The sequence below is a fragment of the Pseudomonas sichuanensis genome, from assembly GCF_003231305.1.
Lineage (GTDB): Bacteria > Pseudomonadota > Gammaproteobacteria > Pseudomonadales > Pseudomonadaceae > Aquipseudomonas > Aquipseudomonas sichuanensis.
The window spans coordinates 53,860-110,763 of record NZ_QKVM01000012.1 but is presented as its reverse complement, the minus strand read 5'-3'; the positions used below and the strand labels follow the sequence as shown (position 1 = coordinate 110,763).

The window sequence follows — 56,904 nt, the reverse complement described above, 5'->3', positions numbered from 1 at the left end:
ACGCTGGACACTTACCAGCTGGCCTTCTTCCCGCTGCAGGACTGGGCGCCGCAGTTGCAGCGCATGATCGACCTGCGCAATACCCTCGGCCTGCGCTCACCGATCCACTCGCTGGCCCGGGTGCTCAACCCCCTCGCCGCGCGCTGCGGCCTGCAGAGCATCTTCCACCCCGGTTACCAGGCCGTGCACCGCGAGGCCAGCCGACTGCTGGGCGACCACGCACTGGTGATCAAGGGTGACGGTGGCGAGATCGAGATCAACCCGGATGTCACCAGCCATCTCTACGGCGCTTCGGCCGGCGATGCCTGGGACGAGGAGTGGCCTGCCCTGAGCGCCCAGCGTCACGTGAAGCCCGCCAGCCTGCAACCGGAGCACCTGCTTGCCGTGTGGCGCGGCGAAGCCGAAGACAGCTACGGCGAAATGGCCGTGGTCGCGACCATGGCCCTGGCCCTGCGTGGCCTGGGCCAAGACCGCGAGCTGGCGTTCAGTACCGCCCGCGCCTACTGGGCCGCCCGCGCAAACATCAAATAAACTGATCTGTTAGCCGCACTCTTTGCGCTATTCGTTCGAACGCATTGCTCTAGACTGAGCTCCAACGACAAACACTTTGTTCCGAGGAGCTCCAGCATGGGCCTTTTGATCGATGGCCGCTGGCATGACCAGTGGTACCAGACCAGCAAGGACGGCGCCTTCCAGCGCGAGAATTCGCAACGACGCAACCCGCTGCCCGCTCCCGAAGCCGGCCGCTACCACCTGTATGTGTCGCTCGCCTGCCCCTGGGCCCACCGCACCCTGATCGTGCGCGCCATCAAAGGCCTGGAGCCGCTGATCGACGTGTCGGTGGTCAGTTGGCTGATGGGCGAGCATGGCTGGACCTTTGACCAGCAGGAAGGCTCCAGCGGCGACCACCTTGATGCCCTGCAGTACCTGCACCAGCGTTACACCCAGGACGACCCGCATTACACCGGTCGCGTGACGGTGCCTGTGCTGTGGGACAAGCAGGAAAAGCGCATCGTCAACAATGAGTCGGCCGAGATCATCCGCCTGTTCAACTCGGCCTTCGACGAGCTGACCGGCAATACCCTGGACCTCTACCCAGCGCCGCTGCGCAGCACTGTCGATGCACTCAACGAGCGCATTTACCCGGCAGTGAACAACGGCGTCTACCGCGCAGGCTTCGCCACCACACAGGAGGCCTACGAAACGGCGTTCGATGAGGTGTTCAATGAGCTGGACCATCTGGAAGGGCTACTGGCTCGCCAGCGCTACCTGGCCGGCGAATACCTGACCGAAGCCGACGTGCGCCTGTTCACCACGCTGGTGCGTTTCGATGCGGTGTACCACGGCCATTTCAAGTGCAACCTGCGCCGCCTGAGCGACTACCCGAACCTGTCCAACTGGCTGCGCGAGCTGTACCAGTGGCCAGGGGTGGCGGGCACGGTGAACATGGAGCATATCCAGAAGCACTACTACATGAGCCACAAGACCATCAACCCGAACGGGATAGTGCCCAAGGGGCCATTGCAGGATTTCAACCAGCCCCATGACCGGGACCGGTTGCCGAGCAAAGGCATCTGGCAGAGTAAATGAAGACCCCACGTGGGAGCGGGCTTGCCCCGCGATAGCGTCAGCGCAGAGAGCAATGTTGCCGCTGCTGTCGCCATCGCGGGGCAAGCCCGCTCCCACGAGGTGCTACAGAGTACTCAGGCGTCTTGCGAACCTTCGAACCACGCCAGCTTCTCACGCAACTGCACCACTTCCCCGACAATCACCAGGGTCGGCGCGTGCACTTCATGCCGGGCCACCAGTTCAGGCAAGTCAGCCAAGGTACCGGTGAACACCCGCTGATTGCGTGTGGTCCCCTGCTGCACCAGCGCGGCCGGCGTACTGGCCGCACGGCCATGGCGAATCAACTCGGCACAGATGGTCGGCAACCCCACCAGCCCCATGTAGAACACCAGGGTTTGCGCAGGCGCCACCAGGTCGTGCCAGGGCAGGTTGCTGGTGCCATCCTTCAGGTGGCCGGTCACGAAGCGCACCGACTGGGCATAGTCGCGGTGGGTCAGCGGAATACCGCCGTAGGCGGAACAACCGCTGGCTGCGGTGATGCCAGGCACCACCTGGAACGGGATGCCCTGCTCGGCCAGCTCCTCGATCTCTTCGCCACCCCGGCCGAAGATGAACGGATCACCGCCCTTGAGCCGCAGCACGCGTTTGCCTTGCCGGGCCAGGTCGACCAACAGGCGGTTGATCTGGTCCTGGGGCACACTGTGGTCGGCGCGGCGCTTGCCGACATAGATACGCTCGGCATCGCGCCGGCACATCTCGATGATGGCCGGAGCCACCAGCCGGTCGTACAGCACCACGTCGGCCTGCTGCATCAGGCGCAGGGCACGGAAGGTCAGCAGGTCCGGGTCGCCCGGGCCGGCACCGACCAGATACACCTCGCCCCCCTGCTGCACCGGTGCGCCGTCGACCATGGCCTGCAACAGGCGTTCGGCCTCGGCACCCTGCCCGGCCAGCTGGCGCTCGGCGATCGGCCCCTGGAACACGTTCTCCCAAAAGCCGCGGCGCTGGTTGACATCAGGGTACAAGGCCTTGACCTTGTGCCGGAAACGCGCGGCCAGGCCCGCCAGCTCGCCATAGGCGGACGGGATCCAGGCCTCGAGCTTGGCGCGAATCAACCGCGCCAGCACCGGCGCGTCGCCACCGCTGGAGACCGCCACCACCAAGGGTGAGCGGTCGACGATGGCGGGGAAGATCACCGTGCACAAGGCCGGCGCGTCCACCACATTGACCGGCAGGCTGCGCGCCTGCGCGTCCGCCGAGACCTGGGCATTGAGCCCAGGGTCATCGGTGGCCGCGATCACCAGACGGCAGCCGTCCAGGTCCGACGGCTGATAGCCGCGCACCAGCACCTCGCCACCGCCCTCACGGGCCAGTGCGGCGAGCTGGCCGTCTACGTCCGGCGCCACCACCCGCAGCGCGGCACCGGCATCGGCCAGCAGGCGCGCCTTGCGCAGGGCGATCTCGCCACCGCCGACGACCAGTACAAGGCCGCCCTGCAGCTTATGGAACAGCGGCAGGTAATCCATCTCAGCGAATGACCTCGACGCCACCCATGTACGGCTTGAGCACTTCCGGCACACGGATCGAGCCGTCGGCCTGCTGGTAGTTCTCCAGCACGGCCACCAGGGTACGGCCTACTGCCAGGCCGGAACCGTTGAGGGTGTGCACCAGCTCCGGCTTGCCGGTTTCCGGGTTGCGCCAGCGTGCCTGCATGCGACGGGCCTGGAAGTCACCGCAGTTCGAGCAGGAGCTGATTTCACGGTACTTGTCCTGGCTCGGGACCCACACTTCCAGGTCGTAGGTTTTCACCGCACCGAAGCCCATGTCGCCGGTGCACAGCGCCAGCACGCGATACGGCAGCTCCAGCAGCTGGAGCACGCGCTCGGCGTTGGCGGTCAGGCCTTCCAGGGCTTCCATGGATTTTGCCGGCTCCACCACCTGGACCATCTCGACCTTGTCGAACTGGTGCTGGCGGATCATGCCGCGGGTGTCGCGGCCCGACGCGCCGGCTTCACTGCGGAAGCATGGGGTGTGGGCAACCAGCTTGAGCGGCAGCTGCTTGGCGTCGAGGATCTGGTCGGCCACCAGGTTGGTCAGCGACACTTCGGCGGTCGGAATCAGGTAGAAATCGGCCTCGCCTTCGCGGCTGATCTTGAACAGGTCTTCCTCGAACTTCGGCAGCTGGCCGGTGCCCTGCAGGGCCGGGGCCTGAACCAGGTACGGGGTGTAGTGCTCTTGGTAGCCATGCTCGCCGGTGTGCAGGTTGATCATGAACTGCGCCAGGGCGCGGTGCAGGCGGGCAATCGGGCCACGCAGCACGGCGAAGCGGGCACCGGACAGCTTGGCCGCCGCCTCGAAGTCCAGGCCACCGCTGATTTCGCCCAGGGCCACATGGTCCTTGATCTCGAAGTCGAACGCCTGCGGCGTGCCCCAGCGGCGCACTTCGACGTTGTCGTCTTCGCTGGCACCGACCGGCACGCTGGCGTCCGGCAGGTTGGGGATGGTCAGCAGAATGCCGTCGAGCTCCGCCTGGATGCCGTCCAGCTCGGCCTTGCCGGCGGCCAGCTCGTTGGCCATGCGCTCGACGTCTGCCATCAACGGGGCGATGTCCTCACCCTTGGCCTTGGCCTGGCCGATGGACTTGGAGCGGGCGTTACGCTCGGCCTGCAGTTGCTCGGTACGGGTCTGCACCGCCTTGCGGCGCTCTTCCAGTGATTCGATGCGCGCGACATCCAGGCTGAAGCCACGGGAGGCCAGGCGGTCCGCCACTTCCTGAAGTTGGCCGCGTAACAGTTTGGAATCGAGCATATCGTTCTCTCGTTATAGGTAGGTGTTGGTTCAGAATCGGGTAAGGGTGAGGCCGGCCCAGGTCGCAAGCAGCCCGCCCACCACGCTAATACCGGTATAGCCCAAGGCCAGCGGAACCTGCCCGCTTTCGAGCAGGCGCACGGTATCCAGGGAAAAGGAAGAAAAGGTGGTCAGGCCACCGAGAAAACCGACAATCAACCCAGCGCGCAACTCTACCGGCACCATGGGTTTGTGCAGGAACAGGCCGTACAGCAGGCCGATCAGCAGGCAGCCCACCAGGTTGACCGCCAGCGTACCGAGATAGAAATGCTTCGGCCAGTTGGCAGCGACCCAGTTGGAGGTGGCAAAACGCAGCAAGGTGCCGGCGATGCCGCCGGCACTGACGGCGGCGATGAGTGCGATCACGGTTTTCTCCGTTGGCGGGGGCTGGTGCGGTCGAGCTCGGCCAGGTGACGCAGCTTTTCGCCGATCTTCAGCTCCAGCCCACGCGGTACCGGCTGGTAGTACTGACGCGGTTCCAGTTGTTCGGGGAAATAGTCCTCACCGGCGGCATAGGCATCCGGCTCGTCGTGGGCGTAGCGGTATTCCTCGCCGTAGCCAAGCTGCTTCATCAGCTTGGTCGGGGCATTGCGCAGGTGCAGCGGCACCTCCAGCGAACCGTGCTCGGCCGCTTCGCGCATGGCTGCCTTGAAGCCCATGTACACCGCATTGCTTTTCGGCGCGCAGGCGATGTAGGTGATGGCCTGAGCCACCGCCAGCTCGCCTTCCGGGCTGCCCAGGCGCTCTTGCACATCCCAGGCCGCCAGGCACAGGCTCAGGGCGCGCGGATCGGCGTTGCCGATGTCTTCACTGGCCATGCGCACCACGCGCCGGGCGATGTACAGCGGGTCGCAGCCGCCGTCGAGCATGCGCGCGTACCAGTACAGCGCGCCATCGGGGTTGGAACCACGCACGGACTTGTGCAGTGCCGAGATCTGGTCGTAGAACGCCTCGCCGCCCTTGTCGAAACGTCGACGGCTGTCGCCGAGCAGGCTTTGCAGCAGTTCGACGCCAATTTCGCCGCCGTCGTCGGCCAGGTCCGAGGCGTTCTCGAGGAAGTTGAGCATGCGCCGGCCATCGCCATCGGCGGCGGCCATGAGCATCTTGAAGGCTTCGTCGCCTACCCGCAGGTTGCGCTTGCCCAGGCCGCGCTCCTCGCTCAGCGCACGGTCGACCAGCTTGCGCAGCGCCGCTTCGTCCAGGCTCTTGAGCACATACACCCGCGCCCGCGACAACAAGGCGTTGTTCAGCTCGAACGAGGGGTTCTCGGTGGTGGCGCCGATGAAGATCAGCGTGCCGTCCTCCACATAGGGCAGGAAAGCGTCCTGTTGCGACTTGTTGAAGCGGTGCACCTCGTCGACGAACAGGATGGTGCGCCGGCCGTACTGGCCAGCCTGCTGCTTGGCCACCTCGACCGCCTGACGAATCTCCTTCACCCCGGCCAGCACCGCCGAGACCGTTTCGAAGTGCGCATCGCAGAACTGCGCCAGCAGCCGCGCCAGGGTGGTCTTGCCCACCCCAGGCGGCCCCCAGAAGATCATCGAATGCAGCGCACCCTGCTCCAGCGCCTCGCGCAACGGCTTGCCGCGCGCCAGCAGATGCTCCTGGCCAACGTACTCGTCCAGGTTGGACGGGCGCAGCCGGGCGGCCAGGGGCTGGGCGACGGGTTCGCTTCGAAACAGGTCCATCACGGGCTCCGCTTACTCCTTGATGACGTCCGCGCCTTTGGGGATGTCGAACTTGAAGGTGCTGTCCGGCACCGCCTGGTTGGCCTTGACGCCATTGAACAGGATATTGGTGCGCTGGCCGACACTGTCGATCAGTTGCATGTCGTTGATCAGGCCCTTGCGGAACGACACGCGCAGCGAATCGAACAAGGTGTCCTTGGTCTTGGGCTTGAGGGTGAAGTCCATGACTTCGCCCTGCTCCTTGGACGTGATGTCGAAGCTCTGGCTGATCTTCGACACGTCACCGGACAGCAGCAGCGCCGGGGTCTGGTTCAGACGCACGTCGAGCTTCTTGATGGTGGCCTGCTCCAGGTCCGGGTCCCACAGGGTGACGTTCTTGCCGTCGGACACCACCACCTGCTCCTGCGGTGCATTGGTGTGCCAGTAGAACAGGCCCGGGCGCTTGACGGTCATCTTGCCGGAGGTTTCCTGCAGGTTGGCACCATCGGCGGCAAGGGTCAGCTGGGAAAAGTTGGCTTCAATGGTCTGCGACTTTTCCAGCAACTGGGTCAGGCGCTGCACATCCTGCTCGCCGGCATGGGCCGACAGAGTGCCCGCAGCCAGGGCAGAAACCAACAGCATGCGAATCGCGCGCATGGAAATCCTCGTAGAACAGTGGGTGGGCCGGGCACCTCGTGTGCCCGGCAGGGAGATCTTCAATCGCGCGGGCCGCCCGGGGCAATCACTTCCCGCGAGCCGTTGCTGTTCATGGGGGTGACCACACCGGCCATCTCCATCGACTCGATCATCCGCGCGGCGCGGTTGTAGCCGATCTTCAGCTTGCGCTGAACCGCGGAAATCGATGCCCGGCGGCTTTCCAGCACGAACTGCACGGCTTCGTCGTAGAGGGCGTCGGCTTCCGGGTCATCACCGTCGCCACCACCGCCACCGCCTTCGAAGCCGCTGCCGGCCTCCTCGACGCCATTGAGGATGTCATCGTTGTAGTCCGGCGCGCCGCGCAGTTTCCACGCCTCGACCGTGCGATGCACCTCGTCGTCGGAAACGAACGCGCCATGCACACGGATCGGCAGGCTGGTGCCCGGCGGCATGTACAGCATGTCACCGTGGCCCAGCAACTGCTCGGCGCCACCCTGGTCGATGATGGTGCGCGAATCGATCTTGCTCGACACCTGGAACGCCATGCGGGTCGGGATGTTGGCCTTGATCAGGCCAGTGATCACGTCCACCGACGGGCGCTGGGTGGCCAGGATCAGGTGGATACCGGCGGCACGGGCCTTCTGGGCGATACGGGCGATCAGTTCTTCGACCTTCTTGCCGACGATCATCATCATGTCGGCGAATTCGTCGACCACCACCACGATGGTCGGCAGGGTCTTCAGCGTCGGCGGCTCGTCGTCCATGCTCTCGCGACGGTACAGCGGGTCGTGGATGACCTCGCCGGCCTCTTGCGCGTCCTTGATCTTGCGGTTGAAGCCGGCCAGGTTACGCACCCCCATGGCCGCCATCAGCTTGTAGCGCCGCTCCATTTCGGCAACGCTCCAGCGCAGGGCGTTGGCGGCGTCCTTCATGTCGGTGACCACCGGGCACAGCAGGTGCGGGATGCCTTCGTAGATCGACAGTTCGAGCATTTTCGGGTCGATCATGATCAACCGCGCGTCTTCCGGGCCCGACTTGAACAGGATCGACAGGATCATGGCGTTCACGCCCACCGACTTACCGGAACCGGTGGTACCGGCCACCAGCAGGTGGGGCATCTTCGCCAGGTCGGTGATCACCGGCTTGCCGCCGATATCGTGGCCCAGGGCCAGGGTGACCGGCGACTTGTTCTCGTCGAACTGCGGCGACGACAGCACTTCGGAGAAGCGCACCATCTGGCGGTTCTCGTTAGGGATCTCGATACCCACGGTGGTCTTGCCGGGGATCACTTCGACCACCCGCACGCTGGTCACGGCCAGCGAACGCGCCAGGTCCTTGGCCAGGTTGGCGATGCGGCTGACCTTCACGCCCGCGGCGGGCTGGATTTCGTAACGGGTGATCACCGGGCCCGGGTGGATCGAATCGACAGAGACTTCGACGCCGAACTCTTTCAGTTTGATTTCCAGCAGGTGGCCGACGCCAGCCAGGGACTCCGGCGAGTACTCGATCTTCTTCTGCTCGGCCGGATCGAGGATGGAGATGGGAGGCAGCGTGCCTTCCACGGCGCTGTCGACGAACAGCGGCGCCTGCTTCTCCTTCATCACTCGCTTGCTCGGCTCGGGCGCCTTGACCTGCGGTGGCGGCATGTTGATCACCGGGGCCGGCTGCTGTTCGCGCTGGGCCACATGCTTGGTCAGAGCATCGTCGCGCTCGATGATGCGCTCACGGGCCTTGATCTGCTCGCGTTTGTCCGGCACCACCGGGGCGACCACGTCATCGACCTGCTCGTCCACTTCACGCAGCTGCGCCACCAGGCGCTTGCGCTCGTTGCGCGCCTCCCACCAGCGGTTGGCGGCACCTTGCACCAGCTCGAACAGGTCGAGGGTGATCTTGCCGGTGACGTCCATCACCTTGAACCACGACAGGTCGGTGAACACGGTCAGGCCGAACAGGAACAGCGCAATGAACATCAGCGTGCTGCCCTGCACGTTGAGCAGGTTGCGCGCCAGATCCCCAAGGCTCTCGCCCAGGGCCCCGCCGGCGGAGAACGGCAGGCTCTCCGAGGGGTGGAAATGGATATGCGCCAGCGCCGCGCCCGACAGCACCAGGAACACCAGGCCGATCAGCCGCCAGGAAAACAGCCAACCGCTCCACTGCCAGGGCTGGTGGCGTTCGCGGAAGATCTGCCAGGTCTTGATCGCCAGCAGCAGCGGGAAAATGTAGGCGAAGTAGCCGAGCACCATGAACAGGATGTCGGCGAAGTAGGCACCGGCACGGCCAGCGGCGTTCACCACCTGGTCGGCGTTGCTGGTGTGGCTGAAGCCAGGGTCGGAAGTGTCGTAGGTGAGCAGCGCCATCCACAGGTACAGGCACAGGGCACCGACGGCGATCAACGCACCTTCCTTGAGGCGGTAATGCAGCTGTTGCCGCCACAGGGGCACAGGCAAGGGGGCTGGAGTTGCGGTGGATTTCTTCAAAACGCGTCTATTCCTGCGCGAATAGTGATTGGCCGGTGACTGGCCAACAAATCACTACTTTTAACATTACTGCCCGCCAGCCGCCATGGCGGCACGCCGTTTCGGGCGTGAACGGGGGCTACTTTCATTTGCTTGCAATTTGAGCATGCATTTTCTTTTGTGACAAAGGCTTATGCTGTGTTTTTGCACAGGTGTGACAGCAAATGCGCCAGATGGTGCCAGCCGGCTGATGAATATGCGGCCTGAGCGGACGCATTCGCGGGTAAACCCGCTCCCACTGGGACCGCGCATAACCTGTGGGAGCGGGTTTACCCGCGAACAGGCACAGGATGATTGACCCCGCCAGGCGCGCACGCCATGCTGGTCGCCCTCCCCTCCCCTACCGCCCAAGACCCATGCTCACCTGGCTGACCCGCGACTCGCTGACCTTCCCGCCCCTGCAAAAAGCCCTGCATGAGCCCAACGGCCTGCTGGCCGCTGGCGGCGACCTCACCCCCGAGCGCCTGGTCGCAGCCTATCGCCACGGTTGCTTCCCCTGGTACCAGGATGGCCAGCCAATCCTCTGGTGGTCGCCCGATCCACGCACCGTGCTGTTCCCTGACGAACTGCACGTTTCGCGCTCACTGGCCAAGCTGATCCGCCAGGGCCGCTACCAGGTCAGCTTCGACACTGACTTCGCCGCCGTCATTGCCGCCTGCGCCGCGCCGCGCGATTACGCCGACGGCACCTGGATCACCGACAACATGCGTGCCGCCTACTGCGAGCTGCACCGGCGCGGCATCGCCCACTCGGTGGAGGTGCGCCAGGATGGCGAACTGATAGGCGGCCTCTACGGGCTGGCCATGGGCCGGCTGTTCTTCGGCGAATCGATGTTCAGCCGTGCCGACAACGCGTCGAAAGTGGGCTTTGTGGCCCTGGTCGAACACTTGCGCGAAGCCGGTTTCGCCCTGATCGACTGCCAGATGCCGACCAACCACCTGCACAGCCTGGGCGCCCGCGCCATCAGCCGGGCGAACTTCGCCGAACACCTGGCCAGGTACCTCGATGCCCCCAACCACGCCACCTGGGTTCGCTAGGCGAGTTCCCGGAGCTGGCTTACACTTAGAAACAACGTCTCACCGAAGGGGTTGATCATGACAGAGCTGGCGCGGTTGAAGTTCTATGCCACTCAACCCCACTCCTGCAGCTACCTGCCGGACGAACAGGCCACCACGCTGTTTCTCGACCCGAGCCAGCCGATGGACGTGCACGTGTACGCCGACCTGTCGGAAATGGGCTTTCGTCGCAGCGGCGACCACCTCTATCGCCCGCATTGCCAGCACTGCAATGCCTGCGTACCGGCGCGCATTCCCGCTGCACGCTTCATCCCCAATCGCCAGCAACGGCGCATCCTCAAGCGCAACGCCGACCTGACCGTCACGGCCGCACGCCCGGTGTTCAAGGAAGAGTATTTCGACCTCTACCGGCGCTACATCGAGCAGCGCCACGCCGATGGCGACATGTACCCGCCAAGCCGCGACCAGTTCGCCACCTTCCTGGTGCGTGACCTGCCGTTCTGCTGGTTTTACGAGTTCCGCCTCGATGGCCGCCTGCTGGCCATCGCGGTCTGCGACCTGCTGCCCAACGGCCTGTCGGCGGTCTACACCTTCTACGAGCCCGAGGAAGAACGTCGCAGCCTCGGCCGCTATGCCATTCTCTGGCAGATCGGCGAAGCCCTGCGGCAAAACCTCGATGCCGTCTACCTTGGCTACTGGATCAAGAACTGCAAGAAAATGAACTACAAGACCCAGTACCGCCCCATCGAACTGCTGATCAACCAGCGCTGGGTCAGCCTCAACTGAAAGCATTGGCTTGAAACACAATTTTCGGGCATAATCCACGCCACTTTTTTTGCCCGGTGCAGTTACGCGTCGGGCCAACTCTGGACACCGAGGGCTTTACTGCATGTCGAAAGAAGACAGCTTCGAAATGGAAGGCACTGTCGTCGACACCCTGCCCAACACCATGTTCCGCGTGGAGTTGGAAAACGGGCACGTCGTTACCGCGCATATCTCTGGCAAGATGCGCAAGAACTACATCCGTATTCTCACTGGCGACAAGGTCCGCGTCGAACTGACGCCGTACGACCTGAGCAAGGGCCGCATCACCTACCGTGCGCGCTAAGCTCCAGCCATAAAAAAGCCCGGCCATGTGCCGGGCTTTTTTATGGCCGCAGAAACATCGCGGGGCAAGCCCGCTCCCACGCCAAGCTTTACGCTGAGCGTGGGAGCGGGCTTGCCCCGCGATGACGTTTACGCCACCTCAGCCGTGGTCTCGTAATCGAACACCAACTCACCATCGCGCAGATCGATGTGCACCACACCGCCGTGCTCGGCCAGCTCGCCAAACAGGATCTCTTCGGCCAGCGGCCGCTTGATCTTGTCCTGGATCAGCCGCGCCATAGGCCGCGCGCCCATCTGCACGTCGTAGCCCGAGGCCGCCAGCCAGCCGCGCGCGGCATCGGTAACCTCCAGCAGCACGCGCTTGTCCTCGAGCTGCGCCTGCAACTCGATGAGAAACTTGTCGACGATGCTCTTGATCGTCTCGTGGGAGAGACGACCAAACTGGATGATGGTGTCCAGGCGGTTGCGGAACTCCGGCGTGAAACTCTTGCGGATGACCTCCATCGCGTCGGACGAGTGATCCTGGTGGGTGAAACCGATCGAGGCCCGCGCGGCGGTTTCGGCACCGGCGTTGGTGGTCATGATCAGGATCACGTTGCGGAAGTCCGCCTTGCGCCCGTTGTTGTCGGTCAGGGTGCCGTGGTCCATCACCTGCAGCAGCAGGTTGAAGACTTCCGGGTGGGCCTTCTCGATTTCGTCGAGCAGCAACACGCAGTGCGGCTGCTTGGTGATCGCCTCGGTCAGCAGGCCACCCTGATCGAAACCGACGTAGCCAGGTGGCGCACCGATCAGGCGCGACACGGTATGCCGCTCCATGTACTCGGACATGTCGAAGCGCACCAGCTCGACACCCAGCGCCTTGGCCAACTGACGGGCGGCTTCGGTCTTGCCCACGCCAGTGGGGCCGGCGAACAGGAACGAGCCGACTGGCTTGTCCGGAGCCTTCAGGCCCGCACGCGACAGCTTGATCGCCGTGGCCAGAGAATCAATGGCCGGATCCTGACCGAATACGGTCAGCTTCAGGTCACGCTCCAGATTGCGCAGCAGTTCCTTGTCGGAACTGGTGACGTGCTTCGGCGGAATCCGCGCGATCTTGGCAACGATATCCTCGACCTGCGGCACTTCGATACGCTTGACTCGGCTGGCTTCCGGCTGCAGGCGCTGGTAGGCACCCGCCTCGTCGATCACGTCGATGGCCTTGTCGGGCATGTGCCGGTCATTGATGTAGCGCGAAGCCAGCTCTGCAGCTGCACGCAACGCTTCATCGCTGTACTCGATGTTGTGATGGCTCTCGAAACGCCCCTTCAGGCCGCGCAGGATGCCAACGGTGTCTTCCACCGAAGGCTCGGTGACATCGACCTTCTGGAAACGCCGCGCCAGGGCACGGTCCTTCTCGAAGATGCCACGAAACTCCTGGAAGGTGGTCGAGCCGATGCAGCGGATATCACCCGACGACAGCAATGGCTTGAGCAGGTTGGAGGCATCCATCACCCCGCCGGAGGCTGCACCGGCACCGATGATGGTGTGGATCTCGTCGATGAACAGGATGGCCTGCGGACGCTTTTTCAGCTCGCCGAGCAGCGCCTTGAAGCGCTTTTCGAAGTCGCCGCGATACTTGGTGCCTGCCAGCAGCGCACCCAGGTCGAGCGAGTAGACCACGCTCTGGGCCAGCAGGTCGGGCACCTGGCCATCGACGATGCGCTTGGCCAGGCCTTCGGCGATGGCGGTCTTGCCCACCCCGGCCTCGCCGACCAGCAGCGGGTTGTTCTTGCGCCGACGAGCGAGGATCTGCGCAACGCGCTCGACCTCCTGCTCGCGCCCCACCAGCGGATCGATACGCCCGGCACGGGCCAGTTCGTTCAGGTTGCTGGCATAGGCGTCCAGCGGATTGCTGGACGAGGAGCTTTCGCCACCCTCTTCGTCCTGCATGTCCTGGTCACTGTCGGTGTGCGACCCATGGCCTGGCACCTTGCTGATGCCATGGGCGATGTAGTTGACCACATCGATGCGCGCCACGCTCTGCTGCTTGAGCAGGAACACCGCCTGGCTTTCCTGTTCGCTGAAGATCGCCACCAGTACGTTGGCGCCGGTCACTTCGCGCTTGCCGGAGCTTTGCACATGGAACACGGCACGCTGCAGCACACGCTGGAAGCCCAGCGTCGGTTGCGTTTCACGGTCCTCGTCATGCACGGGGATCAACGGCGTGGTCGAATCGATGAACTCCTGCAGGTCATGCTTGAGCTTGTCGAGATTGGCGCCACAGGCGCGCAGAACGGTCGCGGCAGCCTCATTGTCAAGGAGTGCCAGCAGCAGATGTTCGACGGTCATGAACTCATGACGCTTCGAACGAGCCTCCTTGAAGGCCAGATTGAGGGTGACTTCGAGCTCGCGGTTTAACATAGCTTCACCTCATACCCAAGTGGTCGGCGATTAACCGTCCTTCTCGATTTCACAGAGTAGCGGATGCTGGCTTTCCCTGGCGTATTGGTTGACCTGCATGGCCTTTGTCTCGGCGATGTCCCGGGTAAACAATCCGCACACTGCCCGCCCTTCGGTATGGACGGTCAGCATGATCTTGGTCGCCAGCTCGCGGTTCAGATTGAAGAACGTCTCGAGCACTTCGACGACGAAATCCATTGGTGTGTAGTCATCATTGAACAAAACCACCTTGTACATCGGTGGCGCCTGCAGGATTGGTTTGGCCTCCTGCACCGCAAGGCCGGCACCATCATCCTCATGCCCGTCCTCATGGGACTGCGGGCGGTCCTGATTGAATGTTAGTCGAATCTCACTGGGTACATGCATGGAAAGAATTTCATCATGATCGACAGGTTAAGGTTGTGAGTTGACCGCGCAGGCCCCTGTCGGCGCGGGCGCCGGCTGACCTTGACTATCGGCAAAACGGTGTTACAACCAATAAGAACCCACCGTGGTCGATAAAGATCCGCGCAGTCAACCAGATTTTTCGCAAGGTTTGTATGCGGATAACGTGGATGATACTCCAGTGATGGAGTCCTTTGCAGAGGGACATAGGGATGGCAAGCGGTAAAGTCAAGTGGTTCAACAATGCCAAGGGCTACGGATTCATCAATGAGGAGGGTAAGAGCGAAGACCTGTTCGCCCATTACTCCGCCATCCAGATGGATGGCTACAAGACATTGAAAGCCGGCCAGGCAGTCACGTTCGAGCTCGTGCAAGGTCCCAAGGGCACGCATGCGGTGAATATCCAGAGCGTCACCGCCAGCAGTGCAGGCACCAGCACAGACAATGCCGCCCCGGCCGTCCCCCTCCAGGTCTGACCCCTGCTTATTGCCGGTATACGAAAAAACCGGCCGCTTCTTTAATAAAGAGGCGGCCGGTTTTTTATCCTGCCTTACATGTGCTTGATCATTGCCTCGCCAAAACCGGAACTGCCGACCAGCGTCGCACCGTCCATCAGGCGCTCGAAATCATAAGTCACCGTCTTGGCCGCGATCGCCCCGTTGGTGCCCTTGATGATCAGGTCGGCGGCCTCGGTCCAGCCCATGTGCCGCAGCATCATTTCGGCAGACAGGATCACCGACCCCGGGTTGACCTGATCCTTCCCTGCGTACTTGGGCGCGGTGCCGTGGGTTGCCTCGAACATGGCCACGGTGTCCGACAGGTTGGCCCCCGGCGCAATGCCGATGCCGCCCACCTCCGCCGCCAGCGCGTCGGACAGGTAGTCACCATTGAGGTTGAGCGTGGCGATCACGTCGTATTCGGCCGGGCGCAACAGGATCTGCTGGAGCATGGCATCGGCGATGGCGTCCTTGACGATCACTTCACGGCCGCTCTTCGGGTTCTCGAACTTCATCCACGGGCCGCCGTCCAGCAGTTCGGCGCCGAACTCGTCACGGGCCACTTCATAACCCCAATCCTTGAACGCACCTTCGGTGAACTTCATGATGTTGCCCTTGTGCACCAGGGTCAGCGACTTGCGATCGTTGTCCACCACATACTGCAGGGCCTTGCGCACCAGGCGCTTGGTGCCCTCCCTGGAAACCGGCTTGACGCCAATGCCGCAGTCCTGGTCGAAACGGATCTTGGTAACGCCCATTTCCTCCTTGAGGAACTTGATCACCTTGTTCGCCTCGGGCGAGCCAGCCTTCCACTCGATACCGGCGTAGATGTCTTCGGAGTTCTCGCGGAAGATCACCATGTCGACGTCACCCGGCTTCTTCACGGGGCTGGGCACACCCTGGAACCACACCACAGGCCGCAGGCACACGTAGAGGTCGAGCTGCTGGCGCAGCGCCACGTTGAGCGAACGGATACCGCCACCGACCGGCGTGGTCAGCGGCCCCTTGATCGACACCACATAGTCTTTCACCGCATCCAGGGTTTCCTGGGGCAGCCAGGTGTCCTGGTCATACACTTGCGTGGCCTTCTCGCCGGCATACACCTCCATCCAGGCGATCTTGCGCTTGCCGCCGTAGGCCTTCTGCACGGCTGCGTCCACCACCTTGATCATCACCGGCGAAACGTCCACGCCGATACCGTCGCCTTCGATGTAGGGGATGATGGGGTTGTCGGGAACATTGAGCGAATGGTTTGCATTGACGGTGATCTTGCTGCCGTCAGTCGGAACCTTGATTTTCTGGTATCCCATGCTGCACTACTCCGCTTTTCGCTGGTGTGATTGAAAAACGTGCGATGCACTGAGCCTAAACCACATCCGCCGACCTGCAAGCCGGCCTCTTGCGCTGCGACATCGCGCCACATTGCCCCTACGTCTTTGGTCTTATAAATGGCGCGATCGCACTTGACCTTGCTGAATCGACCAAAGGGTTTGATATACTGCGCCGCGACCGCAGGGTCATCGGGGCGAATCCCAGGAAAATGCGGACCGCCCTTGGCCATGAATGGCCACGAAGCCTGGGTTGTTACCGCACCCCAGCACTTGACGCTCGACTGATGCATCCACCATCACCGCTCGCAGCCTCTCGACTTTCCGCTCATGGCGATGCCAGGGCGAAGCGCCTACCCTGCGCACCTCGAGACTCGAGTACGCTCAGCACATAGAGAGTTAACCCGCATGCCCACCCGTTCCAAGATCATCTACACCTTCACCGACGAAGCCCCCGCCCTCGCCACCTATTCGCTGCTGCCGATCGTCGAAGCGTTCACTGCTTGCGCCGACATCGCCGTCGAAACCCGCGACATCTCCCTGGCCGGCCGCATCCTCGCGGCGTTCCCGGAGCAGCTGGGCGCCCAGAAGCAGGTAGCCGATCACCTGGCGGAACTGGGCCAGCTGGCCACCACCCCTGAAGCCAACATCATCAAGCTGCCGAACATCTCCGCTTCGGTCCCGCAGCTGAAGGCCGCCATCAAGGAACTGCAAGCCAAGGGCTTCAACATTCCCGACTACGCCGACGAGCCGGCCAGCGCCGAAGAGAAAGAATCCCGCGCCCGCTACGACCGCATCAAAGGTTCGGCTGTGAACCCGGTGCTGCGCGAAGGCAACTCCGACCGCCGCGCGCCGCTGTCGGTCAAGAACTACGCCCGCAAGCACCCGCACAAGATGGGCGCCTGGGCCGCCGACTCCAAGTCGCACGTTGCCCACATGACCCAGGGCGACTTCTACGGCAGCGAGAAAGCCGCACTGATCGAGGCTGACGACAGCCTGCGCATCGAGCTGGTGGGCAAAGACGGCAGCACCACCGTCCTGAAAGAAAAGACCGCGGTCAAGGCCGCCGAAGTCATCGACTGCGCCACCATGAGCCGCAAAGCGCTCAAAGCCTTCATCGCCGAGCAGATCGCCGATGCCAAAGCCTCCGGCGTGCTGCTGTCGGTGCACCTGAAAGCCACCATGATGAAGGTCTCCGACCCGATCATGTTCGGCGTGATCGTCGAAGAGTTCTACGGCGACGTGCTCCAGAAGCACGCCGCAGCCCTGGCCGAAGTGGGCTTCAACGCCAACAACGGTATCGGCGACCTGTACGCCCGCATCAAGGACCTGCCAGCTGACAAACAGGCCGAGATCGAAGCCGACATCCAGGCCCTGTACGCCGTTCGCCCGGCCCTGGCCATGGTCAACTCGGACAAAGGCATCACCAACCTGCACGTACCAAGCGACGTCATCGTCGACGCCTCGATGCCGGCGATGATCCGCGACTCGGGCAAGATGTGGAACACCGCCGGCGAGCTGCAAGACGCCAAGGCCGTGATCCCGGACCGCTGCTACGCCGGCATCTACCAGGCCACCATCGAAGACTGCAAGGTCAACGGCGCCTTCGACCCGACCACCATGGGCAGCGTACCGAACGTTGGCCTGATGGCGCAGAAAGCCGAAGAATACGGCTCCCACGACAAGACCTTCCAGATCAAGGCCGACGGTGTCGTGCGCGTGGTCGACGGCAAGGGCCAGGTCGTTCTGCAGCAGGACGTCGAAGCCGGTGACATCTTCCGCATGTGCCAGACCAAGGACGCGCCGATCCAGGACTGGGTCAAGCTGGCCGTCAACCGCGCCCGCCTGAGCAACACCCCGGCGGTGTTCTGGCTGGACCCGGCCCGCGCCCACGACGGCGTGATGATCGAGAAGGTACAGGCGTACCTGAAGGATCACGACACCACTGGCCTGGACATCCGCGTCCTGGCCCCGGTCGACGCCATCAAGTTCTCCCTGGCCCGCATCCGCGAAGGCAAGGACACCATCTCGGTGACCGGCAACGTGCTGCGCGACTACCTGACCGACCTGTTCCCGATCATGGAGCTGGGCACCAGCGCCAAGATGCTGTCGATCGTCCCGCTGATGAACGGCGGTGGCCTGTTCGAAACCGGCGCCGGCGGTTCGGCACCGAAACACGTGCAGCAGCTGGTCGAAGAGAACTTCCTGCGTTGGGACTCGCTGGGTGAATTCCTGGCCCTGGCCGCTTCCCTGGAGCACCTGGGCAACACCTACGCCAACCCGCGCGCCAAGGTCCTGGCCAACACCCTGGACCAGGCCACCGGCAAGTTCCTCGACACCAACAAGTCGCCTTCGCGCAAGGTCGGCGGTATCGACAACCGTGGCAGCCACTTCTACCTGACCCTGTACTGGGCGCAAGCCCTGGCCGCCCAGAGCGACGACGCCGCCCTGCAGGCGCGCTTCGCCCCGCTGGCAAAAACCCTGGCCGAGAACGAAGCGACCATCGTCGCCGAGCTCAACGCCGTTCAGGGCAAGCCGGCCGACATCGGTGGCTACTACGCCCCGGATACCGAGCTGACCGCCAAGGTGATGCGCCCAAGCCAGACCCTGAACAGCGCCATTGCCGCCCTGTAAGGTCCGCTTGACGTAACAGCACAAACCCCGGCCACGCACCGGGGTTTGTGCTTTCTGGAAAACAGATTTCTAGCGGCCAACGCGAACCCTGTGGGAGCGGGTTCACCCGCGAATGCGTCATATGCAGCACCATCGCATTCGCGGGTAAACCCGCTCCCACAGGGCCCGATCAGGCCCTTATGGAGCCATAAATGACCTGGCAACCCCACATCACCGTCGCCACCATCGTCGAGCACGACGGCAAGTTCCTCTTCGTCGAGGAGTTCAAGGCCGGCCAGCACGTCTTCAACCAACCCGCCGGCCATCTCGAAGCCAACGAGACCCTGCCCCAGGCCGCCCTGCGCGAAACCCTGGAAGAAACCGCCTGGGAGGTCGAACTCACCGGCGTGGTCGGCATCTACCTCTACACCGCGCCGAGCAACGGCGTCACCTACCAGCGCATCTGCTTCGCCGCCCGCCCTGTGCGCCACCACGAAGAGCTCGCCCTGGACAGTGACATCGTCCGCGCCGTGTGGCTGACCCGCGACGAACTACTGGCCGACCCGAGCCGCTGGCGCAGCGAGCTGGTGCCCCGCTGCCTCGACGACTACCTGAAAGGCCCGCTGCACAGCCTCGAACTGCTGCGCGACTGACGCCGCGCCGCGGGTTTGATAGAATCCGCGCTTTTCCCCCTGATACACACCGGTAGCCATGACCAGCCCAGCACTCAAAGACCCCGCCAAGACCCGCGTCATCGTCGGCATGTCCGGCGGCGTGGACTCTTCCGTTTCCGCCCTCCTGCTCATCGAGCAGGGCTACCAGGTGGAAGGTCTGTTCATGAAGAACTGGGAAGAGGACGACGGCACCGAATACTGCACCGCCCGCGAAGACCTGGCCGACGCCCAGGCCGTGTGCGACCGCATCGGCATCAAGCTGCACACCGCCAACTTCGCCGCCGAGTACTGGGACCACGTGTTCGAGCACTTCCTCGAAGAATACAAGGCCGGCCGCACGCCCAACCCGGACATCCTCTGCAACCGCGAAATCAAGTTCAAGGCGTTCCTCGACTACGCCCTGTCGCTGGGCGCCGACCTGATCGCCACCGGCCACTACGTGCGCCGCCGCGACACCGTGGCGATCACCGAACTGCTCAAGGGCCTGGACCCGAACAAGGACCAGAGCTACTTCCTGCACGCCGTCGGCGGCAAGGAAATCGCCCGCACGCTGTTCCCGGTCGGCGAACTGGAAAAGCCCGAAGTGCGCGCCATTGCCGAGAAACACGGCCTGGCCACGGCCAAGAAGAAGGACTCCACCGGCATCTGCTTTATCGGCGAGCGCCGTTTCAGCGACTTCCTCAAGCAGTACCTGCCGGCCCAACCCGGCGAAATCCAGACCACCGACGGTGAAGTGATCGGCCGCCACCACGGCCTGATGTACCACACCATCGGCCAGCGCCAGGGCCTGGGCATCGGCGGCCTCAAGGATGCCGGCGACGAGCCGTGGTACGTGCTGCACAAGGACCTGGCCCGCAACGTGCTGGTAGTCGGCCAGGGCAACGAGCACCCGTGGTTGTTCTCCCGCGCCCTGCTGGCCTCGGAAATCTTCTGGGTCAACCCCATCGACCTGAGCCGCCCGCGCCGCCTCACCGCCAAGGTGCGCTACCGCCAGGGTGATCAGCACTGCACCCTCGAACAGACCGAAAACGGCTACCGCGCCGTGTTCGACGAACCGCAACGCGCCGTCACCCCCGGCCAGTCGGTGGTGTTCTACGACGGTGAAGTGTGCCTGGGCGGCGGCGTGATCGAAATCGCCGAGCCGTGGAGCCCGCGCGCATGAGCAACCTGCAGGAGCAATTGATCGCCCTGGGCGGCGTGTTCCAGGCCGCCGTGCTGGTGGACCGCATCGCTCGCACCGGTCAGGCCAGCGAAGCCACGCTGGGCTGCATGCTCGGCAGCCTGCTGGTGCGCGACCCCAAGGACACCCTGGAAGTGTTTGGCGGCGACGACCTCAACCTGCGCGACGGCTACCGCGCGCTGGTCGGCGCCCTGGAGCGCGACCCCAGCAGCCTGCAACGCGAACCGCTGCGCTACGCGCTGTCGATGCTCGGCCTGGAACGCCAACTGGCCAAGCGTGGCGACCTGCTCGACACCATCGGCAACCGCCTGCCGCAGATCCAGTCCCAGGCCGAGCATTTCGGCCTGGTTCACGATAACGTCATCGCTTCCAGTGGAGCCTTGTACCAGGACACCCTGAGCACCCTGCGCCAGCGCATTCAGGTGCACGGTGACATGCGCTTCCTGCAGCAAGCCAACAACGCCTCGAAGATTCGCGCCCTGCTGCTGGCCGGTATCCGCGCCGCGCGCCTGTGGCGCCAGCTGGGCGGGCATCGCTGGCAGTTGGTGTTCAGCCGACGCAAGTTGCTCAACGAGCTGTACGGCATGATGCGCACCAACGACTGAAGTAAACCGTGGGAGCGGGCTTGCCCCGCGATGGCGATGCCGGATACACCACCGCCATCGCAGGGCAAGTCGCAGCGGCGCACCGCCGCCCCCACGCCAGGTACCACACGCTTCGAAATGGCCCGACCTTTGGTCAGCCACCCGACCCCGGCGCATTTTTCATGTATGATATGCGCCCCCCAAAAGCCTGACTGTCCGAGAACACCCCATGCAGCTCTCTTCGCTCACTGCGGTTTCCCCTGTAGACGGCCGTTACGCCGGCAAAACCCAGGCCTTGCGCCCCATCTTCAGCGAATTCGGCCTGATCCGTTTCCGCGCCCTGGTCGAAGTGCGCTGGCTCCAGCGCCTGGCCGCCCACCCGCAAATCGGCGAAGTGCCGGCGTTCTCCGCCGAAGCCAACGCCGTGCTGGACAGCCTGGCCACCGATTTCAAACTCGAGCACGCCGAACGCGTCAAGGAAATCGAGCGCACCACCAACCACGACGTCAAGGCCATCGAGTACCTGCTCAAGGAGCAGGCCGCTCAACTGCCTGAGCTGGCCAAGGTCAGCGAGTTCATCCACTTCGCCTGCACCAGCGAGGACATCAACAACCTGTCCCACGCCCTGATGCTGCGCGCTGGCCGTGACGAAGTGCTGCTGCCACTGATGCGTCAGATCGCCGAAGCGATCCGCACCCTGGCCCACACCCACGCCGCCGTGCCGATGCTGTCGCGCACCCACGGCCAGCCGGCTTCGCCGACCACCCTGGGCAAAGAGCTGGCCAACGTCGTCTACCGCCTGGAGCGCCAGATCGCCCAGGTAGCCGCCGTACCGCTGCTGGGCAAGATCAACGGCGCCGTGGGCAACTACAACGCCCACCTGTCGGCCTACTCGCAGATCGACTGGGAGCAGAACGCCCGCGCCTTCATCGAAGACGAGCTGGGCCTGGTGTTCAACCCCTACACCACCCAGATCGAACCGCACGACTACATCGCCGAGCTGTTCGACGCCATCGCCCGCTTCAACACCATCCTCATCGACTTCGACCGCGACGTCTGGGGCTACATCTCGCTGGGCTACTTCAAGCAGAAGACCGTCGCCGGCGAAATCGGCTCCTCGACCATGCCGCACAAGGTCAACCCGATCGACTTCGAAAACTCCGAAGGCAACCTGGGTATCGCCAACGCACTGTTCCAGCACCTGGCCAGCAAGCTGCCGATCTCGCGCTGGCAGCGTGACCTGACCGACTCCACCGTGCTGCGCAACCTGGGCGTGGGCTTCGCCCACAGCGTCATCGCCTATGAAGCCAGCCTCAAGGGCATCGGCAAGCTGGAAGTCAACGAAGCCCGCATCGCCGCCGACCTGGACGCCTGCTGGGAAGTGTTGGCCGAGCCGATCCAGACCGTGATGCGCCGCTTCAACATCGAGAACCCCTACGAGAAGCTCAAAGAGCTTACCCGTGGCAAGGGCATCACCCCTGAAGCGCTGCTGACCTTCATCGACGGCCTGGACATGCCGGCCGACGCCAAGGCCGAGCTCAAGCAGCTCACGCCTGCGACCTACATCGGCAACGCCGTGGCCCAGGCCAAACGCGTCTAAGCTGACCGTCGCGTTCAACGCCCGGCCTGGCCGGGCGTTTTTATTCCCGTACAAAAATTGCGTTTTATCAATAGGTTGAACATGAATTCTGATACTCCACTGCAACTGCTGGGCGGCCTTACGGCCCGTGAATTCCTGCGCGACTACTGGCAGAAGAAGCCGCTGCTGGTACGTCAGGCCTTCCCCGACTTCATCAGCCCCATCGACGCCGACGAACTGGCCGGCCTGGCCCTGGAAGAAGAAGTCGAGTCGCGCCTGGTGCTCGAGCACGGCGAACGCCCGTGGGAGCTGCGTCGCGGTCCGTTCGCCGAAGACGCCTTCAGCGACCTGCCCGAGCGCGACTGGACCCTGCTGGTCCAGGCCGTGGACCAGTTCGTGCCGGAAGTGGCCGAGCTGCTGGAAAACTTCCGCTTCCTGCCCAGCTGGCGTATCGATGACGTGATGATCAGCTACGCCGCCCCCGGTGGCAGCGTCGGCCCGCATTTCGACAACTACGACGTGTTCCTGCTGCAAGGCGACGGCAAGCGCAACTGGAAAGTCGGCCAGATGTGCAACAGCGACAGCCCGCTGATCGACCACGCCGACCTGCGCATCCTCGCTGACTTCGAACAGAGCGACGAGTGGACCCTGGAGCCAGGCGACATGCTCTACCTGCCACCGCGCCTGGCCCACTACGGCGTTGCCGAAGACGAATGCCTTACCTACTCGGTGGGCTTCCGCGCGCCGAGCGCCGCCGAAGTGCTGACCCACTTCACCGACTTCCTCGGCCAGTTCCTGCCCGAAGAAGAGCGCTACAGCGACGCCGACGCCCAGCCGGTCAGCGACCCGCACGAGATCCAGCACGACGCCCTCGACCGCCTCAAGGCGCTGATCGACAAGCACATGTCCGACAAGGACCTGCTGCTGACCTGGTTCGGCCAGTTCATGACCGAGCCGCGCTACCCAGAGCAGGTTGCCGGTGAAGAACTGAGCGAGCAGGACCTGGTCAACTACCTCGAGCAGGGCGCCGTGCTGATCCGCAACCCAAGCGCACGCATGGCCTGGTCCGAGCTCAACGACGACCTGATGCTGTTCGCCAGCGGGCGCAGCTGCCCACTGCCGGCCAAACTGCGCGAACTGCTCAAGCTGGTGTGCGCCGCCGACGCCCTGCACATCGACAACCTTGCCCAGTGGCTGCAGGACGAAGACGGCCTGATGCTGATCCAGCAACTGGTCATGCAAGGCAGCCTGGGGTTCGCCGATGAATAAGATCAGCGTTCGCCTGGCCGACTGGCACAAAGACAACGCCGACATCCACCGCATCCGCAGCGCCGTGTTCGTCGCCGAACAGCACGTTCCGCCAGAGCTCGAGTTCGACGCCGAAGACCCTACGGCCGTGCATTTCCTGGCCATGGAAGGCGACTACCCGATCGGCACCGCGCGCCTGCTGCCCGACGGCACCATCGGGCGGGTGTCGGTGCTCAAGGACTGGCGCGGCCTGCACGTGGGCGATGCGCTGATGCATGCAGTCATCAGCGAGGCGCAGAACCGCGACCTCAAGCAGCAGATGCTCAGCGCCCAGGTGCACGCCACCCCCTTCTATGAGCGCCTGGGGTTCCGCGTGGTCAGCGAGGAGTTCCTCGAGGCCGGTATCCCGCACGTCGACATGGTGCGTGACTCGCGCGAACTGGCCTGACTGAGCCCCCGCGCGCCCTGTGGGAGCGGGTTTACCCGCGAAGTGGACACCGCGGACTCTGGCACCAGCTTCGCTGGTGTTCGCGAGTAAACCCGCTCCCCCAGGCCCCAAGATCCGGGCTGTACCCGTAGGAGCTGGCTTTGCCGGCAAACGGATCACCACGTATACCTTTACTCTGATGCCTTGTTGCGAAATGGCCTACAGTGAAATACTGTATGCACATACAGTAAAACAAGGAACAGCCCGTGGCCAGCACCTCCGCAGCAACGCCAAGCAGTTATGAACAACTGGGTCAGCGCATCCAGAAGATCATCAACAGCCCAATCGCCCAGCGCAGCCGCGCAGCCTTGATCTTCCGCCTCGAACAGGAATCGCCCGAAGACTGGGACACCCTGCTCGCAGAAATTGCCGAAAACGACAACGTCACCCTCGCCCACCGCGATGACGGCGGCGTGCAGATTTTCTGGACCGTACCGCAGGAAGACTGAGCGCCCATGAGAGTTCTGCTTTTCGCGGCCACCTGCCTGTTGCTGACCACCCCGCTTGCCCACGCCGACGCCCCACGCACTTTCCAGGAAGCCAAGCAGGTCGCCTGGCGCCTGTATGCGCCGCAATCCACCGAGTTTTACTGCGGCTGCAAATACAACGGCAACAAGGTCGACCTGGCGTCCTGCGGCTACGCGCCGCGCAAGAACGCCCAGCGCGCCGCGCGCATCGAATGGGAGCATATCGTTCCGGCTTGGCAGATCGGCCACCAGCGCCAGTGCTGGCAGAGCGGCGGGCGCAAGAACTGCGCGCGCAACGATGTGGCCTATCAGCGCGCCGAGGCCGACCTGCACAACCTGGTGCCCAGCATTGGTGAAGTGAACGGCGACCGCAGCAACTACAGCTTCGGCTGGCTGCCGGTGCAGCATGGCCAGTACGGCAGTTGCCTGACCCAGGTCGACTTCAAGGCGAAAAAGGTCATGCCGCGCCCGTCGATCCGCGGGATGATCGCGCGCACTTACTTCTACATGAGCCAGCAGTACGACCTGCGCCTGTCGAAACAGGACCGCCAGCTGTTCGAAGCGTGGAACAAGACCTACCCGCCGCAGGCGTGGGAACAGCAGCGCAACCAGCGGGTCGCGTGCGTAATGGGCCACGGCAACGCATTCGTCGGCCCGGTCAACCTCAAGGCCTGTGGCTGACGGCGCTCAGCCCAGCGTTTGCAGGTAGGCGCTGGCCTGCTGGTAGCGGGCCAGGCGGGCAAGGTCCGCCGGGCCCGGGCAAGCGATGCGCGACAGGTCGCTGTTGTCGGCCAGGTCTGCCAGCTTCACTTCACGGGCCAACGGGTCGACGCCCAGGCGGATGACGAAGGCTTCGTAGCTTTCGCCTTCGCGCCGGCTCAGGGCCAGCAGCGCGGCGAGTATCTTCAGCGGGAAGCCTTCGCGGGCAAGGTCGGAGAGGGTAAACGGGGTGTCTTCCAGCACATCGTGCAGCACCGCGACGATCCGCTGCTCGGGCGTGGTCACCCGCGCCATCACCCGCAGCGGGTGGAGGATATAGGCCGCCCCACCCTTGTCGTACTGCCCTTCATGGGCCTTGATGGCCAGCGCGATGGCACGTTCCAGCGTTGCCATGTGGCTCTCCTGCTCAGCGTTCGCCCCCACAGCATAGCCGCTAACAATGTCCTTCGACATCAAGGCCCTGCCAAGGGTAAGCCACCCTCGACATGACAGCTTCTTGACGGTCCTGTCAGCGCTCGACACCGTGCTGGATGACCACCGAGTCGGTCCCCAGCTTGGCCATGACTTCTGCCTTGCGCGCATCGGCCTCGGCCTTGCTCGGGTATGGCCCGATCAACACCACCGGCTTGCCCTCGCGGTATTCGACCCAGGATGGAATGCCCTTCTCGATCAGGCGCGCGGTCATGTCGGTCAGGGCGCCCATGTTCGGGCCCTGGATCACTTCCACATCCCAGCCTTCCGGCGCCGGCTGGTCGGCCAGGGCCTCGGCGCGGCGCTGCAGCTCGGCGCCGCCGCAGATTTCACGGATGCGCAGGTCATTGCCGGTTTCATCGATGATGATCTGGTACTGGCCGTCGCGCTTGATCGCCACGTAGCTACGATATGCCTCGTACTGCCCGGCATCGTCCTTGCCGCGCACCTGGCCGCAGATGGAGCCTTGGGTGTCGAAGCGCACATTGGCGAACTTGGCCGTCTTGGGGTTTTTCAGGTGCTCAGCCACCTGGTTGTGTACCCCTTCGACCTCGTTGTTGCAGCCCGCCAGGGCCAACACCGCCATTACCACAGCCAGTTTGCGCACGCGTGTACCTCCAGATTCGAAGGGGCGGATTCTAGCATGACCCATGCTTGAGTCCGGGGGTTATCCCACCACCGTCGGCTCATCGCCGGCCGACCATCGCGACAATGGTCGCCTGCAACTCCTGGCGGGCGGCCTCAGGCTCCAGCTCCCCGCATGCGGCGGCCTGCGACAGTGCCTCGGCAGCCCCGACCAAAGCCCGCAAGCCAGCGGTATCGATGTCGCCACCGGCGGCGAACGGCGCCAGCGCCTGCCGGCACTTGTCGAGAAACGGCCCCTCATAGACGCGTTTGAGGGCCTCCATTTCCGGTGAGCCCGCCAGCGCCGCGCTGACCCCGGGGATCTCCCGCCCCTGGCTCATCACGCAATTCACATAGGCGTCGGCGATCACCTGCGCCCGCCCATCCAGGTCGGCCGGGCCGCCGGCCAGGGCGCTGTCGAGCATGGCGGTCTGCCGGGCGTCGTACTCCTGATACAACGCCACCAGCAGCCCGGTGCGGGTCTCGAAGTGGTCATACACCACCGGTTTGGTAACCCCGGCCTGCTCGGCCAGCCGGCCCAGGCTCAAGCCTTCGGTACCCTCTTCGCGCACCAGCAGCCAGGCCACATCGAGCAACTGGCGGCGGCGCTGCTCACGTGAAAGGCGCTTGCGCGAGGGATTCTTGTCATCGCTTGACATCGCTTACCTACCAAAAGTAACTTACCAAAGGTAACTTACTGCGAGTATATAGCGCTCACGGTTTTCCTGCACACCTTGATGGAGCCTTCGCCATGCACGCCCTGATCGTCATTGGTCACCACGACCCTGCATCCCTCACCCACGCACTCGCCGGGCAGATTGCTGCCGGTTTGCATGCCGCCGGCCATACCAGCGAGTTCGCCGACCTGGGGGCCGAGCAGTTCGACCCGCGCTTCGGCCTTGCCGACCACGCCGTGCACCGGCGCCAGGCTGCGGCCCCGGCAGACGTGCTGGCCGAGCAGGCGCGCATCGCACGGGCCGACACCCTGGTGCTGGTCTACCCCATCTACTGGTGGTCGCTGCCGGCCCTGCTCAAAGGCTGGGTGGAGCGGGTATTCAGCAATGGCTGGGCATTCGACTACCACGCCGACGGCAAGCTGATCAAAAAGCTCGACGGCCTGACCGTGCACCTGGTCGGCGTGGCCGGTGCCGACGCTGGTACCTTCGAGCGCCACGGCTACAACCAGGCCATGGCAACACAGATCGAACACGGCATCTTCGACTACTGCGGCGCCGAGGTGCTCAGCACCACGCTGCTCACCGACAGCGAAATCCAGGACAACCGCGCCAACCTCGAACGCGCGCGGCAACTGGGCGAGCGACTGTTCGAAGACCATCTCGCCCTCGCCTGAGCCGCACTGCCCCGGGGGCGGTAGCCCACCGCCCCATTGCAGCAACCCGAACGACCCGGCTACTATTGAGAACGATTTACACTCACACTCGGAAAACCGGTCGTTGGACAGCACTTCAACCCGCAAGCTGGGCTTCTTCTTCAGCGACCACCATCGCTGGCTGCTGCAACACATCAACAAGCGCCTGCGCAACCGTGCCGACGCCGAAGACACTGCCGCCGAAGCGTTCTGCCAGATGCTCGGCGCGCGGGTCGACCCCGATAGCATCCAGCAGCCCCGCGCCTACCTGTCGACCATCGCCCGCCGGCTGATCTTCGACCGCCACCGCCGCCGCCAACTCGAACAGGCCTACCTGGACCGCCTGGCCCTGTTGCCGGAGCCAGTGGCCCCTTCGGCCGAGGAACAACTGCTGCTGCTCGAGGCGCTGGTCACCATCGACCAGGTGCTCGATGGCCTGCCGGATATCGTCAAGGCGGCCTTCCTCTACAGCCAGCTCGATGGCCTGAGCTACGTCGACATCGCCGCCAAGCTGAACCTGTCCGAACGCACCGTCAGCCGCTACATGAAACAGGCGCTGCGCCAATGCTACCTGTGCGAGCTGCAGCCATGAGCCGCCAAGTGCTCGACAGCATCAGCGAACAAGCCATCGACTGGATGGTGGAACTCAACGCTGGCGGCCATGACGCCAGCCTGCCCGCGCGCTTGCAGCACTGGCTGGGCCAGGACCCTCGGCACCAACAAGCGTGGGACTTGCTGCAACAGCGCCTTGGCCGCCCCTGCGCGGTACTGCGCGGCCTCGATGCGCGGGCGCCCGGCCAGACCGAAGCCACCCGCCGCCTGTTGCTGCAACCCACCCGCAGCCGCCGCGACGTGCTGCGCAGCATGGCCGGCCTTGGTCTTTTGGGCGGCGGGCTGTGGGCCGGCTGGCGCAGTGACGCGGCCCTGGGCTGGCGGGCCGACCTGCACACCGCCAGCGGCCAGCGCCGCAGCTTCACCCTGGACGATGGCAGCCGCCTGAGCCTCAACAGCCACAGTGCGGTCGACTTGCTGTTCGACGCCGACCAACGCCTGGTGGTATTGCGCCGCGGCGAGCTGCTGATCCAGGTCGCGCCAGACCCGCAACGCCCGCTGCGGGTACGCACCGCACAAGGCCAGGTGCAGGCCCTGGGCACACGCTTCCTGGTCAGCCAGGAGACGGGCTCGACCCGTGTGGTGGTGCTGCAACACAGCGTGCGCGCCAGCCTCGCCGACGGCCGCCAGCTCGACCTGCAAGAAGGCCAGGCCGCCGTGCTGCGCAGCAGCGGTATCGAACTGCTCGCGCAGGAACAACGCCAGCGCGCAGCCTGGCTCGAAGGCCGCCTGGAAGTGCTCGACGAGCCGCTGCACCAGGTGATCGAAGCCCTGCGCGACTACCAGCCCGGTTTCATCCGCCTGGCTCCCGAAGTGCGCGGCCTGCGCGTACAAGGCGTGTTCCCGCTGGATCAGCCCCGGGAGGCCTTGCAGGCCCTGGGCGAAACCCTGCCGATCCGCATCGAACACTACGGCCCGTGGCTGACCCTGATCGGGCCGGCGGCTGCGGGCTGAAAATATTTTTGAAAATCATTCGCAAAGGTGTCCGGTTTTCATTTCTCGTTGCACCTAACTCCTGACAGCCAACTTCAAACTCGGGAGAACACCGTGCACAACCTATGGCCCCGCGCCCTGCCCCTCGTCATCGCCCTGAGCAGCCTCAGCGGCTTTGCCCAGGCGCAGACCCAGTCGTTCAACCTGCCGGCGGCAGACCTTGCCACCACGCTCAACCGCATTGCCAGCCAGAGCGGGCACATCATCGCCCTGGAACCCGGCCTGGTGCGCGGCAAGCAGGCCCCGGCCGTGGTCGGCGAAATGAGTGCCGAACAAGCCATGCAGGCCGCCCTGGCCGGTAGCGGCCTGCAACTGCGGGTGACCGCCAGCGGCCACTTCAGCGTGGCGCCGGCCACCCTGGAGGGCAACGCGCTGGAACTGGGCAGCACCAGCATCAGCGACAACTACCTGGACGCCACCAGTGAAGGCAGCGGCAGCTACGCCGCGCGTGCCGTCACCCTCGGCAAGGGCGTACACACGCTGAAGGAGATTCCGCAGTCGGTCACCGTCATCACCCGCAAGCAGCTGGACGACCAGGGCATCACCGACCTGCAGGACGCCGTCAACCACACCACCGGCCTGGTCGGTGCCCAAGGGATCGGCCCGGGCATGGTCATCACCTCGCGCGGCTTCCAGATCGACGACTGGCAGTACGACGGGGTGCCGATCCAGCGCAATAACTACTCGCTGGGCAACTGGGCAACCCAGGACCTGGTGTTCTTCGACCGCGTGGAAATCCTGCGCGGCGCCTCCGGCCTGCTGCAAGGTACCGGCAGCCCAGGTGGCGCGATCAACCTGGTGCGCAAGCGCGGCCAGGCCACCCCGACCGTCGCCCTGACCGGCAAGGCGGGCTCCTGGGATCACTACGGCCTGCAGCTGGACGCCGGCGGCCCGTTGACCGGCGATGGCCGGGTACGTGGGCGCGTGGTGCTGGACGAAGACCAGAGCGACAGTTACATCGATTACAAGTGGAGCAAGAACCACTCCCTGTATGGCGCCCTGGACATCGACCTGAACGATGCCACCACCGTGGGTGGCGGCATCAGCTACAGCCGCCAGCAGTCGCGCCCGATGCTGCGCGGCATCCCCCGCTATGCGACCGGCAAGGCGGTGGACCTGCCCCGCTCCACCTACACCGGTGCGCGCTGGAGCCGCGCCGAGACCGACGTCACCACCTACTACCTCGACCTCGAGCACCGTTTCAACGACGACTGGACGTTCAAGACCGCCGCCGTGCGCATGGACGAGACCAATACCTCGACCCACCAGCGCGTGCAGACCATCGACCAGGGCTTGGCCCCCGATGGCACGGGCGTCAGCTACGCCGACTGGATCACCGACTTCCACAACACCAAGCTCGGCCTGGACATGAACCTGGTCGGGCATTTCGATACCGGCTCCGTGGCCCACGAGGTGACCCTGGGTGGCAACTACGCCAAGCTGACGTCCGACGATGCCTATTGGCGCAACTTCGTCGACGATCCCGACGACAACATCTTCGCCATCGATCACAACCGCCCGGAACCTAGCCGCGACAGCCTGCTCGCCGGCGACATGGGCCGCGCCAACCGCGCCAGCTACGACATCCGCCAGAAAGGCCTGTATGGCGCCTGGCGCGTCAAGCCAGTGGAGGACCTGACCCTGGTGCTCGGCGCGCGGGTCAGCTGGTTCGACTACCGCTGGGATTCGACCGACTTCAACGGCCCTGACGAGCCCGGTAACCAACACCCGACCAGCCGCATGACCGAGACCGGGCAGGTCACGCCCTATGCCGGCTTCGTTTACGACCTGACCCGTGAATGGGCCTGGTACGCCAGCTACACCGATGTATTCGTGCCGCAGACCGAGCGCGCCGTGGGCAACACGCCGCTCAAGCCGGTAGTGGGCAGCAACTACGAGACCGGCCTGAAAGGCGAACTGCTCGACGGCCGGGTCAATGCCTCGCTGGCCGTGTTCCGCTATGACCAGGAAAACCGTGCCGTCACCGACGTCGCCTCGGGCTTTGCCTGCGATGACTGGTTCTGCTCGACCGCTGCAGGCAAGGTGCGCAGCCAGGGCGTCGAAGCCGAGGTCAGCGGTGAAGTGCTCAGCGGCCTGCAACTGTTCGCCGGCTATACCTACAACACCACCAAGTTCCTCGACGACCCGGACAACAAGGGCCGTGTGTTCAGCCAGTGGACCCCCAAGCACATGCTGCGCGCCTGGGCCGACTACACCCTGCCGCTGGACGGCCAGCGCTGGAGCACCGGGCTGGGCTTCACCAGCCAGAGCCACACCCTGGGCTACGAGCGCAACTATGAAGTGGCAGGCTACACGGTCTGGAACGCACGCCTGGCCTACCAGCTGTCACCCGAAGTGAACCTGGCGGTCAATGCCAACAACCTGTTCGACAAGAAGTATTGGGTGGCCGGTTTCAACCAGCTCAATGGCAGCAACAACTACGGCGAGCCACGCAACTTCATGTTCACGGTCAAATACACGCCGCAGTTCTGAGGCACCTCAATCCGCCAAGGGCCATTCAGCCAGCGGCCAGTACTGGCCCTTGCGCGACTCGTACAAGGTGAAGCTGCGCGCCGCCAGGAAGAACTCCGGCGCTTGCGTCGCCTCCGGCAGCGGCCCGCGAAAGTCCCGCGACAGCGTCAGGTGCGGCCGGTACTCGCGCACCTGCGCTTCGATGCCCAGCGCCAGCACTGCCTGCTGCAGGGCGTAGACCAACTGGCGCAGGGCCGCTGGCGCCTGCTCGGGTTCGAGCACCAAGGCGCCTGCCCGCGGCCACACCTGCAACCGATCGAGCACAAGCCGCAGCGGCGCATCCGGGCGCTGCAATGGCTCGACGGCAGCGCACACCGCCGGCACCAGGGCCGCATCCACATCCCCCAGGAACAGCAAGGTCACATGGAAGTTGTCCGACGGCACCGGCTTGCCACTGCGCAGAGCCAGGCCACGGCGCCACTGGGCGATGGCGCGGCGCTGTCCATCACTGATCGACAGGGCGAAGAACAGGCGCTTGAACGGTGCGCCGCTGGGGCGTGATTCCTGGGCCATGAGGCGTTCCTTGTCAGAGGATTGGGGTATTCCAGAGCACAACATACAGGGAAAAATCCAGTTGAATCGTTTGCGCAAGCTGTAGGCCATTACACCTAAGTCGCCCGGAATTTACGTAACAATAAGTACAATCCCTGACGATGTTTGTTTATGCTGGCGAGCTTATGCCATGGCGCATGGCCATTTTTTAGACAAGTAACCGTCCATGAAAATTGCACTCGTACTGATCTTCGTCCTCTCGATCGCCTATGTTCACCTGCGCGGTCGGGTTCGTCACAAGCTGACCCGCCAGTTGGGCGACCACTCCAGCTTCCTCGCCCCGGTCAACAGTTTCCTCTACCTGTTCTCCAGGCTCCCGGCCAAGCCCTACCTGCCGGTCGAGGCGTTCCCCGAGCTGCAACCGCTCAAGGATCACTGGCAGGAGATCCGTGCCGAGGCCCAGCAGTTGCTGCATGCCGGCGAGATCAAGAAGTCCGAGAATTACGACGACGTCGGTTTCAATTCGTTCTTCAAGACCGGCTGGAAGCGCTTCTACCTGAAGTGGTACGGCGAGAGCCACCCCTCGGCGATGAGCCTGTGCCCGCGCACCACCGAGCTGCTGCAGGGTATCGGCACGGTCAAGGCAGCGATGTTCGCCACCCTGCCACCGGGCGCCAAACTGGTGCGCCACCGTGACCCGTACGCCGGTTCCTATCGCTACCACCTGGGCCTGGATACCCCCAACGACGACGGCTGCTACATCGATGTCGACGGCGAAAAGTATTCGTGGCGCGACGGCGAAGCGGTGATGTTCGACGAGACTTACATCCACTACGCCGCCAACACCACCGAGCACAACCGCATCATCCTGTTCTGCGACGTCGAGCGTCCGCTCAAGTACCGCTGGGCGAGCGCCTTCAACCGCTGGTTCAGCCGCAACGTCATGGCCGCCGCCGCCGCACCCAACGATGCCAATGACAAGACTGGCGGCATCAACCGCCTGTTCACCCGCATCTACAAGATCCGTGAACGCGGCAAGGCGCTGAAGAAACGCAACCGCATGCGCTACTACCTGGAAAAGTGGGCAGTGGTCGCGGCGCTGGTGCTGGTGTTCATCTACATCTGACTGGGCAGCGCCGTACGTACACCATCGCGGGGCAAGCCCGCTCCCACGTGGGAGCGGGCTTGCCCCGCGATGTTTGCGCCAGATAAAAGCACGCCCCCGAACCCCATCATCGACTAGCCTGAAAGCTCCCCCGACCAACCTGACAAGGTGAAGACGATGAGCATGATGGACTGGGACGCCTACCGTAAGCAGTTGATGGCCGGCATCGGCGATCTCAAGCAACTGTCTCCCGACACCGTGGCCGGCTACATGACCGCCAGCGGTGCCGGGGCCAAGACCAATCACCTGGACGCCAAGACCCGCGAGCTGATCTCCCTGGCCGTGGCGGTGACCACCCGCTGTGACGGCTGCATCGCCGTGCATTCGCAGCAGGCGGTCAAGCAGGGCGCCACCCGCGAAGAGATCGCCGAGGCCCTCGGCGTGGCGGTGGCGATGAATGCCGGCGCCGCACTGGTGTACTCGGCCCGGGCCCTGGATGCGGTCGGCAAAGCCGGCAACTAGCCTCTTCACGGCGCCAGCGCCCTTGCGCGCCGGCGCCGCGACACCCAGACTTGGCGGCCCAGCCCGCGCAGGAGCCGCCATGATCCACATCCGCCCCATGACCCCGGAAGACTTCCCGCGCTTCTGGCCAACCTTCCAGGCCATTGTCCAGGCCCGCCAGACCTACGCCTTCGACCCCGCCCTGAGTTACGAGCAAGCCCTGGCGCTGTGGCTTGAAGCACCGTTGCGCACCCTGGTGGCCGAAGAAGACGGCGAGCTGCTCGGTTCCTACTTCCTCAAGGCCAATGCCGCCGGCCCCGGCGCTCATGTCGGCAACTGCGGCTACATGGTCTGCGAGAACGCCCGGGGCCGCGGCGTGGCGCGGCTGATGTGCGAACACTCGCAGAAACTGGCACGCCAGGAAGGCATGCTCGCCCTGCAGTTCAATTCGGTGGTGGCGACCAACGAGGTGGCCGTGGCGCTGTGGCACAAGCTCGGTTTCGAGACGGTCGGGCGCCTGCCCCGGGCCTTCCGCCACGCCCAGCTGGGGCTGGTGGACTGCCTGGTGATGTACAAGTGGCTGGCCGATGAGCCCGTGGTGGAAAAGCCAGCCCTGCTGATCGGCCGCAAGAACATCGAAGCACGGGTGTCGCGCCGGCGCGGTCGCTGAAGCATGGATTGGCTGCGACACCTGTCAGGCCTTATCGCCGGCAAGCCGGCTCCCACAGGGTAATGCCGTACTACTGTGGGAGCCGGCTTGCCGGCGATGAGGCCCGCACTGCAAGCACACAACCTCTTGACCCATCTGATATTTCCGTTCGTCCCAGAACTTGACTGACTCCCCGCGCGATGGTCAGATGCGCGCCAGTTTCAGGTGCCCTGCGCCGCCGTGCGCAGGGTGAAACGGGAAGCCGGTGCGTCGCTCCATGCGACAAGTCCGGCGCTGCCCCCGCAACGGTAAGCGAGCGAACCCTTCGACACACCACTGTGCGCCAGCATGGGAAGGTGAAGGCTTCACGACCCTCGCAAGCCCGGAGACCGGCCTGAGGCTTCACTTGGCAACCCGCGGTGGGCGGGCGCAGGCCGGTATCCGTGCGCGCGCCTGCGTGCGCGGTTCGCCTTTTGCGTGTTTTCCACCGGGATCCATTCCTTCCTGCAGCAGTGGAACGACATGTCCCGTATCAGCAAGCGTTACTCCCTGGCGGCCTGCCTGGCCGTCGCCCTGCCGGCCCAGGCCGAACAGCAGACCACCCTCACCCTGCCCTCCACGGCCATCACCGACAGCCGCGATGCGCAAACCGTCGACCTGGCCACCCCGACCCAGGCCGGCTCACGCCTGAACCTCAGCGCCCTGGACACCCCTGCGAGCACCAGCAGCCTCGGCGAGGCGCAGATCCAGCAGCGCAACAACCTCACCGTCCAGGATGCCGTAACCCGCTCGCCGGGCATCACCTTCATCGGCACCCCCGGCGATGGCGGCACCGGCCTGTCGGCGCGCGGCTTCAGCGGGCAGAACTCGGTGATGACCCTGTTCGACGGCGCCCGCCTGTACACCGGTGCCGGCACCCAGACCTTCCCGGTCGACCCGTGGATGGTCGAGCGCATCGACGTCATCCGCGGCCCGGCCTCGGTGCTGTACGGCGAAGGCGCCACGGGCGCGGTGGTCAACGTGATCCCGAAAAAGCCCTTCGCCGGCGAGATCAGCAACCACCTGCGCCTGGGCTACGGCTCCTGGGACCGTCAGCAGCTGGGGCTGGACAGCGGCGGCAGCCTGAGCGAGCGCCTGAGCTACCGCGTCACCCTCAACCAGCAGGCCGGCAACGGCTACATCGACCGCACCGACTCGCGCAGCCTGGCCCTGAGCGCCGCGCTGCGCTTCGATGCCAGCGACGACCTCAGCTTCACCCTCGCCCACGAGCGTGGCGATGCGCAGCCGGCCAACTACTACGGCACGCCGCTGATCGACGGCCACTTGCGCAGCAGCCTGGCCAAGAAGAACTACAACGTCAGCAACGACGTGCAGCGCTACCATGATGAGTGGACACGCTTCACCACCGACTGGGCCATCAACGACAGCGTCTCGGCCAGCAACCAGCTCTACTACATCAAGAGCCGCCGCCACTGGCGCAACGCCGAGCAATACGCCTGGGACGCCGACAACGGGGTGGTGCAGCGCGGCAGCTTCCTCGAAATCAAGCACAACCAGGAGCAGATCGGCGACCGCCAGACGTTCACCTTCGATCACGCGCTGTTCGGCCTGGCCAGCAAGACCGTGGTCGGCGCCGAGTACAACCGCATCCGCTTCAACATCGACAGCAACTGGCCCTACGACGACGGCAGCACAGACCCGCTCGATCCTTGGCAGCCCGCGCCCGGTGCTTTCCATAGCGCCAGCCCGACCCAGCCGCAGTCGCTGTCGAAAACCAGCACTTTCGCCCTGTTCGCCGAAAACCGCACCCAACTCACCGAGCGCCTGTCCCTGGTAACCGGCATCCGCCGCGACCAGAACCACATCGACCGCAGCAACCTGCAGGGCGACACCCGCGCCGACCGCAGCCTGCAGGGCGGCAACTGGCGTGCCGGGCTGGTGTTCGCCGTCACCGACGACCTGTCGTTGTACGGCCAGTACTCCACCAGCGAAGACGGCGTCGGCGACCTGATCACCCTGCGCCCCGAGCAGCGCCTGGACCTGACCGAAGCCAAGCAGACCGAACTGGGCCTCAAGCAGCGCTTCTGGGAAGGCCGTGGCGAATGGACCCTGGCGGCCTATCACATCGTCAAGAACAAGCTGCTGGTGAGTGACCCGGTCACCCACACCAAGCAGCAGGCCGGCCAACAGACCTCCGATGGCCTGGAGGCAAGCCTGGAACTGGCGCTGGGTAACCAGTGGCAGCTGTCGGCCAATGCCGCGCTGGTGCGGGCGAAGTACGACGAGTTCGACGAAGTGAGCGGCGGCATCGCCTACGACCGCTCGGGCAACCGCCCCACCGATGTGCCGCGGCGCACCGCCAACCTGTGGCTGAGCAAGGGTTTCGGCCAGGCTGTGGATGCCGGCATCGGCCTGCGCTACGTCGACCAGCGCTACGCCACCACCGCCAACGACCAGCACGTGCCGGGCTACACCGTGGTCGATGGCAACATCGGCTGGCAGGTATTGCCGGACGTGCGTCTGGGGCTGCAGGTGAACAACCTGTTCGACCGTGAATACGCGATGTCGGCCTACAGCGGCGAGCAGTGGCTGCTGGGCGCGCCGCGTTCGTACTTCGCCACGGTCGATTACCGCTTCTGAGCCAAGGGCCACTTCGCGGGTACTGCGCCATCCAGGAGAGTGCACGGACCCTGTGGGAGCGGGTTTACCCGCGAAGATGACACCTCGGTGCCTGGCACGGGCCATGCCCGTGTCTGCGGAAGAATCGCAGCGGTGCGCCGATGCGACTTGCCCCGCGATGAAGCCGCCGGTGCTTGAACAACACCTCGCAAGCTGATCGACTAGGGCAAGCCCCCGCCCAAAGCAGCGCGCCATGACCGATATCCCGCAAATTCCCGACCCGCCCGTGCATTCGCTCGACCAGCCGCACACCGTGCTGTTCCTCGCCTACCCGCAAATGGGCCTGCTCGACTTGACGGGCGCCCAGACGGTGTTCTGGGCCGCAACCAAGACCCGTGCCGAACGCGGCTTGCCCGGCTACCGGGTGGTCACCGCCAGCCTCACCGGTGGCCTGGTGCCCACCGCCGAAGGGCTGGCGGTCGGTACCGAGCCCTTGCAGCCCTGGTTGCACGAACCGCTGCACACCCTGGTGGTGCCGGGCGCCCCGGAGATTGTCCGCACCCTCCCCGACCACGGCGAACTGGTCGACTGGCTGCGCCTGGTCGCCGCCCGCGCCCGGCGCACCGCCTCGGTGTGCAGCGGCACCTTCCTGCTGGCCGCCGCCGGCCTGCTCGACGGCCGTCGGGCGGCGACCCACTGGGCCATGTGCGACGCCCTGCACCAGCGCTTCCCGGCCATCGAGGTGGATGCCGAATCGATCTTCGTGCAGCAGGACCAGGTGTGGACCTCTGCCGGGGTGAGCGCCGGCATCGACCTGGCCCTGGCCCTGGTCGAAGCCGATTGTGGCCGCGAGGTGGCCATGCAGGTGGCGCGCGAACTGGTGGTGTTCCTCAAGCGCCCTGGCGGGCAGGCGCAATTCAGCGAGTTGCTCAAGGCCCAGGGCGAGGACAGCGCCGCCTTCGACGCCCTGCACCTGTGGCTCAACGACCACCTGGGCGACCCCCGCCTGAGTGTCGAACGCCTGGCCGAGCAAGCGCACATGAGCCTGCGCAACTTCACCCGGGTGTACAAACAGAAGACCGGCCGCACCCCGGCCAAGGCCATCGAACTGTTCCGCCTGGAAGCCGCCCGCCGCCTGCTGGAGAACTCCACGCAGCACATCGAGCACATTGCCCGCCACTGCGGCTTTGGCAGCGAGGAACGCATGCGCCAGGCATTCCAGCGCCACCTGGCGGTCACCCCCCGCGACTACCGCGCGCGCTTCGCCCGCAGCGTGCCGCTGGCCGAAATCCAGGGTTCTTTGGCCTAGGGCGCAACGCCGGCCACGCTTAGCATCCTCGCTGCGACAGCCACCCCATCGCCGATGCGACTTGCACCGCGATGGGCCACAGGTCGGGCCACGCCCCACCCCGCGGCACAAGGCGTACCCTCTTCCCACTGCCGTGCCCGAACCGACAATTCCAACTATCCGCGGTATTCGGAACCTTCAGGAGCACCCTCATGAAACAGATCCTGATCATTGGCGCAGGCTTCGCCGGGCTGTGGAGCGCCCTGGGCGCCGCGCGCCAGCTTGACCTGCACGGGCGCGACGACGTCGCCATCACCGTGCTCGCCCCCCAGGCCGAACTGCATGTGCGCCCGCGCTTCTACGAACCCGAAGTGCACACCATGGCCGCGCCGCTGCAGGCGCTGTTCGAAGCGGTCAATGTGCGCTTCGTCAGAGGCAGCGCCAGCCACATCGACGAGAAAAACCGTGAAGTGACGTACCGCGCGCCCGGCGGCATCGAGTCCAAACTGAGCTACCACCGCCTGATCATGGCGTGTGGCAGCCTGCTCAACCGACCCGACATGGCCGGTATCGAGCATGCCTTCGATGTCGACAAGATCGACTCGGCGTCGCGCCTTGAACAACACCTGAAATCCCTCGCCGGCCGGCCCGACAGCCCGGCACGCAATACCGTGGTAGTGGCCGGCGGCGGCTTCACCGGTATCGAGACCGCCACCGAACTGCCATCGCGCCTGCACAAGATCCTGGGTGATCGGGTGAAACCACGGGTGATCGTGGTCGACCGCGGTGCGAAAATCGGCGCTGCACTGGGTGACGGCATCCGCCCGGCCATCGAGCAGGCCAGCGAGCACCTTGGCATCGAATGGATCTGCGGCGCCACGGTGGCCTCGGTGGATGATGGCGGCGTGGTACTCGACAGCGGCCAGCGCATCGACGCCGCCACGGTGATCTGGACCGTCGGCTTCAAGGCCAACCCGCTCACCGAACAGATCAGCGGTGAACGCGACCGCCAGGGCCGCCTGCACGTCGACGGCAACCTCAAGGTCATCGGCAATGACGCGGTGTACGCCGCGGGCGATGTGGCCTACGCCGCGTGCGACGAGGTCGGCAACCATGCGGTGATGTCCTGCCAGCACGCCATCCCGCTGGGCCGCTACGCCGGCAACAACGCCGCCGCCGAACTGATCGGCGTGGCACCGATGACCTACAGCCAACCCAAGTACGTCACCTGCCTGGACCTCGGTGCCTGGGGCGCGGTGTACACCGAAGGCTGGGAGCGCACGGTGTCGCCACCGACCGACAAGGCCGAGGCCAAGGTGCTCAAGCACCAGATCAACTCAATCTGGATCTACCCGCCGGCCGCCGATGATCGTGCCGCGGCGCTGGCGGCGGCTGATCCGCTGATCCCGGTGGCCTGATACGCCCGCATCGCGGGGCAAGCCCGCTCCCACGCCGTGGACTGCCCCAGTGTCCAATTTCTGAGGAGCAGTCCAACGGCGTGGGAGCGGGCTTGCCCCGCGATTAGCCATCCAACGTCAAACTCTCAGCTTTGATATCAGCTATGCATCCAATGCATTTGCCCCTCGCGCCGACCCCATGGCATAGATGCTCGATCACGCCTTCCAGGAGTTTCCGCGCATGAGCAAGCACCCCTACGTCCCGCCTCAGGTCTGGACCCACGAGGCACCTTCCGGCGGCCAGTTCGCCAGCATCAACCGCCCGATCGCCGGCCCGACGCATGAAAAACCGCTGCCGGTGGGCAAGCACCCGCTGCAGCTCTACTCGCTGGCCACCCCCAATGGCGTCAAGGTGACCATCCTGCTCGAGGAACTGCTGGCCCTGGGGCATACCGGCGCCGAATACGACGCCTGGCTGATCCGCATCGGCGAAGGCGATCAGTTCGGCAGTGGCTTCGTCGGGGTCAACCCGAACTCGAAGATCCCTGCCCTGCTCGACCGCAGCGTCGAACCGCCGGTGCGGGTGTTCGAGTCCGGCTCGATCCTGCTGTACCTGGCGGAAAAATTCGGCGCGCTGCTGCCCAAGGATCCGGCCGGCCGCACCGAAAGCCTGAACTGGCTGTTCTGGCAGATGGGCTCGGCGCCCTACCTGGGCGGTGGTTTCGGCCACTTCTATGTGTACGCGCCCGAGAAGTTCGAGTACGCCATCAACCGCTTCACCATGGAAGCCAAGCGCCAACTCGACGTGCTCGACCGTCGCCTGGCCGAAAGCAGCTACCTGGGCGGCGAGGCATACAGCATCGCCGACATCGCCGTATGGCCGTGGTATGGCCAGCTGGTACGCGGCAACCTGTATGGCGCCGCGGAGTTTCTTGCGGTACACGAATACCCCAACGTGCAACGCTGGGCCGAAGCCATCGCGCAACGCCCGGCAGTACAGCGTGGTACCCGGGTGAACCGGACCTGGGGCGATGAAGCGAGCCAGGTGCCCGAGCGCCATTCGGCAGCCGACCTGGGCTGATCACAGAGGGCCGCTCAGCCACGCTGGGCGGCCTGGATACAATAGTGGCACTTTGCCCTAAAGTTCCTCGCCTTGCAGCCGTAACCCTTGTTCAGCCTTTCTCTCGCCCAAGGATGTACCGGCTTGAAGCAATTCCTTAAATGCACCGCCCTCGTGGCCATGCTGTCGATGGGTGGCTGCGTGTCCTTCCAGGTCACCGGCCCCATCAACGCCCCTGTCCATCCCGCCGCTGTCACCAGCCCGCGCACCGCACAGGTCGCCGATGTCACGGTGTCCGCCCCCGGCCTCGACCAGGCTACCCGTGAGGCCATCAGCCGCTCGCTGACCAAAGACCTCGACCGCTACGTGGACAAGGCCGGCTATTTCAAGTCGGTCAGCGAGTACCCCACCCGCCTGGGCGAACAGGACGTGGTGCTGAAGTTCGACATGACCTCGCTCAAGGGCCGTCGCGCGCCGCACCCTGGCTATTTCCCCGGTGCGCTGCTGACCCTGACCCTGTGGATCTGGGTCAACGGCCCGATCTACGTGGACAGTTTCGACCTGGCCGGCGACCTGGTGATCGTCGACCGCGACGGCGTCGAGCTGGCCCGCAGCAAGGACCAGATCACCTTCAAGCACAACGTCGGCCTGTACGGCGGCGACTACTGGGCGCCGACCATCATGGGCGGCAAGCAGCTGTCGCTGCTGGTCGGCGAGCTGCTGGACAGCGCCACCGTGCAATTGGCCAAACGTTAAATCAGGAATCGATGCATGAACGTATTCAAACAAGGTCTGCTGCTGGGGGCATTGCTGCTCGGCGGCTGCGTCTCCTATTCCACCGGCGACCTGGCCCCGGTCGGCACCTGGCCGCCTGCGGCCAGCAACGAAGCGGCCAAGCCCAGCGCCTACCTGCGTACCACAGCGCTGTACCAGGTCAACGACAACCCGGCCGCTGCCGCCGCGGGCGCCCAGGCGCAGATGTGGGAGAAGGCCATCAGCGAGACCTACCAGGAATCCGGCCGTTTCACCCAGGTCAGCACGCGCAAGGTCGAATCGGACCTGTACGCCGAATCGACCCTGACCAACCATGAGCAGTTCGTCATGGCCTCGGCGTTCATCACTGGCTTCACCTTCTTCATCATTCCGTCCACGGCGAAGAACACCTTCACCCTGCAGACCGTGTTCAAGGACAAGGAAGGCAAGGAGGTCGGGCGCATCAGCAAGAGCGAGTCGGTGCGCACCTGGATGCAACTGGTGCTGATCGTCGGCCTGCCGTTCCAGGCCGACACCCGCGACGTGGTCCGTGAGCTGGCGCGCAGCACCCTGGACGAAGCGGTGCAACGCAAGCTGCTGTAATCGACCGGGCACCAGAAGTGAACCATTCGCCGGCCTTGTCGGCGAATGGCACCAGCGCAATGCCCACGCCCAGCACAATGCTGTGACGCAACGAAGCATTTCCCCACTGCATGCCTGCTCCGGCAAAGCCTTCTTGCTACACTCGCCGCCATGATTTTTCCACCTGCACAACTGTGGTGACAGCATGATCGAGGTAACCGAGGTTTCCATTGCCGAGCTGCGCGACGCGCTCGAGTCTGGCCGCACGACAGCGGTCGAGCTGGTCAAGGCCTACCTGGCGCGCATCGACGCCTATGACGGCAAGGACACCGCCACCGCACTCAACGCCGTGGTGGTGCGCAACCCTGAAGCGCTGAAAGAGGCCGAGGCCTCCGATGCCCGCCGGGCCCGTGGCGAGGTCCTCGGCCCGCTGGACGGCATCCCCTATACCGCCAAGGACAGCTACCTGGTCAAAGGCCTGACCGCCGCCTCCGGCAGCCCTGCATTCAAGGACCTGGTCGCCCAGCGCGATGCCTTCACCGTCGAGCGCCTGCGCGCCGGCGGCGCCATCTGCCTGGGCAAGACCAACATGCCACCGATGGCCAACGGCGGCATGCAGCGCGGTGTGTATGGCCGCGCCGAAAGCCCGTACAACGCCGCCTACCTGACCGCGCCGTTCGCCTCCGGCTCGTCCAACGGCGCCGGCACCGCCACCGCCGCCAGCTTCAGCGCCTTCGGCCTGGCCGAAGAGACCTGGTCCAGCGGCCGTGGCCCTGCCTCCAACAATGGCCTGTGCGCCTACACCCCGTCGCGCGGCGTGATTTCGGTGCGCGGCAACTGGCCGCTGACCCCGACCATGGACGTGGTCGTGCCTTACGCCCGCACCATGGCCGACCTGCTGGAAATCCTCGACGTGGTGGTGGCCGACGACGCCGACAAGCGCGGCGACCTGTGGCGCCTGCAGCCATGGGTGCCGATCCCCGCCGCCTCCAGCGTGCGCCCGGCCTCGTACCTGGCGCTGGCGGCCGATGCGGCTTCGCTCAAGGGCAAGCGCTTCGCCGTGCCGCGCATGTACATCAACGCCGACGCCGAAGCCGGCACCTCCGAGAAACCGGGCATCGGCGGCCCCACCGGCCAGCGCATCAACACCCGCGCCAGCGTGATCGAGCTGTGGAAGCAGGCGCGCCAGGCCCTGGAAGCGGCCGGTGCCGAAGTGGTCGAAACCGACTTCCCGCTGGTGTCCAATTGCGAGGGCGATCGCCCTGGCGCACCCACCGTGTACAACCGCGGCATCGTCAGCAAGGAATTCCTCCATGACGAGCTGTGGGAGCTGTCCGGCTGGGCCTTCGACGACTTCCTGCGGGCAAACGACGATCCCAAGCTCAACCGCCTGGCCGACGTCGACGGCCCGCAGATCTTCCCCCACGACCCGGGCACCCTGCCCAACCGTGAGGATGACCTGGCCGCCGGCATGGACGAGTACGTCAACATGGCCAAGCGCGGCCTGAAGACCTGGGACCAGATCGCCACCGTGCCGGACGGCCTGCGCGGCCTGGAGCAGACCCGCAAGCAGGACCTGGAAGACTGGATGGACGCCCAGGGCCTGGACGCGGTGCTGTTCCCCACCGTGGCCGATGTCGGCCCGGCCGATGCCGATGTGAACCCGGCTTCGGCGGACATCGCCTGGAGCAACGGTATCTGGGTGGCCAACGGCAACCTGGCGATCCGTCACCTGGGCGTGCCGACCGTGACCGTGCCGATGGGCGTGATGGCCGATATCGGCATGCCCGTGGGCCTGACCTTCGCCGGCAAGGCCTACAGCGACAACAATCTGTTGAAATTTGCCGCTGCCTTCGAGGCGACCGGCTCGCGCCGCATGATCCCGCCGCGTACGCCCAAGCTGGCCTGATCGACAGACATCGCGGGGCAAGCCCGCTCCCACAGATTATGTTTGTGGGAGCGGGCTTGCCCCGCGATGCTTTCCACCCCGCTGGAATATTTCAACAAGGCATGCAAAAATCAACTAACTGTTGATAATGCGATACCGCCATGACGCCTTCCCAAGAGCGCCAGCTCACCCTCACCGTACTCAAGGCCACCCTCCAGGCCTTGGGCAGTGTTGTCCCGCGCAACGTCGAAATCCTCCTGCATGACCTCGACCACCCCGAACGCTCGGTGGTGGCCATCGTCAACGGCCAGCTCTCCGGGCGCCAGGTCGGCAGCCCGATCCTCGCTGCCCCCGAACAGGACCAGGGCTTCAAGGCGTTGATGCAGGCTGCCAATGGCCAGCCAGGCTGCGAGCCTGTGGTGCTGCCCGACTACCCCACCACACTCAAGGGCCGCATCTTGCGCAGCGCCACGGCGATCTTCCGCGACAGCGGCGGGCACCCGTTTGCCAGCCTGTGCGTGAATACCGATGTCACCGGCCTCGAGGCCGCCATGGCCTTCCTTCAGCACTTCCAGCCACTGGGCGCCACGCCCGCCCCGGCCATGAGCAGCGAGCCCGCCGACATGGCCGTGCTGATGGCCGAGATCATCCACGACTCGCTGCAACGCAGCGGCCAGGGCCGGATGAACAAGCAGGCCAAGGTCGAGGCGGTGCGGGTGATGCAGGAGCGCGGGCTGTTCATCGTCAAGGGCGGTGTGGAGAAGGCCGCCGAAGCCCTCGGCGTGACCCGCTACACCATCTACAACTACCTGGAGCAGCTGCGCGGCGAGCACGCGCCGGCTGCCCACGACTAAAAACCCGGAGTTCCCATGCCACTGCACATCCAAACCCCGCTGATCGAATCCCGCCCCCTGTCGCTGCAAGCCGGCCGCCCGGTGTGGCTCAAGCTCGAGGCCCTGCAACCTTGCGGCTCGTTCAAGCTGCGTGGGGTCGGGCATGCCTGTGAAATCCACCAGGCCCGCGGCGCGCAGCATTTCGTCTCGTCGTCAGGCGGCAATGCCGGGCTGGCGGTGGCCTATGCCGGGCGCAAGCTGGGGGTGCCGGTGACCGTGGTGGTCCCCGAAACCACCACCGAGCGGGCCAAGGAGCTGTTGCTGCTCGAGGACGCCAAGGTCGTGGTGCACGGCAGCTCGTGGCAGGAGGCCAACGCCCATGCCCAGACGCTGCTGGGGCCGGACGATGCCTTCATCCACCCCTTCGACGACCCGCTGCTGTGGGCCGGCCATGCCAGCATGATCGACGAAGTGGCGGCGACGGGTTGCAAGCCCGATGCCGTGGTGCTCTCGGTCGGCGGCGGCGGGTTGCTCAGCGGCGTGGTCGAGGGCCTGCAACGCAATGGCTGGCACGACGTACCGGTGCTGGCAGTGGAGACCGACGGCGCGGCGTCGCTGCACGCGGCCATGGCTGCCGGGCATACCGTGGAGCTGTCGGGTATCCAGTCGGTGGCCACCTCGCTGGGGGCCAAGCGGGTGGCCGAGCAGGCACTGGCCTGCAGCCGTACCCACACCGTGCATAGCCATCTGGTCAGCGACCGCGAAGCGCTGCAAGCCTGCGAGAGGCTGCTGCGCGATCACCGGGTGCTGGTCGAACCGGCCTGCGGTGCGGCGCTGGCGTTGCTGCAGCGGCCAGAGGTACTGCAGGCCTACGGCAATGTGCTGGTCATCGTCTGCGGTGGCGCGACCGCCACACTGGAGCAGATCCGCGCCTGGCTGGAACAGCTGGCCTAGGCCCTGCTCGCGGGTACAAGCCGATGGCAGGCCAACTGAGTATCGCTATATACTTTTCAACATAGCGATTCAGAAGTCCTGCCTCAGCCATGTCCAGTATCCGTGACCGCAACCTGCAACTGATCCTCGAAGCCGCCAGTGAAGAGTTCGCCCAACACGGCTTCGCCGCCGCCCGGGTCGACGCCATCGCCAGCCGCGCCGGCCTGCCCAGGGCCAATGTCTTCTACTACTTTCGCAAGAAGCAGCAGCTCTACACCGCCGTGCTGGACCTGGTGATGGAGCCCTTGCTGCTCGCTTCGCGCAGCCTCGCGCCGGAGGATCATCCGGAGCACGCCCTGCCCCGCTACTTCAAGGCCAAGGCCGAGGTGGCCCGCCAGCACCCCCATGCCACGCGGGTCTGGCTCAAGGAAATGCTCCACGGCGGGCAGCGCCTGCCCGGCGAACGCAGCGAGGCCTTGCGCCACAGCGCCCGGCAGAACCTGGCCTGCCTTGCGCAGTGGATGGAGCGCGGCCTGATTGCCCGGACCGCGCCAGAGCATCTGCTACTGTTCCTCTGGTCCACGCCCCTGGCCAGTTTCCGTTTCGGCGAGGCGCCCGGCAGCTCGGCGCGCCTCAAGCCGACGCGGGCGTCGACCCAGGCGCTGGCCGACCTGTTCCTGCGCGGCCTGCGCCCGGAGGTTGAGGTCCCGCAGCTTATCGCTGTATAAAAAAACCATAACGAAATACCCCTGATGAGGAGTGCCGGCATGACTGCCACGAACGCTGCAAAGGAAGCTGTGGGTGCCCCCTATCAGCTGGAGCTGATGAAACATGCCCAGCGCATGACCTGGCAGGCCGTCGAGCGCATCGCCCAGGGCATCCGCCCCGGCATGCGCGAATCCGAGGCTCGCGCGCTGGGCCAGCAAGTGCTGGAGGCACTGGGCATGCAGCGGATCTGGCACCCCACCCACATCCGCTTTGGCGCCAACACCCTGAAGACCTTCAAGCAGCGCTCCGACGGTGACCCGGTGCTGGGCGCGGACGACATCTATTTCATCGACATGGGCGTGGTCTGGGAAGGCCATGAGGGTGATGCCGGCACCACCTTCGTCACCGGCAACGACCCACAGATGATCGCCTGCGCCGCGGCAGTGAAAACCCTGTTCGACGAGGTTCAGGCGCACTGGCGCAGCCAAGGGGTGACGGGCATCGAGCTGTACGATTTTGCCGCCGAGCGCGCGCGGGAAATGGGCTGGCAACTGAACCTGGAAATCAAGGGCCACCGCGTCAGCGACTTCCCCCATGCCATCTACCGGGCCGGTGACCTGGGCGCATTCGACGGGCAGCCGGGCGAAGGCTTGTGGATCCTGGAAATCCAGATCGCCCACCCGGAGCTAGCGTACGGGGCCTTCCACGAGGACCTGCTTGCCTGACCTGCCAGAGCACAAGCCCCTGTCAGAGCCTGGCAGCCACTTGCGTCACCCAGTCGATGAACACCCGCAGCCGTGCGCTCACGTGGCGATTCGGCGGATAGGCGACGTACAACGGCATGGGCGCCAGCTGCCAGTCTTCGAACAGACGCACCAGCGCGCCCTGGGCCACCTGCTCACGGGCCATGTAGTCCGGTAACCAGAGCACGCCCAGGCCAGCCAGGCCGGCCGCGAGGTAGGCGTTGCCATCGTCGACCGCCAACACGCAGTGCCCCTGGACCTGCACGTGCTGCGCCCCTCGCGCCAGGTTCAGCGGCAACGGCCTGCCGGTTCGCGCCCAGAGAAACCCCACCACACGATGGGCCGAGCCTTCCAATTCGCCGGGGTGGGTCGGTGTGCCCAGGCGTTCAAGATAAGCCGCCGCGGCGTAGACCCCCAACTGCAGGTCGGCCACCCGCCGCGCCATCAGCGACTGGTCGAGCAACTCGCCGCCGCGCACCACGCAATCGACATGTTCGCCGATGATGTCGACCATACGATCACTGACGCCCATCTCGATCTGGATATCGGGGTAGCGGGCATGAAACTCGGCCAGCGCGGGCACCAGCACCAGACGGGCCAGCGGGCTCGGCACATCGACCCTGAGCTTGCCACGCGGGCGCTGGGCGGCTTCGCCCAGGCTGCTTTCGGCGTATTCCAGGTCGGCCAGCAGGCGCTGCACGCGCTCATGGAACTGGGCGCCATCATGGGTCACGCTCACCCGTCGGGTGGTGCGATTGAGCAGGCGCACCCGCAACCGCGCTTCCAGTTGCTGGATCAGCTGGGTGACGCTGGTGCGACTGATGTTCAGGGTCTCGGCGGCCTTGCTGAAACTGCCGGTTTCCACCACTCGGGAAAAAGCGCGCATGGCCTCGAAGCGGTCCATCGGGCAACTCCAATTATTTGCGATTTGCAAACAATCTTAACCGCAACTGCCTGATTATCGGGATTGATGCGCGGCATACAGTGAGGCCATCCCCACCACCAAGGCATCAGCCATGACCAAACGCGACGTGATCTTCCCACCAGGCCGCCAGGCCCTTTACCAGCGCAACCGCTATTCACCGGCCATCCGCGCCAACGGCTTGCTGTTCGTCTCCGGCCAGGTCGGCAGCCGTGACGACGGCTCGCCGGAACCCGACCTCAAGGCCCAGGTTCACCGGGCCTTCGCCAACCTCGAAGCGATCCTGCGCGAAGCGGGTTGCAGCTTCGATGATGTGCAGGACGTGACGGTGTTCATGGTCGACCCGCAGTCGACGTTCGAAACCATCTGGCAGGTGGTACCCGAGTACTGGGGCAGCGCCCCTCATCCGACCTTGACGGCGGTGGGCGTCACCTGGCTTTACGGCTTCGACTTCGAAATCAAGGTCATCGCGAAGTTGCCTTGAGCGGGTTGGCCGCCAGCAGCGGGACTATTTCAGGCACCAGCGCATCTGCGCCAACCTCGATCAGCGCGAGGGTCACCGGCAGGCTGAAGCGCCGGGGCCCGGCGCTGCCCGGGTTGAGGTACAGGCAGCCCTCCCGCCGTTCGATCAGCGGTTTGTGCGAATGCCCGGTGATCACCCACTGCACGCCCTGATCCAGGTGCGCCGGCACATCGGCCAGGTCGTGCACCAGCAGCACCTGCCAGCCTTGCACCTCGAACCTGTCCACGTCCGGCAAGCCCTGGGCCCAGAGCAGCGCCAGGTCGTTGTTGCCACGCACCACCCGCAGCGGTGCCAGCGCGGCAAGCGCCTCAAGCACCTCTGGCTTGCCGATATCTCCGGCGTGCACGATGAGCGCGCAGCCCTCGAGCGCCGCCAGCGCTTCGGGGCGCAGCAAACCATGGGTGTCGGAAATAACGCCTACTTTCATTGCCCGCCCCTCGCTGCCGGCCGTTGATCAGGATGGTCATATTCGTCTGTTTCAATAAGGCCATTGCACCCCAGGCGTTCCCCGACAGCGGGCCCCGGGCAACTGCATGATGGCGCTTTGTATAGGCAATGAGCGGCGACTCGGACGAAAAGCACCTTGCGCCCTTTCGAACTGTGGCAAGTGAAGGCACAATGCGTGTCCTTTTTTTGGCCGGCCTGGCCGGGGGCCTTTAAATGATCAAGACGCCGTACTACCTCATCGATAAAACCAAGCTGCTGAGCAACATGGAGAAGATCGCCTACGTGCGCGAACACTCCGGTGCCAAGGCCCTGCTTGCCCTCAAGTGCTTCGCCACCTGGTCGGTGTTCGACCTGATGCAGCAGTACATGGACGGTACCACTTCGTCCTCGCTGTTCGAGCTCAAGCTCGGCCGCCAGAAGTTCGCCGGCGAAACCCACGCCTACAGCGTGGCCTGGGCCGACGATGAAGTCGAAGAGATGCTCGAAAACTGCGACAAGATCATCTTCAACTCCATCGGCCAGCTCGAGCGCTTCGCCGAGCAATCCGAAGGCAAGGTGCGCGGCCTGCGCGTCAACCCGCAGGTGAGCAGCTCCGACTACCTGCTGGCCGACCCGGCGCGCCCGTTCAGCCGCCTGGGCGAGTGGGACCCTGAGAAGATCGAGAAGGTGATCGAGAAGATCTCCGGCTTCATGTTCCACAACAACTGCGAGAACGGCGACTTCGGCCTGTTCGACAAGATGCTCAGCCACATCGAGGAACGCTTCGGCCACCTGCTGCACAAGGTCGAATGGGTCAGCCTCGGTGGCGGCATCCACTTCACCGGCGAAGATTACGCGGTAGACGCCTTCTGCGCGCGCCTGAAGCAGTTCTCGCAAACCTACGGCGTGCAGGTGTACCTGGAGCCGGGCGAAGCGGCCATCACCAACAGCGCCTCGCTGGAAGTGACCGTGCTCGACACCCTGCACAACGGCAAGCACCTGGCCGTGGTCGACAGCTCGATCGAAGCGCACCTGCTCGATCTGCTGATCTACCGCCTCAACGCCAAGATGGCCCCCAACGACGGCGCGCACACCTACATGGTCTGCGGCAAATCGTGCCTGGCCGGCGACATCTTCGGCGAGTACCAATTCGACAAGCCACTGGCCATTGGCGATCGCCTGTCGTTCGTCGACACGGCGGGCTACACCATGGTCAAGAAAAACTGGTTCAACGGTTTGAAGATGCCGTCCATCGCGGTCAAGCAACTCGACGGCAGCGTCGAGGTGGTGCGCGAGTTCGGTTTTGAAGACTACGTTTCGAGCCTGTCGTAAGACGGGCTTTCATGAAGGAGAGCAGCTGAATTGAAGAAGAACGTTCTTATCATTGGTGCAGGAGGTGTCGCCAAGGTGGTGGCCCACAAGTGCGCACAGCATAACGACGAACTGGGTCGTATTGCGATTGCGTCACGGAACATCTCCAAATGCCAGGCCATCATCGACAGCGTCAAGGCCAAGGGTAGCCTCAAGGTACCCGCCGACATCCAGGCCTTCTCGCTCAATGCCCTCGATATCGAGGCGACCAAGGCACTGATCCGCGAGACCGAATCGCAGATCGTGATCAACGTCGGTTCCGCTTTCCTCAACATGTCGGTGCTGCGTGCCTGCATCGATACCGGTGTCGCCTATCTGGACACCGCGATTCACGAAGAACCGGGCAAAATCTGCGAAACCCCGCCCTGGTACGGCAACTACGAGTGGAAACACCTCGAGGAATGCCAGCAGAAGAACATTACCGCCATTCTTGGTGTCGGCTTCGACCCGGGTGTGGTGAACAGCTACGCAAAACTTGCGCAGCAGCAGTATTTCGACCGCATTGATTCGATCGACATCCTCGACGTCAATGCCGGTTCCCACGGCAAGTACTTCGCCACCAACTTCGACCCGGAAATCAACTTCCGCGAATTCACCGGGCAAGTGTGGAGCTGGCAGAACAGCCAGTGGACCAGCAACACCATGTTCGAGGTCAAGCGCACCGACGACTTGCCGGTGGTGGGTTCGCAGAACCTGTACCTCACCGGCCACGACGAAGTGCACTCGATCTCGAAGAACCTGAACGTGCCGAACGTGCGCTTCTGGATGAGCTTCGGCGAGCACTACATCAACGTGTTCACCGTGCTGAAGAACCTGGGCCTGCTCAGCGAGCAACCGGTGAAAACCGCCGAAGGCCTGGAAGTGGTACCGCTCAAAGTGGTCAAGGCCGTGCTGCCCGACCCGGCCTCGCTGGCCCCGGGCTACACCGGCAAGACCTGCATCGGTGACCTGGTCAAGGGCACCAAGGACGGCCAGCCGCGCGAAGTGTTCATCTACAACGTGGCTGACCACGAAGAAGCCTACGCCGAGACCGACAGCCAGGGCATCTCGTACACCGCCGGCGTGCCGCCAGTGGCTGCTGCCCTGCTGGTCGCCCGCGGTGAGTGGGACGCCGGCCGCATGGTCAACGTCGAGGAACTGCCGGCCGAGCCTTTCCTCAAGGCGCTGGACGTGATGGGCCTGCCGACCCGCGTCAAGGATGAAAAAGGCGACCGTCCCTGGGACGCGCAAGCCTAAGCAGCAACAAGAAGGGGCGCCAGATGGCGCCCCTTCTCTTTCAGAACAATCGCGGGGCAAGCCCGCTCCCACGCTGCTGGTGGTGCCGGCGTGGGTGCGGGCTTGCCCCGCGATTTGGCCACTGCAGATTCACGTGTTACTTGCGTGCCTCCAGAATCAGGTTGAACGGTGTCTGCGTCGCCCGCCGGAAGCGCGTGAACCCCGCCTCCTCGAACACCGCCCGCAAGCGTGCCTCCCCCGCCTGCGCCCCCAGCCCCAGCCCAACCTCCTGCGACAGTGAATTGGGCGTGCAGATGAACGTCGACGCGGCATAGAACAACCGCCCCACCGGGTTGATATTGGCGTCCAGGCTGTCCTCGGCGAACGGCTCGACCAGCATCACCGTGCCATCCGCCTTCAGTGCCTTGTAGGCATGCCGCGCCGCGCCAACCGGGTCGCCCATGTCATGCAGGCAATCGAAGAAGCACACCAGGTCCAGATCGTGGCCGGGGTAGTCCTTGGCCGACGCCTGCTGGAAGCTCACCTGCCCGCCCACACCGGCGTCCCGTGCCCGTTCGGTGGCGGTGGCCACCGAAGGCGCGTGATAGTCATAGCCGACAAAATGCGACTGTGGGAACGCCTGGGCCATGACGATGGTCGAGGCACCGTGACCGCAGCCCACGTCCGCCACCTGCGCGCCGGCCTGCAGCTTGCTGACCACGCCTTCCAGCGCCGGCAGCCAATCGGCCACCAGAAAAGTGCGATAGCCCGGGCGGAAAAACCGTTCGGTGCCACTGAACATGCACGGGTGGTGGTCACCCCAGGCCAGCGCGCCATCGCCGCGCATGGCCTTCACCAGCTTGTCCTTGTCGTGGAACAGCGCCGCCAGCACCGCCGCGCCGCCGGCCATGTAGGCCGGCGAGTCTTCCAGCGCCAGGGTCATGGCCTGCTCTTCGGGAAGGGTGAAATTGCCTTGATCGTGCACCACGTAACCGGCCGCAGCCTGGCCATTGAGCCATTCGCGCACCAGCCGCGGCTGGCACCCGGTGCGCTCGGCAAGCACCTCGGGGCTGACCGGCTGGCTGTCGGCCATCGCCCGGTACAGGCCGAGCTCGTCGCCCAGCACCACGTTGGCCAGGGTCGCCGCGGCGCCCATGTCGCCCACCAGCTTGCCCATGAATTCGTGAAGCCTTGCCTCGTCCATGACCTGACCTCCTCTGCTCAGAAGGCCACCGTCGACGAAGTCCGGTCCGGGGCGGTGGTCGGATCGATGATAGGCCCACAGCAGAACCGGGCCCGGGCTTTAAGTCTAGACCCGCCTGCGCTATCTTCGCCGCGCTGCCGGCACACCCGCCACTACCGGACGGCCGCCCCCGTGCAGCAAAGGAATTGCCACCATGTTCTCCAGCCGTACCCTCGTCCTTGTCCTGGGCGTTGCCTTCATCATCATTGACCAGTGGGTGAAGCTGATCGCCTTGGTTGCCCTCGATAACCACAGTTACGTCCTGGGCAACCAGAGCATCTGGCTCGACCTGGCCCTGAGCCTCAACCCCGGTGCCTTCCTCAGCCTGGGTGCCGGCATGCCGGCGCTGCTCAAGCAACTGATCTTCGTGGTCGCCGTGGGCGCGGTGTGCTGCTGGGCCAGCGTCTGGGCGTTCAGGCACTGGCAAGCGGCGCCAATCAAGGCCTTCGCCGCCTGGTTCATCGCCGTGGGCGGGCTGTCCAACTTGATCGACCGGGTGTTTCGCGAGGGGCATGTGGTCGACTACCTGGTGCTCAACATCGGCACGCTGCACACCGGTGTGTTCAACCTGGCGGATATCGCCATCATGGCCGGCGCGGCGGTGCTGGCGATCGATGGGCTGACGAGGCCTGCCAAGCGCTGACCGGGCTAACCGACCTGCGGCTGACCTGCCACGGCCCCATCGCCGGCAAGCCGGCTCCCACTTGGCTCACACGATCCCTGTAGGAGCGGCCTTGTGCCGCGAAAGGGCTGCGCTGCGGCCCCGACAATCCATGTGGTAACACTGGGGCCGCTTTGCGGCCCGATCGCGGCACAAGGCCGCTCCTACAGCGGACGTGCAAGTTCATTGCGTGGGCGCTGCAACCTCACTGGCCGGCGCCAGCTGCAGCACTGCACTGGTGTAGTCCCACTCCTCCTGCACCTTGTCCGGGTGCTCGTTCAGGCGGATGCCATACGACGGGATGATCTGCCTGACCTTGGCCTGCCATTCGGGCGTGGCCAGCTTGTCCTTGAACACCTTGCCCAGCAGGTCGAGCATGATCGGTGGCGCGGTCGAGGCCCCAGGCGAAGCGCCCAGCAGCCCGGCGATGCTGCCGTCCTTGGCGGTGACGATCTCGGTACCCAGCTTGAGCACGCCGCCCTGGTTCTCGTCCTTCTTGATGATCTGCACCCGCTGCCCGGCCTGCCACAGGCGCCAGTCCGCAGGCTTGGCCTCGGGGAAATAGGTCTGCAGCGCGGCAAAGCGGTCATCGTCGGACTGCAGCACCTGGCCGATCAGGTACTGCACCAGGTCGAACTCGCGCAGCCCGACCCGCACCATGGGCCAGGTGTTATGGACCGTGGTGCTGCCCAGCAGGTCCAGCAGCGAACCCTGCTTGAGGAACTTGGTGGAGAAGGTGGCGAACGGCCCGAACAGGATCATCCGCTTGCCATCGAGCACCCGGGTATCCAGGTGCGGCACCGACATCGGCGGCGCACCGGTGGCGGCGATGCCGTAGGCCTTGGCCATGTGGCGTTGGGCGATGGCCGGGTTGTCGGTGACCAGGAACGAGCCGCCCACCGGGAAGCCGGCATAGTCCTTGGCCTCGTCGATGCCGGACTTCTGCAGCAACGGCAGCACGGCGCCGCCGGCACCGATGAACAGGAACTTGGCATCGGTGGCGGCCGTGCTGCCATCCTTGAGGCTCTTGTACTCGACGTGCCAGCTGCCATCGTCGTTGCGGGTGATGTGCTCGACCTCGGTGGACAGCTTGAGATCGAAGTTCGGCCGGGTCTGCAGGTAGCCCACGTACTGGCGAGTGATCTCGCCAAAGTTCACGTCGGTGCCGATCGGCGTCCAGGTCACCGCGAGCTTCTGGTTGGGGTCGCGCCCTTCCATCATCAGCGGCACCCACTTGGCGATCTGCGCGTGGTCTTCGGAATACTGCATGGGCTTGAACAGCGGGCTGGCCTGCAACGCCTCGTAGCGCTTGCGCAGGAAGCGGATGTTGTCGTCGCCCCAGACGAAACTCATGTGCGGGGTTGTGTTGATGAACGAGCGTGGGTTCTTCAGCACCCCCTGCTTCACCTGCCAGGCGAGGAACTGCCGGGTGACCTGGAACGACTCGTTGATCTCCACCGCCTTGCTGATGTCGATCTTGCCGTCCTTCTCCGGCGTGTAGTTGAGCTCGGCCAGGGCCGAGTGCCCGGTGCCGGCGTTGTTCCAGCCGTTGGAGCTTTCTTCGGCAACCTTGTCCAGGCGCTCGACCATTTCCATCGACCAGCCCGGCTCCAGCTCGTTGAGCCAGATGGCAAGGGTGGAACTCATGATGCCGCCGCCCACCAACATCACATCGACCTTCTTGCTCTCGGCGGCCTGGGCAGTCGCCAGGCCCATGGCCAGGCACAGGGCCGCCAGGGCCCATGGGGATTTACCGACGATCTTCATGTGCGCACCCTTTCAATGAGTCGTGAGCCTGAAACAAACTGAAATCAAGCTTAGCCGAGTAAAACAGTCGGGTAGGCGCTGCGGTTCGCCATCGCGACGCCCCAGCGAGCACTTGCCATAAGCTCAATCCCGAAATACTGTATGAATATTCAGTATTTCGGATCATCCCATGCAGCTCATCGCCAAACTCGGCATCCTCGCCGACGCCGCCAAATACGACGCCTCCTGCGCCAGCAGCGGCGCGCCCAAGCGCGGTTCGCGTGGCCGTGACGGGCTGGGCGCCACCGACGGAACGGGCATCTGCCACAGCTACACCCCCGACGGGCGCTGCGTGTCGCTGCTCAAGGTGCTGCTGACCAACTTCTGCCTGTACGACTGCCAGTACTGCGTCAACCGCCGCTCCAGCAACGTGCCGCGGGCACGCTTCAGCCCTGAGGAAGTGGTGCGCCTGACCCTGGATTTCTATCGGCGCAACTGCATCAGCGGGCTGTTCCTGAGCTCCGGGATCATCCGCTCGGCCGACTACACCATGGAGCAATTGATTCGGGTGGCGCGCCTGCTGCGCGAGGAGCACAACTTCCGTGGCTACATCCACCTCAAGACCATCCCGGATGCCGACCCGCTGCTGATCGAGGAGGCCGGGCGCCTGGCCGACCGGCTCAGCGTCAATATCGAACTGCCCACCGACGCCAGCCTCCAGCGCCTGGCCCCGGAGAAGCAGGCCAGCACCATCCGCCTGGCCATGGGCGTGATCCACCAGGGCCAGCAGGCGGTGGCCAACGAGCCCCGGGCGCCGCGCTTCACCCCCGCCGGGCAGAGCACCCAGGTGATCGTCGGCGCCGACGCCACCGACGACAGCACTCTGCTGCGCAACGCCGAATCGCTGTACCAGGGCTACGGCCTCAAACGCGTGTACTACTCGGCCTTCAGCCCGATCCCCGACAGCCCCGCCAGCGTACCCCTGGCGGCCCCGCCACTGCTGCGCGAGCATCGCCTGTACCAGGCCGACTTCCTGCTGCGCGGCTATGGCTACAAGGCCGGCGAA

General features: G+C 64.8%; 55 protein-coding genes and 1 riboswitch (2 of these 56 cut by a window edge). Of the genes, 38 read left to right on the top strand and 17 right to left on the bottom strand.

The window, feature by feature from the left end; all coding sequences use genetic code 11:
• Together DM373_RS08930 and DM373_RS08925 are read left to right on the top strand one after the other, a co-directional pair.
• On the top strand, positions 1-531 hold the 3' portion of the coding sequence (locus DM373_RS08930) for a glycosyl transferase family protein (protein ID WP_110993209.1). It extends 471 nt beyond the left edge of the window; 531 of the gene's 1,002 nt are visible here — the last part of the coding sequence; the start codon falls outside the window, past its left edge; the stop codon is at positions 529-531.
• Positions 532-627: 96 nt separating this feature from the next.
• Positions 628-1,590 (top strand): glutathione S-transferase family protein, encoded by a 963-nt coding sequence (locus tag DM373_RS08925; RefSeq protein ID WP_110993208.1) that lies wholly within the window; start codon positions 628-630, stop codon positions 1,588-1,590.
• Positions 1,591-1,703: 113 nt separating this feature from the next.
• Here DM373_RS08925 and cysG read toward each other — a convergent pair whose 3' ends face one another.
• Genes cysG through ftsK form a run of 6 tightly spaced genes read right to left on the bottom strand, consistent with a single transcriptional unit; the run spans position 1,704 to position 9,217 of the window.
• Entirely contained in the window at positions 1,704-3,095 is a 1,392-nt protein-coding gene (gene cysG / locus DM373_RS08920; RefSeq protein WP_110993207.1) for a siroheme synthase CysG, read from the bottom strand.
• Between the two features lies 1 nt (position 3,096).
• The gene (gene serS / locus DM373_RS08915) at positions 3,097-4,377 is read right to left on the bottom strand and encodes a serine--tRNA ligase (protein WP_110993206.1); all 1,281 of its coding nucleotides are present in this window, start codon (positions 4,375-4,377) and stop codon (positions 3,097-3,099) included.
• 30 nt (positions 4,378-4,407) lie between these two features.
• Positions 4,408-4,782 carry a fluoride efflux transporter CrcB gene (gene crcB, locus DM373_RS08910; RefSeq protein WP_110993205.1) on the bottom strand — a complete coding sequence of 125 codons (375 nt, stop codon included), beginning with the start codon at positions 4,780-4,782 and terminating at the stop codon, positions 4,408-4,410.
• On the bottom strand, positions 4,779-6,104 hold the full coding sequence (locus DM373_RS08905) for a replication-associated recombination protein A (protein WP_110993204.1): 1,326 nt from the start codon (positions 6,102-6,104) through the stop codon (positions 4,779-4,781). The genes crcB and DM373_RS08905 overlap by 4 nt, the downstream gene beginning before the upstream one ends.
• Positions 6,105-6,116: 12 nt before the next feature.
• Entirely contained in the window at positions 6,117-6,740 is a 624-nt protein-coding gene (gene lolA, locus DM373_RS08900) for an outer membrane lipoprotein periplasmic chaperone LolA (RefSeq protein ID WP_110993203.1), read from the bottom strand.
• 59 nt (positions 6,741-6,799) lie between these two features.
• On the bottom strand, positions 6,800-9,217 hold the full coding sequence (gene ftsK, locus DM373_RS08895) for a DNA translocase FtsK (RefSeq protein WP_110993202.1): 2,418 nt from the start codon (positions 9,215-9,217) through the stop codon (positions 6,800-6,802).
• Between the two features lie 395 nt (positions 9,218-9,612).
• On the opposite strand from ftsK, the gene aat reads away from it, so the two are divergent.
• From aat to infA, 3 genes are all read left to right on the top strand, one after another.
• A complete protein-coding gene (gene aat / locus DM373_RS08890; protein WP_110993201.1) occupies positions 9,613-10,293 on the top strand; it encodes a leucyl/phenylalanyl-tRNA--protein transferase in 681 nt (226 codons plus the stop codon).
• 57 nt (positions 10,294-10,350) lie between these two features.
• Complete coding sequence (locus tag DM373_RS08885; RefSeq protein ID WP_110993200.1) at positions 10,351-11,058, top strand: arginyltransferase; 708 nt, start codon at positions 10,351-10,353, stop codon at positions 11,056-11,058.
• A 103-nt stretch (positions 11,059-11,161) separates the two neighbouring features.
• On the top strand, positions 11,162-11,380 hold the full coding sequence (gene infA / locus DM373_RS08880; protein WP_002553999.1) for a translation initiation factor IF-1: 219 nt from the start codon (positions 11,162-11,164) through the stop codon (positions 11,378-11,380).
• A 128-nt stretch (positions 11,381-11,508) separates the two neighbouring features.
• Here infA and clpA read toward each other — a convergent pair whose 3' ends face one another.
• Both clpA and clpS read right to left on the bottom strand, forming a co-directional pair.
• Positions 11,509-13,779 (bottom strand): ATP-dependent Clp protease ATP-binding subunit ClpA, encoded by a 2,271-nt coding sequence (clpA, locus tag DM373_RS08875; protein WP_110993199.1) that lies wholly within the window; start codon positions 13,777-13,779, stop codon positions 11,509-11,511.
• A gap of 30 nt (positions 13,780-13,809) precedes the next feature.
• Positions 13,810-14,184 carry an ATP-dependent Clp protease adapter ClpS gene (gene clpS, locus DM373_RS08870; protein ID WP_028692390.1) on the bottom strand — a complete coding sequence of 125 codons (375 nt, stop codon included), beginning with the start codon at positions 14,182-14,184 and terminating at the stop codon, positions 13,810-13,812.
• A 230-nt stretch (positions 14,185-14,414) separates the two neighbouring features.
• Here clpS and cspD point away from each other — a divergent pair, with 230 nt between their 5' ends.
• Positions 14,415-14,678, top strand: a complete 264-nt coding sequence (cspD, locus tag DM373_RS08865) for a cold shock domain-containing protein CspD (protein ID WP_110993198.1) — start codon at positions 14,415-14,417, stop codon at positions 14,676-14,678.
• Positions 14,679-14,752: 74 nt separating this feature from the next.
• On the opposite strand, the gene icd is transcribed toward cspD, so the two are convergent.
• Positions 14,753-16,009: an NADP-dependent isocitrate dehydrogenase gene (gene icd / locus DM373_RS08860; protein WP_110993197.1), complete on the bottom strand. Its 1,257-nt coding sequence runs from the start codon at positions 16,007-16,009 to the stop codon at positions 14,753-14,755.
• A 426-nt stretch (positions 16,010-16,435) separates the two neighbouring features.
• On the opposite strand from icd, the gene DM373_RS08855 reads away from it, so the two are divergent.
• From DM373_RS08855 to DM373_RS08810, 9 genes are all read left to right on the top strand, one after another.
• A complete protein-coding gene (locus DM373_RS08855) occupies positions 16,436-18,661 on the top strand; it encodes an NADP-dependent isocitrate dehydrogenase (protein ID WP_110993196.1) in 2,226 nt (741 codons plus the stop codon).
• A 191-nt stretch (positions 18,662-18,852) separates the two neighbouring features.
• Complete coding sequence (locus DM373_RS08850; RefSeq protein WP_110993195.1) at positions 18,853-19,293, top strand: NUDIX hydrolase; 441 nt, start codon at positions 18,853-18,855, stop codon at positions 19,291-19,293.
• A gap of 58 nt (positions 19,294-19,351) precedes the next feature.
• Positions 19,352-20,476 (top strand): tRNA 2-thiouridine(34) synthase MnmA, encoded by a 1,125-nt coding sequence (mnmA, locus tag DM373_RS08845; RefSeq protein WP_110993194.1) that lies wholly within the window; start codon positions 19,352-19,354, stop codon positions 20,474-20,476.
• On the top strand, positions 20,473-21,099 hold the full coding sequence (gene hflD / locus DM373_RS08840) for a high frequency lysogenization protein HflD (RefSeq protein WP_110993193.1): 627 nt from the start codon (positions 20,473-20,475) through the stop codon (positions 21,097-21,099). The genes mnmA and hflD overlap by 4 nt, the downstream gene beginning before the upstream one ends.
• Before the next feature lie 208 nt (positions 21,100-21,307).
• Positions 21,308-22,678: an adenylosuccinate lyase gene (gene purB, locus DM373_RS08835; protein ID WP_110993192.1), complete on the top strand. Its 1,371-nt coding sequence runs from the start codon at positions 21,308-21,310 to the stop codon at positions 22,676-22,678.
• 81 nt (positions 22,679-22,759) lie between these two features.
• Positions 22,760-23,926, top strand: coding sequence for a ribosomal protein uL16 3-hydroxylase (locus tag DM373_RS08830; RefSeq protein WP_110993191.1), 1,167 nt, complete (start codon positions 22,760-22,762; stop codon positions 23,924-23,926).
• On the top strand, positions 23,919-24,353 hold the full coding sequence (locus DM373_RS08825) for a GNAT family N-acetyltransferase (protein WP_110993190.1): 435 nt from the start codon (positions 23,919-23,921) through the stop codon (positions 24,351-24,353). The genes DM373_RS08830 and DM373_RS08825 overlap by 8 nt, the downstream gene beginning before the upstream one ends.
• A 245-nt stretch (positions 24,354-24,598) precedes the next feature.
• On the top strand, positions 24,599-24,841 hold the full coding sequence (locus DM373_RS08815) for a DUF1654 domain-containing protein (RefSeq protein ID WP_110993189.1): 243 nt from the start codon (positions 24,599-24,601) through the stop codon (positions 24,839-24,841).
• Positions 24,842-24,847: 6 nt separating this feature from the next.
• The gene (locus tag DM373_RS08810) at positions 24,848-25,540 is read left to right on the top strand and encodes an endonuclease (protein ID WP_110993188.1); all 693 of its coding nucleotides are present in this window, start codon (positions 24,848-24,850) and stop codon (positions 25,538-25,540) included.
• Positions 25,541-25,546: 6 nt separating this feature from the next.
• Here the strand turns inward: DM373_RS08810 and DM373_RS08805 are convergent, their stop codons facing one another.
• The 3 genes from DM373_RS08805 to DM373_RS08795 all read right to left on the bottom strand — a co-directional run bounded on the left by DM373_RS08805 (position 25,547) and on the right by DM373_RS08795 (position 27,333).
• Positions 25,547-25,972: a GTP pyrophosphokinase gene (locus DM373_RS08805; protein WP_110993187.1), complete on the bottom strand. Its 426-nt coding sequence runs from the start codon at positions 25,970-25,972 to the stop codon at positions 25,547-25,549.
• 115 nt (positions 25,973-26,087) lie between these two features.
• Complete coding sequence (locus DM373_RS08800; RefSeq protein ID WP_110993186.1) at positions 26,088-26,657, bottom strand: SPOR domain-containing protein; 570 nt, start codon at positions 26,655-26,657, stop codon at positions 26,088-26,090.
• A gap of 79 nt (positions 26,658-26,736) precedes the next feature.
• Positions 26,737-27,333 carry a TetR/AcrR family transcriptional regulator gene (locus DM373_RS08795; RefSeq protein ID WP_110993185.1) on the bottom strand — a complete coding sequence of 199 codons (597 nt, stop codon included), beginning with the start codon at positions 27,331-27,333 and terminating at the stop codon, positions 26,737-26,739.
• Positions 27,334-27,425: 92 nt separating this feature from the next.
• On the opposite strand from DM373_RS08795, the gene DM373_RS08790 reads away from it, so the two are divergent.
• The 4 genes from DM373_RS08790 to DM373_RS08775 all read left to right on the top strand — a co-directional run bounded on the left by DM373_RS08790 (position 27,426) and on the right by DM373_RS08775 (position 32,141).
• Entirely contained in the window at positions 27,426-28,025 is a 600-nt protein-coding gene (locus DM373_RS08790; protein ID WP_110993184.1) for an NAD(P)H-dependent oxidoreductase, read from the top strand.
• Between the two features lie 103 nt (positions 28,026-28,128).
• Entirely contained in the window at positions 28,129-28,635 is a 507-nt protein-coding gene (locus tag DM373_RS08785) for a sigma-70 family RNA polymerase sigma factor (RefSeq protein WP_110993183.1), read from the top strand.
• Positions 28,632-29,609, top strand: coding sequence for a FecR family protein (locus tag DM373_RS08780; RefSeq protein WP_110993182.1), 978 nt, complete (start codon positions 28,632-28,634; stop codon positions 29,607-29,609). The genes DM373_RS08785 and DM373_RS08780 overlap by 4 nt, the downstream gene beginning before the upstream one ends.
• Before the next feature lie 93 nt (positions 29,610-29,702).
• Positions 29,703-32,141: a TonB-dependent siderophore receptor gene (locus DM373_RS08775; RefSeq protein WP_110993181.1), complete on the top strand. Its 2,439-nt coding sequence runs from the start codon at positions 29,703-29,705 to the stop codon at positions 32,139-32,141.
• 6 nt (positions 32,142-32,147) lie between these two features.
• Here the strand turns inward: DM373_RS08775 and thpR are convergent, their stop codons facing one another.
• A complete protein-coding gene (gene thpR / locus DM373_RS08770; protein WP_110993180.1) occupies positions 32,148-32,693 on the bottom strand; it encodes an RNA 2',3'-cyclic phosphodiesterase in 546 nt (181 codons plus the stop codon).
• 205 nt (positions 32,694-32,898) lie between these two features.
• Between thpR and lpxO the strand changes: the two genes are divergently transcribed.
• From lpxO to DM373_RS08700, 14 genes are all read left to right on the top strand, one after another.
• Positions 32,899-33,798: a lipid A hydroxylase LpxO gene (gene lpxO / locus DM373_RS08765; RefSeq protein ID WP_110993179.1), complete on the top strand. Its 900-nt coding sequence runs from the start codon at positions 32,899-32,901 to the stop codon at positions 33,796-33,798.
• A gap of 156 nt (positions 33,799-33,954) precedes the next feature.
• Positions 33,955-34,299: a carboxymuconolactone decarboxylase family protein gene (locus DM373_RS08760; RefSeq protein WP_110993178.1), complete on the top strand. Its 345-nt coding sequence runs from the start codon at positions 33,955-33,957 to the stop codon at positions 34,297-34,299.
• A gap of 79 nt (positions 34,300-34,378) precedes the next feature.
• Positions 34,379-34,948 carry a GNAT family N-acetyltransferase gene (locus DM373_RS08755; protein WP_110993177.1) on the top strand — a complete coding sequence of 190 codons (570 nt, stop codon included), beginning with the start codon at positions 34,379-34,381 and terminating at the stop codon, positions 34,946-34,948.
• A 185-nt stretch (positions 34,949-35,133) separates the two neighbouring features.
• Positions 35,134-35,339, top strand: a riboswitch (cobalamin riboswitch).
• A gap of 110 nt (positions 35,340-35,449) precedes the next feature.
• The gene (locus DM373_RS08750) at positions 35,450-37,567 is read left to right on the top strand and encodes a TonB-dependent receptor (RefSeq protein WP_110993176.1); all 2,118 of its coding nucleotides are present in this window, start codon (positions 35,450-35,452) and stop codon (positions 37,565-37,567) included.
• A 232-nt stretch (positions 37,568-37,799) separates the two neighbouring features.
• Positions 37,800-38,855, top strand: coding sequence for a GlxA family transcriptional regulator (locus DM373_RS08745; protein ID WP_110993175.1), 1,056 nt, complete (start codon positions 37,800-37,802; stop codon positions 38,853-38,855).
• 191 nt (positions 38,856-39,046) lie between these two features.
• A complete protein-coding gene (locus DM373_RS08740) occupies positions 39,047-40,252 on the top strand; it encodes an NAD(P)/FAD-dependent oxidoreductase (protein ID WP_110993174.1) in 1,206 nt (401 codons plus the stop codon).
• A gap of 220 nt (positions 40,253-40,472) precedes the next feature.
• Entirely contained in the window at positions 40,473-41,312 is an 840-nt protein-coding gene (gene yghU, locus DM373_RS08735) for a glutathione-dependent disulfide-bond oxidoreductase (protein ID WP_110993173.1), read from the top strand.
• A gap of 159 nt (positions 41,313-41,471) precedes the next feature.
• Positions 41,472-42,047, top strand: a complete 576-nt coding sequence (locus tag DM373_RS08730; RefSeq protein WP_110993221.1) for a hypothetical protein — start codon at positions 41,472-41,474, stop codon at positions 42,045-42,047.
• 15 nt (positions 42,048-42,062) lie between these two features.
• A complete protein-coding gene (locus DM373_RS08725) occupies positions 42,063-42,647 on the top strand; it encodes a hypothetical protein (RefSeq protein WP_110993172.1) in 585 nt (194 codons plus the stop codon).
• Between the two features lie 184 nt (positions 42,648-42,831).
• On the top strand, positions 42,832-44,535 hold the full coding sequence (locus DM373_RS08720; RefSeq protein WP_110993171.1) for an amidase: 1,704 nt from the start codon (positions 42,832-42,834) through the stop codon (positions 44,533-44,535).
• Positions 44,536-44,675: 140 nt separating this feature from the next.
• Positions 44,676-45,368, top strand: a complete 693-nt coding sequence (locus DM373_RS08715) for a helix-turn-helix transcriptional regulator (protein WP_110993170.1) — start codon at positions 44,676-44,678, stop codon at positions 45,366-45,368.
• A gap of 15 nt (positions 45,369-45,383) precedes the next feature.
• Entirely contained in the window at positions 45,384-46,301 is a 918-nt protein-coding gene (locus tag DM373_RS08710) for a pyridoxal-phosphate dependent enzyme (protein WP_110993169.1), read from the top strand.
• An 89-nt stretch (positions 46,302-46,390) separates the two neighbouring features.
• Positions 46,391-47,008, top strand: coding sequence for a TetR/AcrR family transcriptional regulator (locus DM373_RS08705; RefSeq protein ID WP_110993168.1), 618 nt, complete (start codon positions 46,391-46,393; stop codon positions 47,006-47,008).
• Between the two features lie 39 nt (positions 47,009-47,047).
• A complete protein-coding gene (locus tag DM373_RS08700; RefSeq protein ID WP_110993167.1) occupies positions 47,048-47,713 on the top strand; it encodes a M24 family metallopeptidase in 666 nt (221 codons plus the stop codon).
• Between the two features lie 22 nt (positions 47,714-47,735).
• Here the strand turns inward: DM373_RS08700 and DM373_RS08695 are convergent, their stop codons facing one another.
• Positions 47,736-48,635, bottom strand: coding sequence for a LysR family transcriptional regulator (locus DM373_RS08695; RefSeq protein WP_110993166.1), 900 nt, complete (start codon positions 48,633-48,635; stop codon positions 47,736-47,738).
• Between the two features lie 112 nt (positions 48,636-48,747).
• Between DM373_RS08695 and DM373_RS08690 the strand changes: the two genes are divergently transcribed.
• Positions 48,748-49,137 carry a RidA family protein gene (locus DM373_RS08690; RefSeq protein ID WP_110993165.1) on the top strand — a complete coding sequence of 130 codons (390 nt, stop codon included), beginning with the start codon at positions 48,748-48,750 and terminating at the stop codon, positions 49,135-49,137.
• Here the strand turns inward: DM373_RS08690 and DM373_RS08685 are convergent.
• Complete coding sequence (locus DM373_RS08685) at positions 49,118-49,603, bottom strand: metallophosphoesterase family protein (protein WP_110993164.1); 486 nt, start codon at positions 49,601-49,603, stop codon at positions 49,118-49,120. The genes DM373_RS08690 and DM373_RS08685 overlap by 20 nt on opposite strands.
• Before the next feature lie 233 nt (positions 49,604-49,836).
• Here DM373_RS08685 and nspC point away from each other — a divergent pair, with 233 nt between their 5' ends.
• Positions 49,837-50,934: a carboxynorspermidine decarboxylase gene (gene nspC, locus DM373_RS08680; RefSeq protein ID WP_110993163.1), complete on the top strand. Its 1,098-nt coding sequence runs from the start codon at positions 49,837-49,839 to the stop codon at positions 50,932-50,934.
• Between the two features lie 30 nt (positions 50,935-50,964).
• Complete coding sequence (locus DM373_RS08675; protein WP_110993162.1) at positions 50,965-52,209, top strand: saccharopine dehydrogenase family protein; 1,245 nt, start codon at positions 50,965-50,967, stop codon at positions 52,207-52,209.
• A gap of 136 nt (positions 52,210-52,345) precedes the next feature.
• Here DM373_RS08675 and DM373_RS08670 read toward each other — a convergent pair whose 3' ends face one another.
• Positions 52,346-53,392, bottom strand: a complete 1,047-nt coding sequence (locus DM373_RS08670; RefSeq protein ID WP_110993161.1) for a class I SAM-dependent methyltransferase — start codon at positions 53,390-53,392, stop codon at positions 52,346-52,348.
• 193 nt (positions 53,393-53,585) lie between these two features.
• Here DM373_RS08670 and DM373_RS08665 point away from each other — a divergent pair, with 193 nt between their 5' ends.
• On the top strand, positions 53,586-54,074 hold the full coding sequence (locus DM373_RS08665) for a signal peptidase II (protein WP_110993160.1): 489 nt from the start codon (positions 53,586-53,588) through the stop codon (positions 54,072-54,074).
• Positions 54,075-54,275: 201 nt separating this feature from the next.
• Here DM373_RS08665 and mqo read toward each other — a convergent pair whose 3' ends face one another.
• Positions 54,276-55,859 (bottom strand): malate dehydrogenase (quinone), encoded by a 1,584-nt coding sequence (gene mqo / locus DM373_RS08660; RefSeq protein ID WP_110993159.1) that lies wholly within the window; start codon positions 55,857-55,859, stop codon positions 54,276-54,278.
• 169 nt (positions 55,860-56,028) lie between these two features.
• Between mqo and DM373_RS08655 the strand changes: the two genes are divergently transcribed.
• Positions 56,029-56,904 carry the 5' portion of a putative DNA modification/repair radical SAM protein gene (locus DM373_RS08655; RefSeq protein WP_110993158.1) on the top strand. The gene runs 345 nt beyond the window's last position, so 876 of the gene's 1,221 nt are visible here — the first part of the coding sequence; the start codon lies at positions 56,029-56,031; its stop codon lies beyond the right edge, outside the window.

Coding starts and splice junctions, on each gene's coding strand:
- DM373_RS08825 (WP_110993190.1), top strand. CDS start 23,919: ATGAATAAGATCAGCGTTCGCCTGGCCGACTGGCACAAAGACAACGCC.
- infA (WP_002553999.1), top strand. CDS start 11,162: ATGTCGAAAGAAGACAGCTTCGAAATGGAAGGCACTGTCGTCGACACC.
- cysG (WP_110993207.1), bottom strand. CDS start 3,095: ATGGATTACCTGCCGCTGTTCCATAAGCTGCAGGGCGGCCTTGTACTG.
- hflD (WP_110993193.1), top strand. CDS start 20,473: ATGAGCAACCTGCAGGAGCAATTGATCGCCCTGGGCGGCGTGTTCCAG.
- DM373_RS08805 (WP_110993187.1), bottom strand. CDS start 25,972: ATGGCAACGCTGGAACGTGCCATCGCGCTGGCCATCAAGGCCCATGAA.
- DM373_RS08670 (WP_110993161.1), bottom strand. CDS start 53,392: ATGGACGAGGCAAGGCTTCACGAATTCATGGGCAAGCTGGTGGGCGAC.
- DM373_RS08710 (WP_110993169.1), top strand. CDS start 45,384: ATGCCACTGCACATCCAAACCCCGCTGATCGAATCCCGCCCCCTGTCG.
- thpR (WP_110993180.1), bottom strand. CDS start 32,693: ATGGCCCAGGAATCACGCCCCAGCGGCGCACCGTTCAAGCGCCTGTTC.
- DM373_RS08685 (WP_110993164.1), bottom strand. CDS start 49,603: ATGAAAGTAGGCGTTATTTCCGACACCCATGGTTTGCTGCGCCCCGAA.
- DM373_RS08720 (WP_110993171.1), top strand. CDS start 42,832: ATGATCGAGGTAACCGAGGTTTCCATTGCCGAGCTGCGCGACGCGCTC.
- DM373_RS08855 (WP_110993196.1), top strand. CDS start 16,436: ATGCCCACCCGTTCCAAGATCATCTACACCTTCACCGACGAAGCCCCC.
- DM373_RS08745 (WP_110993175.1), top strand. CDS start 37,800: ATGACCGATATCCCGCAAATTCCCGACCCGCCCGTGCATTCGCTCGAC.
- DM373_RS08730 (WP_110993221.1), top strand. CDS start 41,472: ATGCTGTCGATGGGTGGCTGCGTGTCCTTCCAGGTCACCGGCCCCATC.
- serS (WP_110993206.1), bottom strand. CDS start 4,377: ATGCTCGATTCCAAACTGTTACGCGGCCAACTTCAGGAAGTGGCGGAC.
- DM373_RS08690 (WP_110993165.1), top strand. CDS start 48,748: ATGACCAAACGCGACGTGATCTTCCCACCAGGCCGCCAGGCCCTTTAC.
- DM373_RS08810 (WP_110993188.1), top strand. CDS start 24,848: ATGAGAGTTCTGCTTTTCGCGGCCACCTGCCTGTTGCTGACCACCCCG.
- clpS (WP_028692390.1), bottom strand. CDS start 14,184: ATGCATGTACCCAGTGAGATTCGACTAACATTCAATCAGGACCGCCCG.
- DM373_RS08755 (WP_110993177.1), top strand. CDS start 34,379: ATGATCCACATCCGCCCCATGACCCCGGAAGACTTCCCGCGCTTCTGG.
- DM373_RS08830 (WP_110993191.1), top strand. CDS start 22,760: ATGAATTCTGATACTCCACTGCAACTGCTGGGCGGCCTTACGGCCCGT.
- clpA (WP_110993199.1), bottom strand. CDS start 13,779: ATGTTAAACCGCGAGCTCGAAGTCACCCTCAATCTGGCCTTCAAGGAG.
- DM373_RS08795 (WP_110993185.1), bottom strand. CDS start 27,333: ATGTCAAGCGATGACAAGAATCCCTCGCGCAAGCGCCTTTCACGTGAG.
- DM373_RS08665 (WP_110993160.1), top strand. CDS start 53,586: ATGTTCTCCAGCCGTACCCTCGTCCTTGTCCTGGGCGTTGCCTTCATC.
- DM373_RS08750 (WP_110993176.1), top strand. CDS start 35,450: ATGTCCCGTATCAGCAAGCGTTACTCCCTGGCGGCCTGCCTGGCCGTC.
- DM373_RS08725 (WP_110993172.1), top strand. CDS start 42,063: ATGAACGTATTCAAACAAGGTCTGCTGCTGGGGGCATTGCTGCTCGGC.
- DM373_RS08790 (WP_110993184.1), top strand. CDS start 27,426: ATGCACGCCCTGATCGTCATTGGTCACCACGACCCTGCATCCCTCACC.
- purB (WP_110993192.1), top strand. CDS start 21,308: ATGCAGCTCTCTTCGCTCACTGCGGTTTCCCCTGTAGACGGCCGTTAC.
- DM373_RS08705 (WP_110993168.1), top strand. CDS start 46,391: ATGTCCAGTATCCGTGACCGCAACCTGCAACTGATCCTCGAAGCCGCC.
- DM373_RS08780 (WP_110993182.1), top strand. CDS start 28,632: ATGAGCCGCCAAGTGCTCGACAGCATCAGCGAACAAGCCATCGACTGG.
- DM373_RS08700 (WP_110993167.1), top strand. CDS start 47,048: ATGACTGCCACGAACGCTGCAAAGGAAGCTGTGGGTGCCCCCTATCAG.
- DM373_RS08740 (WP_110993174.1), top strand. CDS start 39,047: ATGAAACAGATCCTGATCATTGGCGCAGGCTTCGCCGGGCTGTGGAGC.
- cspD (WP_110993198.1), top strand. CDS start 14,415: ATGGCAAGCGGTAAAGTCAAGTGGTTCAACAATGCCAAGGGCTACGGA.
- DM373_RS08905 (WP_110993204.1), bottom strand. CDS start 6,104: ATGGACCTGTTTCGAAGCGAACCCGTCGCCCAGCCCCTGGCCGCCCGG.
- mqo (WP_110993159.1), bottom strand. CDS start 55,859: ATGAAGATCGTCGGTAAATCCCCATGGGCCCTGGCGGCCCTGTGCCTG.
- icd (WP_110993197.1), bottom strand. CDS start 16,009: ATGGGATACCAGAAAATCAAGGTTCCGACTGACGGCAGCAAGATCACC.
- nspC (WP_110993163.1), top strand. CDS start 49,837: ATGATCAAGACGCCGTACTACCTCATCGATAAAACCAAGCTGCTGAGC.
- mnmA (WP_110993194.1), top strand. CDS start 19,352: ATGACCAGCCCAGCACTCAAAGACCCCGCCAAGACCCGCGTCATCGTC.
- DM373_RS08715 (WP_110993170.1), top strand. CDS start 44,676: ATGACGCCTTCCCAAGAGCGCCAGCTCACCCTCACCGTACTCAAGGCC.
- lolA (WP_110993203.1), bottom strand. CDS start 6,740: ATGCGCGCGATTCGCATGCTGTTGGTTTCTGCCCTGGCTGCGGGCACT.
- DM373_RS08850 (WP_110993195.1), top strand. CDS start 18,853: ATGACCTGGCAACCCCACATCACCGTCGCCACCATCGTCGAGCACGAC.
- DM373_RS08760 (WP_110993178.1), top strand. CDS start 33,955: ATGAGCATGATGGACTGGGACGCCTACCGTAAGCAGTTGATGGCCGGC.
- DM373_RS08925 (WP_110993208.1), top strand. CDS start 628: ATGGGCCTTTTGATCGATGGCCGCTGGCATGACCAGTGGTACCAGACC.
- DM373_RS08885 (WP_110993200.1), top strand. CDS start 10,351: ATGACAGAGCTGGCGCGGTTGAAGTTCTATGCCACTCAACCCCACTCC.
- aat (WP_110993201.1), top strand. CDS start 9,613: ATGCTCACCTGGCTGACCCGCGACTCGCTGACCTTCCCGCCCCTGCAA.
- lpxO (WP_110993179.1), top strand. CDS start 32,899: ATGAAAATTGCACTCGTACTGATCTTCGTCCTCTCGATCGCCTATGTT.
- yghU (WP_110993173.1), top strand. CDS start 40,473: ATGAGCAAGCACCCCTACGTCCCGCCTCAGGTCTGGACCCACGAGGCA.
- DM373_RS08695 (WP_110993166.1), bottom strand. CDS start 48,635: ATGGACCGCTTCGAGGCCATGCGCGCTTTTTCCCGAGTGGTGGAAACC.